Here is a 56,044-nt window from a genome sequence, read left to right on the forward strand (position 1 = left end):
GCCGATCAGGCGGACGGAGGGCTGCCCGGTGAGGTTCTCGATGCCGCTGGTGTCCGTCGCGTGGCGGGGGTCGGCCAGGTAGAGGCGGACGGTGTTGCCGACGCCGGAGGTGAAGCCGCGTTCCAGGACGAGGAGGCGGCCGTCGGGCGTGGCCTGGACCTCGGGGACCCCGAGCCCGGCGTCGGTGCGGTAGGCGTACTGGGCGGCGAGCCGGAAGTGGCCGCCCGTGGTGCGCCGCCAGGTCTGGAAACGGACGATCCCCGTCGAGTCGCCCGCGATCGCGTCCTCCATGGACGCCAGCAGGGTGCGGCCGCCGGGCAGCAGGGTCAGGCCCTCGAAGGTCTGGTTGGCGGTGGCGCGGCCGGCCGGGGCGACGAGGAGGGAGGAGGGGACGGGGAGCCGGTCGAGGATCCTGCCGTCGGCGGAGTAGCGGCGGACCGAGGGCTCGGTCTCGGAGGTGATGAGCCGGGTGCCGATGGGGGTCCCCCCGCTCGAGCGAAGCCGAGAGTGGGGGAGGTCGACGACCAGTCCCTCGGAGTCGAGGTCCGCGCCCTTTTCGTCGGCGAGGTGGACCGCGGACCTCGGCCGGAGGGTCGCCGGATCCAGGTCGAAGAGGGAGGAGCGGTCCGCCAGGGCCGCGATCGACCCGTCCCGGTCGACGGCGAGCGCGGAGAAGTTGCCGACGAACGTGCCGTCGTACGTCGTCTTGTCCAGCGCGTCGGAGAAGCGGTCGATGGTGACGGACGGCGAACAGGCGTGGCCCGCCGGGGAGTCGGCGGCGCCGGCGGGCCCGGCGGCGGTCAGCGTGGTGGCCGCCGCCAGGCCGGCGGTCAGGGTGGCGAGTACGGTTCTCAGGCGCATGCCGGTCACCGTAGGGCGGGCGGGTGTCCGGCGGGAGACCGCGTCGTGAACCCGCCCGGCGTCAGCCCTGCGGCGGCACCGCGACGAAGGCCTCGCTGGGCTTGCTGGTCGGGGTGTAGACCGCGGTCGCGGAGGTGGTCGGCACCAGGTCCCTGTGTATGGCCTTGGCGACGTTCTGGATGGTGGTGACGCCGTAGTCCATGGTGCTGTTGTCCTGCGTGAGCACCGAGATCATGTAGTCGTGGCCGGCGCCGTTGAAGGTGCCGAGGCTGTGCACCCGCCAGCCGTGCGTCGAGCGCTGCAGCCAGCCGTTCTTGACGTGCACGGACACCGTGGACGGCGCGCCGGCCGGGGTGCCCCAGCGCTGCGAGGAGATGACCTGGCCCATCAGCTTCAGGATGTAGGCGCGGGAGTTGTCGCTCAGCACGCTGTTCTTGGCGGTGACGAGCTTGAGCAGCTTCTGCTCGTCGGTGACGTTCTCCTGGGTCAGCCCCCAGTAGCCGTTCGCGCCCGGCACGGTCTTCGTCATCCCGGCGGCGGCGAGGAAGCCCTTGATCTTCGTCATGCCGAGCTGCTTCCACAGCGTGGTCGTGGCGTTGTTGTCGGACTTCGTGATCATGGCCTTGGTGAGGGAGACCTCACGGTCGGTCAGATAGCGGTTGTGCTTCTTGGCGTCCCACAGCAGGGTCGCCAGCACGGTGACCTTGACGGTGCTGGCCGAGTCGTAGGAACTGGTGGCGCGCAGGGTGCAGGTGGTGGCGGTGCTGCGGTCGTACAGGCCGAGGGCGACGGTGCTCTTTCTGTTCGCGAGGGCGGCCGTGATGTCCTTCTGCAGCTTGGCGGCCAGGCCCGCCTTGGCGGACGTACAGCTGACGGCGGGCGTGGCCGCGGCGGCGGGGGCGGCCGCGGCCACGGTCACGGCGGGTATGAGCAGCGCGGCGCCGAGGGCGGCGGCGAGCGCGCCGGTACGGCGTGAGGTCCGGGGATTCATACCCCGTTGACGCACGGAACCGGCCGGATGGTTGTACGCCCGATCCGACGCCGGTGCGCCGGCAGGTCCCGTGCGGGATGTCCGGCGGGTTCGTGCGGGATGTCCGGCGGGTTCCGTGCGCAATGTTCGGCGGGTCCGGTGGAGGGCAATCATTCGCTCATGCCGGAGGACGAGGAGAGCGCGCACAGCCGTTCCGGACGGCTGTTCGCCGCACTGGCCGCCCTGCACTTCCTCGCCGCACCGGGCCGCACGCTGCCCGGCCCCGACGCGTTCAAACCGAAGGACGAACTGCCCAGACGCCTGCAGCGCCTCAAACAGGGCCTGTACGACGACCTCGCCCTGGCACGCGCCCGAGGAGGCGTCCACTGGAAGGCGGCAGCGGAGATGTTCCGGTCCATACCGTCCTTCCTGGAGCCGGGACCGCTGTCACCCCACACCATCAGCCTCAAGGAGTCGGCGGAGCACCGGGCCGGATACGACGCCCAACTGGCCGAGCTGAGAAAGGAATTCCCCGGCCTGCTGCCCTGAGCCGCACCGTCCTGTCACCGCCCCACAGCTTCCTCCCAGGCGCACCACAGCCCGTACCCATCGCCGCTCTGCAGGGTGCACTGGTGACATCTGCCACCGATCCCCTCCCCGACACGACGACCGCGCCCCCCGGCAGCCGCCGCCCGGCCGGCCCGCCGGACCGGGCGCCCCGCTGGTCGCCGCCCGTGCTGCTCGCCATCCTGCTGCTGGCCGCCGTGCTCTACACCTGGAACCTCTCCGGGTCGAGCCTCAACACCTTCTACAGCGGAGCCGTCTGGGCCGGCACGAAGAGCTGGAAGGCCTGGTTCTTCGGTTCGCTGGACCCGGGCAACTTCCTCACCGTCGACAAACCGCCGCTCGCCCTCATGGTCATGGGCCTGTCGTGCCGCCTCCTCGGCTTCGGCACCTGGCAGATGATGGCGCCGATGACCCTGCTGGCGCTGGCCACGATCTGGATCCTGCACTCCAGTGTGAAGCGGGTGTGGGGCCACGGCGCGGCAGCCGTCGCCGCCCTGGTCCTGGCCCTCACCCCGATCACGGTCGCCATCGACCGCGACAACAACCCCGACACCCTGCTGGTGTTCCTCATGGTGTCGGGCGCGGCGCTCGCGCTGCGCGCCACGCGTGACGGCCGGCTGCTGCCCCTGCTCGGCTCGGCGGCCTGCTTCGGCCTCGCCTTCAACACCAAGCTGCTCGCGGGCTGCATCGCGCTGCCCGCCGTCTTCGCGCTCCACCTCTACGCGTCCCGCGCCGCGTGGCCGAAGCGGGTCGCCCACCTGCTGCTCGCCGCGGTCGTGCTGGCCGTCTCCAGCTTCTGGTGGGCGCTGGCCGTCTCCCTGGTCCCGGCCGCCGACCGCCCGTACATCGGCGGTTCCACGGACGGCACCGCCTGGGACCTGATCATGGGCTACGACGGTCTCGGCCGTGTCTTCGGCGGCGAGGGCAACGGCGGGGGCGGCGGAGGCGGGGGCGGCTTCTCCGGCTCCGCGGGCCTCGGCCGGCTGTTCAACGACATCCTGGGCGGCCAGATCTCGTGGCTGCTGCCCTTCTCGGCGATCGCGCTGATCGGCGGCCTGGTGCTGTGCGGGCGGGCCCCGCGCACGGACCCGAGGCGGATGGCGCTGGTGCTGTGGGGCGGCTGGACCGTGCTCCACTACGTCATCTTCGCCACAGCCCAGGGCACCATGCACCCGTACTACACGACCGCGCTCGCCCCGGGCATCGCGGCGCTGTGCGGCGGCGGTGGCGCGATGCTGCTGCGGGCCTTCCGCACCGACCGGCGGTGGGCCTGGGTGCTGCCGCTCGCCCTCGCCGTCACCGGCGTCTGGGCGGTCGTGCTGCTGCGCCGGGCCGCCGGCTGGCACACCTGGCTGTGGCCGGCGATCGGTCTGCTCACGGCGGCCGGGATCACCGGCATGCTGCTCACCCGCACCGGCGGCAGGACCCGGCTGCTCGCGGCGTCCGTCACCGCCGCGGTGGTGGCCGCACTGGCCGGCCCGGCGGCGTACGCCTGGTCGGTGCCGTCGGGTTCCGGCGGAGGCATGGGCGGCACGAACCCCACGGCGGGCCCGTCGACCGGCGGCGGCTTCGGCGGCGGGCCGGGCGGTGGCCGGGGCGGCTTCCCCGGCGACGGCCGGCAGGGCACGGGGAGCGCGGAGAGCGCGGAGGCCGGCGGGATGCCGGGCGACGGCGAACTGCCGGGCGGCGGGCAGGGAGCGCCGGGGAGCGGGAGCGGCGGCGGGCTGCCGAGCGGCGGCCCGGACGGCTCCGGCGGCGCCGGCGGTGGGTTCCCCGGAGGCGGGCAGGCGGCGCCCGGTGGTGCGGGTGAGGCCGGCGGCAGCGGCCGTACCGGGGAGGCGGGCGGCGCGCCCACGGGCCAGCGCGGCGGCTTCGGCGGCGGCCCCATGGGAGGCGGGGCGAGCACCGAGCTGATCGCCTACCTGAAGAAGCACCGGGACGGCGCGACATGGCTGCTGGCCGTGTCCGACTCCCAGTCCGCCGCGCAGCTGGAGCTGACCGCCGAGGAGCCCGTCATCTCCATGTGGGGCTTCACCGGCAGCGACAACGCCATGACCGTCGCCAAGCTGAAGGAACTGGTGAAGAAGGGCGAGTTGCACTACATCCAGGTCGGCGGGGGCATGAGGGGCGGCGGCCCCGGTGGCGGCGGCAACACCGTCAGCTCGGCGGTCACGTCCTGGGTGCAGAAGCACGGGACGAAGGTGAAGGAGAGCGCCTACAGCAAGAGTTCGGCGGCTTCGTCGTCCACATCGTCCTCGTCGTCTTCGGCACAGACCAACCAGTCGACCCTGTACCGGCTGGACCCGTCCGACGTGAGCTGAGCGGACGGTTCCCCTGTTCGGCGCCGGCACGGATGCCGGCGCCGAACGGGTGCGCCGAACGGGTGCATAGGATCGCCGGCATGCCCCTGCGACCCGTGATGGTGAACATCAAGGCCCTCGACGCCCCGGCGGTCGGCCGGTTCTGGGCGGAGGCGCTCGGCTGGAGCGCCTATCACCCCGGCGTGAGCACCTACGTCGGGCCCGGCGGCGGCCTCGCCTGGCCGGACCCGGTCTTCGTCTGCGTCGACGTCGTCCCCGTACCGGAGCCCAAGGCGGCGGCCAAGAACCGCGTGCACCTCGACCTCGCCACCACCTCCGCGTCCCACCAGGCGGAGCTGGTCGCACGCCTGAGGTCCCTCGGCGCGACGCCCGCCGACGTGGGGCAGGGCGCGGTGCCCTGGACTGTCCTCACCGACCCCGAGGGCAACGAGTTCTGCGTGCTGGAGCCCCGGGAGGTCTACCGGGACACCGGGCCGGTCGCCGCCGTGGTGGTCGACTGCGCGGATCCGCGGGCCATGGCCCGGTTCTGGGGCGAGGCGATCGACTGGACGCTGCACGAGGTGACCGACGACCGTGCGGTACTGCGCGACGCCAGGGGCGTGGGCCCGTACCTGGAGTTCCTCCGCACGCCCGGCACGAAGACCGCCCCGGACCGCGTCCACCTCGACCTGCTGCCGTACCCCGGTGACGACAAGGAGGCGGAGGTGGCCCGGCTACGCGCCCTCGGCGCCGCCGACCTCGACCTCGGCCAGGGCGACGTCCCCTGGACCTGCCTGACCGACCCGGAGGGCCACGAGTTCTGCGTCCTGGCCCCGTCCTGACCCAGCTCGCCCGCTCGTTCCGTCCGGAACGACTCCGCCGCTTCCGCGGCATGCACGGCGCGCTGGGCCCGCACTTCGAGTTGGTCGAGGTCGGTGCAGGCCATGACACGCTCGCGGACGGAGTCGGGCACGGGGATACCGCGCCATTCCAGGATGCGCAGGATCATCTCCTGACGGTCCTGGATCCGCCCCTGCTCCAGACCCTGTTCGAGGCCTTGTTCCCGGCCTTCCTCGCGCACCTGTTCGGCCAGCGGGTGTCGCCAGAAGTACTGGATCGCCGTCATCAGATCCCTCCACATCTGCCTGGGCATCAACCAGGCAGGAGTCGACGAACTGCACGAACACTGCGGCACTATCGGGGGCGATGGTCCGCAGGGCGGCGGCCAGGGATTCCAGTACGGTCGCAGCCTGCGGCCCACGCCCGTGCGTCATCGCCGACAGCACCGCAAGGGGGACGTCCTTCTCCGCCTGCCGCTCGTCTACATGAATCCCGAGTTCCCGGACAGCGAAGTCGACCTCCGCGCGGAGCACCGGATGAAGCGCCAGGCCGTCATCGACGGCCCCTCGCCCATCCCGTACGAGACCGTGATCCACGAGGCGGCACTCCGCATCCAGGTGGCCGGACGATGTGAGGACCAGCATGATCACCCCCACCTCGTGGAAGAAGTCGTCCTTCTCCGGCGGAGGGGAGGGCAACGACTGCGTCGAAGTCGCCGACCTCGGCACCCACATAGCCGTGCGCGACTCCAAGGTGGCCGGGGCCGCCGTCACCTTTCCGGCCGACGTCTTCGCCCGGTTCGTCGTGACGCTGAAGAGGGCCACGTCGCTGTAGACCGTCGCTTTCCCTCGCGAGGGACTGCACAATGAGTTCTTGTGCAGAGTGACGAGCGTCCGCGACGCGCCCCGATACTGCTGGCCGCCATCGCGGTTCCGGTCGTCGGAGCGGTGGGCGCGCACCCGGGGTCGCTGCTCCGGGCGGCGCAGCGGGCCGAGGGTGTCGTCCTCATCGCCCTGATGCTCGCGGTGGTGGTCCTGGCCCTCACCGTTCTGTCGCTGGGGGGCATCTGGGCCGTCAACACGGTCGCCTCCCTGATCCACAGCGTCCACGGCGGGCGCAGGATGCGCCACGGCGATCGCTAGGCCAGGTGCGTCGGCGCGAACATGCGCAGGACCGCCGGGAGCACCACCACCGACGGGCCCGGCGTCGCCAGCGCCTTCGCCAGGTCGGACTCCAGCGCCTGAGGGGTCGTACGGACCCCGGGGACGCCGAACGATTCGGCGAGGGCCACGTAGTCCGGGCGGGTCAGCTCGGTCGCCGTGGCCTGGCCGAAGGCGTCCGTCATGTATTCGCGGAGGATGCCGTAGCCGCCGTCGTCGACGATCAGCCAGGTGACGGGCAGGTCGTACTGGCGGGCGGTGGCCAGCTCGGCGATCGAGTACAGCGCGCCGCCGTCGCCCGACACCGCCAGCACCGGGCGGGTCGGCTCGGCTGCCGCCGCGCCCAGCGCCGCCGGGAAGCCGTAGCCGAGGCCGCCGGCGCCCTGTGCCGAGTGCATGGTGTTGGCGCCGCGGGGGTCGAAGGCCGACCACGCCCAGTACGCCAGGATCGTCATGTCCCAGAAGGAGGGGGCGCCGTCGGGCAGCGCGCGGCGCACGGAGGCCAGCACCTGCTGTTCCAGGTCGAGTTCCTGGCCGGCGATGCGGGCGGCCACCTTGTCCAGCAGCTCCCGCACCCGCCGCGGCGCCGACGCGTCCGTCCGCTCCTGGACCGTCTCCAGCAGGGCCTGGAGCGCCAGGCGGGCGTCCGCGTGGATGCCCAGCGCCGGGTGGTTGGACTCCAGCTTGCCGAGGTCGGCCTCGATCTGGATCACCCGGCCGCGCGGCCGGAACGTGTGGTAGTTCGAGGAGAGTTCGCCGAGGCCCGAGCCCACGACCAGCAGGACGTCCGCGTCCTCCAGGAAGTCCGTGGTGTGCCGGTCCTCCAGCCAGGACTGCAGCGACAGCGGGTGCTCCCAGGGGAACGCGCCCTTGCCGCCGAAGGTCGTCACGACCGGCGCCTGGAGCCGCTCCGCCAGTGCCCTCAGCTTCCCCGGCGCGTCGGAGCGTACGACCCCGCCGCCCGCGATGATCGCCGGGCGGGCGGCGCCCGACAGCAGGTGCGCGGCCAGCGCCGTCAGTTCGGGGCGCGGGACCAGCTCGTCGGGGGTGGCGTCCGGCGCCGTCACCACGGGCAGCGCGGTCGGGGCCAGCAGCACGTCCTGCGGGATCTCCACCCACACCGGGCCGTGCGGAGCCGTCAGCGCCGACTTCCAGGCCGCCGCGATCGCGGACGGGATCTGCGACTGGGTGCGGACGGTGTGCACCGACTTCACCACGCCCCGGAACGAGGCGGCCTGGTCGGGGAGTTCGTGGAGGTAGCCGTGGCGGCCGCCGCCCAGCCCCGCCGTCGGGATCTGGCTGCTGATCGCCAGCACGGGGGCCGACGCGGCCGCCGCCTCCTGCAAGGCGGCGAGCGACGTCAGCGCGCCGGGCCCCGTGGAGAGCAGCAGCGGGGCCGCCTCGCCGGTGATCCGGCCGTACGCGTCCGCCGCGAAGCCCGCGTTGTTCTCCACCCGCAGGCCCACGTACCGCAGGGAGGACCTGCGCAGGGCGTCGAACATGCCCAGCGCGTGCTGGCCGGGGAGGCCGAAGACGGTCGTCGCGCCCAGCCCGGCCAGCGTCTCCACGACCAGGTCTCCGCCGTTCCGGCCGACGGGAGGGTTCAGCGCGGCCTCCGTTTGGGCGGCGGTCGGACGGAGCTCCAGGTCGTGGTCGTGGGTCACTTGCCCTCGTTCTCCTCGCGGGCCGCGGCGATCTGGCGGCTCATGATGGTGGTCAGTTCGTACGCCGTGTGGGAGGCGGCCACGGACGTGATCTCGGCGTGGTCGTAGGCCGGCGCGACCTCGACGACGTCGGCCGAGACCAGGTGGCAGGAGGCCAGGCCGCGCAGGATCTCCAGCAGCTCGCGGGAGGTCATGCCGCCCGCCTCCGGCGTGCCCGTGCCGGGCGCGTGGGCCGGGTCGAGGCAGTCGATGTCGATGGAGATGTACAGCGGGCGGTCGCCGATGCGCTGGCGCAGCTGGTCGGCGATCTCGTCGGCGCCCCGGCGGTAGACGTCGGCGGAGGTGACGATGCCGAAGCCCATCTTCTCGTCGTCGGTGAGGTCCTGCTTGCCGTACAGCGGGCCGCGGGTGCCGACGTGGGAGAGGGCCGAGGTGTCGAGGATGCCCTCCTCCACCGCGCGGCGGAACGGCGTGCCGTGGGTGTACTCGGCGCCGAAGTAGGTGTCCCAGGTGTCCAGGTGGGCGTCGAAGTGGAGCAGGGCGACCGGGCCGTGCTTCTTCGCGACGCTCCGGAGCAGCGGCAGCGCGATCGTGTGGTCGCCGCCCAGCGTCATCAGGCGGGCGCCGGTGCCGAGCAGTTCGTCCGCCGCGGCCTCGATCGTCTCCACGGCCTCGTTGATGTTGAACGGGTTCACCGCGATGTCGCCGCCGTCGGCCACCTGCGCCAGGGCGAACGGGGAGGCGTCCTGCGCCGGGTTGTAGGGGCGCAGCAGCCGGGACGCCTCGCGGATGGCGTTGCCGCCGAAGCGGGCGCCCGGCCGGTACGAGACGCCGGAGTCGAACGGCACGCCCACGACGGCGACGTCGGCGGCGCCGACCTCGTCCAGGCGGGGCAGCCGGGCGAAGGTCGCGGGGCCGGCGTACCGCGGGATGCGGGAGGAGTCGACGGGGCCGCGGGGCGTCTCGTTGCTGCTCATGGTCAATTGCCTTCTTTCTTGCGCTTCGTCGCGCTTGTACTGCTTTCCTTATGACTCTACTGGTGAGCCGGGACCGGTTCGGACGCGAGTTCGGGGTTCCTGCCGGCGAGCCGTTCGCGCCAGGCGGCGAGGACCGTCTCGTCGGTGGGCCTGGTCGCCAGGGAGACGGCGACGTAGGCGACGAGGGAGGCGAGCAGGCCGTAGTAGACGGGCTCGTTGGCGAGGATGCCGTACCCCGCCATCAGGCCGATCACGGCCAGGCCGCCGACGATCACGGCGGCCAGCGCGCCCTGGACGGTGCCGCGCTTCCACAGCAGGCCGCCGAGGATGGGCACGAGCAGGCCGCCGACGAGGAGGTTGTACGCCACGGTCAGCGCCTCGACCACGTTGTTCAGGGCGATCGCCGTGCCGATCACCGCCACACCCATGATCAGGATGAAGGACCGGTTGCCGCCGACCTCGTCGTGGTCCTCGCCGGACCGCCTGGTGAGGCCCCGCAGCCGCGACCAGATGTCGTTGTTCGCGACGGTGGCGCAGGCGATCAGCGCGCCGGAGGAGGTGGACATCACGGCGGCGAGGGCGGCGGCCAGCACCAGGCCGCGCACGCCGACGGGCAGTTCGTCCTTGACGATGGTGGCGAAGGCGTCGTCGGGGCTGCCGAGCTTGGGGTACATGACCTTGGCGGCGGTGCCGATGACCGCGCCTGCGAGGGCGTAGGCCAGGCAGTAGGTGCCGGCGACGGTGCCGCCGTAGCGGGCGGTCCTGTCGCTGCGGGCGGTGAACACGCGCTGCCAGATGTCCTGGCCGATCAGCATGCCGAACGTGTAGATCAGGACGTAGGTGAAGATCGTCTCGCCGCCGATGCCCAGCGGGTCGAAGTACGAGGTCGGCAGCTTGGCCTTCATCCCGGAGAAGCCGCCCGCCTTGACGACCGCGATCGGCAGGAGCAGCAGCAGGACGCCGATGGTCTTCACCACGAACTGGACCATGTCGGTCAGGGTGATGGACCACATGCCGCCGAGGGTGGAGTAGGCGACGACGATCGAGCCGCCGAGGACGATCGCGAGGGTCCGGTTCATGTCGAACAGGACGTCGAAGATCGTGGCGTAGGCGATGGTCGAGGTCACGGCCAGCATGAGGGTGTACGCCCACATGACCACGCCGGAGATGACGCCGGCCCGGCCGCCGTAGCGCAGGTCCAGCATCTCGGAGACGGTGTAGACCTTCAGGCGGGCGATGCGGGCGGAGAAGAACACCGACAGGGCCAGCAGGCCGAGGCCGATGGTGACGACCATCCAGGCGCCGGACAGGCCGTACTGGTAGCCGAGGCCCACGCCGCCGATGGTGGACGCGCCGCCGAGGACGATCGCCGCCATGGTGCCGGAGTACATGGCCGGGCCCAGGCGGCGGCCCGCCACCAGGAAGTCGCTCTTGGACCGGGCGCGGCGCATGCCCCACCAGCCCATGGCCAGCATGCCGGCGAGATAGACGACGATCACTGTGTAGTCGACGGCCATGGGGCGGCCCTCCTTCGCGCACATTCGGTGGCGTGTCGTGCAGTTGCGTGGGGATGGTCCGGCAGCAGATCGCGGGGACATCCGCCCGTACCCGCGGCCGCCGGTCTGACTTGACACTAGGTGGCCGGAAAGCGACTGCGAAGTGTACGTTTCATCCATACGAACGGGGGCTGGATGGAGGGTCCGCACACCATGCCGGAAACAACCGCCCCGCCCACCCCGGCGGTCCCGCCGACCCCACCGGTCCCGCTGTCGGCGCTGCTGGCCCGGGAGGACCTGGCCCTGCGCCAGATCGCGGGCCCGCAGGACCAGGGGACCGTGATCCACTGGGCGCACACCTCGGAGATGGCCGACCCGTACCCGTATCTGCTGGGCGGCGAGCTGCTGCTCACGGCCGGGGTGCACATCCCTGAGGCGGCGGGTTCGGGGACGTATTTCGACGACTACGTCTCCCGGATCGTCGAGGCGGGCGGCGCGGCCCTCGGCTTCGGCGTGGCGCCGGTCCACGACACGGTCCCGCGGGCACTGGTCGCCGCGTGCGAGCGCCACGGGCTGCCGCTGCTGGAGGTCCCGCCCCGGACCACCTTCTCGGGCGTGGCCCGCGCGGTGTGGCAGCTGATGGCCCAGGCCCGCCTGGCCGAACTCCGCCGGGTGACCCAGGCCCAGCAGAGCCTCGCCGCGGCCGCCGCCCGCCCCGACCCGGTGCCCTCGGTGCTGCGCCGCCTCGCCCGGCACCTCTCCGGGCACGCGGTGCTCTACGGCCCCGACGGCACCCCGCTCGCCACGGCCGGCCGTACCCCGGCCGGGCAGACCGGCTGGGCCCTGGCCACCCTGGCGACGGTGGTACGCCCGACGGACCCCCCTGCGGCGCCGGCACGCCCCACCAGCGATCCGGCGACGGCAGCAGGCCCCACCGACGGCCCGGCTCCCAGCAGCCCGGCGTCCGCCGTGGACCGGGTGTCGCGGGACGGCACGGGGACCGGGGCCGGCGGGGGTGCCCATGCCGGGGTCGCGCGTCCCGCTCCCACCTCCGCCACCGACACGCTCGGCGACACCCATCTCTCCGTGTACGCGCTCGGCCCCGGTGAGGGATTCGTCCTCGGGGTGGCCACCGCGCGCCGTGAACCCGGCGACCACACCATCGCCTCCGTCGCCGCCGTCCTGCTGTCGCTGCTGACCGGCGAGCACCACAGCGGCGCGGGCGCCGCCCGCTCCTCCGCCCTGGTACGGCTGCTGCTGGGATCCCCGCCCGAGGAGGTCGCCCCGCTGCTCGGCGCCGGGCAGTGGCTCGTCGTGCACGCCCGGCCGGAGGTCCAGCGGCCCGACGCGGTCGCCGCCTCCGCGCTCGGGGCCGCGCTGGGGTCGCCGCTGGTCGACCTCGGCCGGGACGTCGTACGGGTGCTGGTTCCGGGCGGGCGGCAGCCGGAGCCGCAGGCCGGGTGGACGCTCGGGGTCAGCGCGGCCGTGGAGCCGCGGGAGTGGCCGGCCGCGGACGCGCAGGCGGCCCGCGCCCTGGCCCGGGCCCGCGCCACCCGCGCCCCGCTGGTCCGGCACGGGACCCGGCCGGGCCTGGCGGAGCTGGTGCCGAGGGCGGACGCCGAGGCGCACGCCCGCGCGCTGCTCGCCCCGCTCGCCGGCCGCCCCGAACTCGCCGAGACCCTGCGCAACTGGCTGGCACTGCACGGGAGTTGGGACCGTACGGCGGTGGCGCTGGAGGTGCACCGCAACACCGTGCGGCAGCGCATCGCCCGCTGCGCGGCCCTGCTGGACGCCGACCTGGACGACCCGGACGTGCGGATGGAGCTGTGGTTCGCGCTGCGGCAGGGCCGACCAGGGGCGTGAGTCACGTCCCAGCGGGCAGTGTGCCGAGGACGGCCGTGCCGCGCTGCCTCACAATGGAGGCATGCCGATATCCGGGACACCCAGCCGCGCCCAGCTCGTCGACCACCTGGTGAGGACCCGTATCGCGGGGGACGTCGCCACGCCCCGCGAGAACAACCTCTCCCACTACCGTCAGCTCGCCAACGGTGTCCGGAACTTCTGGCTCGGCCTGGAGCTGGGCGACCGCTGGACGGACGAGCAGGACGTGCTCGCGGTGATGGCCGAGCGGGTCGGCGTCAACGACGACCCCGAGTACCGGTACGGGCAGGACACCATCGACCCGGAACTGACCGTGGACGCGCTGGAGCGGATGGCGGCGCGGCTGCGCAAGGCGGCCGAGGACCGGCAGCGGGTGCTGTTCGCGACCGGTCACCCGGGCGGGCTGCTGGACGTGCACCGGGCCACGGCCGCCGCGCTGCGCGCCGCCGGCTGCGAGATCGTGGTCGTCCCGGACGGGCTGCGGACGGACGAGGGGTACGTCATGCAGTTCGCGGACGTGGCGGTGCTGGAGCACGGGGCGACGCTGTGGCACACCCACTCCGGGGAGCCGATGCGGGCCGTGCTGGAGGGACTTGAGCGCGAGGGGCGCCCGTTGCCGGATCTGGTCGTCGCGGACCACGGCTGGGCCGGGTACGCGGGGCAGCACGGCCTGGACGCGGTCGGCTACGCCGACTGCAACGACCCGGCGCTGTTCCTCGCCGAGTCCGAGGGCACCCTCCAGGTCGTGGTCCCGCTGGACGACCATGTGGTCAGCCCCCGGTACTACGACCCGATGACGGCGTACCTGCTGGCGGAGGCGGGCCTTTCCTGACCCGCCTCCGCCATCGTTCAGCTGCTGCTACTGCTCCTGCTGGAGTTGCTCGAGCTGCTGCTCTGGCTGTTGCCGGAACTGCTGCTCTTGTTGTTGCCGGAGCTGCTGCTCTTGTTGCCGCTGCTGGAGTTGTTGTTGTTGTTGGAACTGCCGTTGTACCAGCGGCCGTTGCTCCAGTAGCCGTTGTTCCAGTTGCCGTTGCGGCCGTGATGGCGCCCGTGGTGGCGGTGGTGGTGGCCACCACCACCGCAGCCGCAGCCCCAGCCCCAGCCACCCCAGCCGCCACCGTGCCGGCCGTGGTAGCTGACGCTGTGCGCGGGGGCCGCCGAGGCGGTGCCCGCCGTACCGATCGCGGTTCCGCCGGCCAGCACCAGGCTCGCGGCGGACATCACGACATAACGCTTCACGCGCTGTGCTCGCATGGGAAAGTACCCTTCTGTCTCCATCATCTCCCGCTGCTCCACGAGGAGTTCGCGGGCGGATGGCCGGCGCCGTGCGCAAACGGAAGGGACAGGCACGGCGCGCTCTTGAGGTGTGACCGCAGAAGACGCACTGGACGGATGCCGCCGCCGACGTCTGCCGTTCCCGCAAGTGCGGGAACCGTCGGACGGTCACACCGTGTGCTGCGGCCGTCACTCATAGAGATTAGTTCGGTACTCCGCATTCGGCATCTCGACGGCGGCGTCAGCCGCGCGGCACGCGGACGACGCCCTCCTGGATGACGGTGATGGCGAGCCGCCCGTCCTGTGTGTAGATGCGGGCCTGCCCCAGACCGCGGCCACCGTGCGCGGACGGCGACTCCTGGTCGTACAGCAGCCATTCGTCGGCGCGGAAAGGCCGGTGGAACCACATCGCGTGGTCCAGCGAGGCGCCCACGACGTCGCCGACCGCCCAGCCGCCGCGCCCGTGCGCGAGCAGCACGGAGTCGAGCAGGGTCATGTCGGAGACGTAGGTGGCGAGGACGACGTGCAGCTGGGGGTCCCCCCAGACGGAGTCTGGGGGAGGGTCGTCGTCCAGCTTGCCCGCGGTGCGGAACCACACCTGCGAGTGCGGTTCGCGCGGGGCGCCGAACCGCCCGTACGGCGGCTCGTCCACGTACCTGAGGTCGATCGCCTCGCGCGCCTCGAGGAACCGCTCGACGACCTCGGGGGCGAGGTGGTCGTACCCGCGCAGGCGCTCCTGCGAGGTGGGCAGCGTCGCCGGGTCGGGGGACGGCGGCATGGGCGCCTGGTGGTCGAGGCCTTCCTCGTACCGCTGGAAGGACGCCGAGAGATGGAAGATCGGCTTTCCGTGCTGCACGGCGACCACGCGGCGGGTGGTGAAGGACCGGCCGTCGCGGATGCGGTCGACGGAGTAGACGATCGGCGCGCCGGGGTCGCCGGGGCGCAGGAAGTAGGCGTGCAGCGAGTGCGCGGGCCGGTCGGCGGGGACCGTGCGCCCGGCGGCGACCAGCGCCTGCGCCGCGACCTGTCCGCCGAAGACGCGGGGTACGACGGCGGAGCGGGACCGGCCGCGGAAGATGTTCTCCTCGATCTGCTCGATGTCGAGCAGATCGAGGAGATCCTGGAGTGCCTGGCTCATGGCATCTAGTTGTACAGGCCAGCGATGACGGCGATGACAGCGCCGTCTTACAGGCCCATGTCCTTGGCGATGATCGTCTTCATGATCTCGCTGGTGCCGCCGTAGATGCGGTTGACGCGGTTGTCCGCGTACAGGCGGGCGATCGGGTACTCGTTCATGTAGCCGTAGCCGCCGTGCAGCTGGAGGCAGCGGTCGATCACGCGGTGGGCGACCTCGGTGCAGAACAGCTTGGCGGAGGCGGCCTCGGCGGGGGTGAGCTCCCCGGCGTCCAGAGCCTCGGTCGCGCGGTCGGCGACGGCCTCGGCGGCGTCCACCTCGGCCTGGCAGGCGGCCAGCTCGAACTTGGTGTTCTGGAAGTGCGCGACCGGCTTGCCGAAGACGGTGCGCTCCTGGACGTACTGCTTGGCGAACCGGACGGCGGCCTTGGCCTGCGCGTAGGCGCCGAAGGCGATGCCCCAGCGCTCGGAGGCGAGGTTGTGGCCGAGGTAGTAGAAGCCCTTGTTCTCCTCGCCGAGCAGGTCCTCGGCCGGCACCTTGACGTCGACGAACGCCAGCTCGGCGGTGTCGGAGGTGCGCAGGCCCAGCTTGTCCAGCTTGCGGCCGACGGAGTAGCCCTCGGACTTGGTGTCCACGGCGAACAGGGAGATGCCGTGGCGGCGGTCCTCGGCGGTCGGCGCGGAGGTGCGGGCGCACACGATCACACGGTCGGCGTGCACGCCGCCGGTGATGAAGGTCTTGGCGCCGTTGAGGACGTAGTGCGTGCCGTCCTCGCTGAGCTTGGCGGTGGTCTTCATGCCCGCGAGGTCGGAACCGGTGCCCGGCTCCGTCATCGCGATGGCCCACATCTCCTCGCCGGTGACGAACTTCGGCAGGTAGCGCTTCTTCTGCTCGTCGGTGGCGAGCATCTTGATGTACGGCAGGGCGAGCAGGACGTGCACGCCGGAGCCGCCGAAGCTGACGCCCGCGCGGGCGGTCTCCTCGTAGATGACGGCCTCGAACTTGTGGGTCTCCAGGCCCGCGCCGCCGAACTCCTCCGGCACGCTGATGCCGAAGACGCCCAGCTCACCGAGCTTGTAGTAGAAGTCCCGCGGCGCCTGGCCGGCGGCGAACCACTCGTCGTACACGGGTACGACCTCGGCCTCGATGAAGGCGCGAAGGGTCTCCCGGAACGCCTCGTGATCCTCGTTGAACACCGTACGGCGCACGCCGCCCACCTCCAGCTACCTGTCTAAGCGCTTGCTCAGACTCGAAGATACCGGCGAGTACGCAGCTGCGTCCAGAGACGAAGGTCACTCCGACGGAGGCGCGACGGGAGTCACAGCGAAGGGCCGCGGTCACCGGCCCCCCGTCGCCGCGCTCAGCGCTCCCCCGCCGCCGCGAACGCCCCCCGCGCCATCCGGTGCAGCAGCGCCGCCGTGGCGCCGCGGCCCGGGAGGGTGCCCGCGCGGCCCAGGTGGGGCGTGGAGTTCAGCAGGCCGAAGACCGAGTGGACGGCCGAGCGGGCCGACTGCTCGGTGAGCGCCGGGTAGACCTCGCGGACCACCTCCACCCACAGCTCGACGTACTGCCGCTGCAGCTGGCGGACCAGCTTGCGGTCGCTGTCGCGCAGGCGGTCCAGCTCGCGGTCGTGCAGGGTGATGAGGGGACGGTCGTCCAGGGCGAAGTCGATGTGGCCCTCGATCAGGGAGTCCAGGACCGCGGAGGCGCCGGCCTGGCCGTCCGCCTCCGCCAGACGGCGCTTGGCGCCCGTCAGCAGCTGACCGCTGATGCCCACCAGCAGCTCGGCGAGCATCGCGTCCTTGCCCGGGAAGTGCCGGTACAGACCGGGGCCGCTGATGCCCACCGCCGCGCCTATCTCGTCCACGCCGACCCCGTGGAAGCCGCGCTCGGCGAAGAGCCGGGCGGCCTCCTTGAGGATCTGCTGGCGACGGGTGGGGGCGTCGGTTCTGGTGACCATGCGGCCAATTCTAGACAGCGAGGTTAGCGGTCGTTAACCTGAAGGAGGTGGTTAACGCTCATTAACAGCGGACCACGGGTTCGATCACCAGGTGAGGGGACCGCAGGATGCACGAGGCACCGGAGCTTCACAGCGCGGCAGATCCCGCGTCGGAGGCCTGGCGGGCCAATGAACAGGCGCATCTCGCGCTCGTGGAGGAGCTGCGCGGCAAGCTGGCCGCGGCGGCCCTCGGCGGCGGCGAGAAGGCGCGCGCCCGGCACACCGCGCGGGGCAAGCTGCTGCCGCGGGACAGGGTGGACACACTGCTCGACCCGGGCTCGCCGTTCCTGGAGCTGGCCCCGCTGGCGGCCGACGGGATGTACGACGGGCAGGCCCCGGCCGCCGGCGTGATCGCCGGGATCGGCCGGGTGGCCGGGCGCGAGTGCGTGATCGTGGCGAACGACGCGACCGTCAAGGGCGGCACGTACTACCCGATGACGGTGAAGAAGCACCTGCGCGCGCAGGAGGTCGCCCTCGACAACCGCCTGCCCTGCGTCTATCTCGTGGACTCCGGCGGCGCCTTCCTGCCGATGCAGGACGAGGTCTTCCCGGACCGGGACCACTTCGGGCGGATCTTCTACAACCAGGCCCGGATGTCCGGCGCCGGCATCCCCCAGGTCGCCGCCGTCCTCGGGTCGTGCACGGCGGGCGGCGCGTATGTGCCCGCGATGAGCGACGAAGCCGTGATCGTGCGCAACCAGGGCACGATCTTCCTCGGCGGCCCGCCGCTGGTGAAGGCCGCCACCGGCGAGGTCGTGACGGCGGAGGAGCTGGGCGGCGGCGAGGTCCACTCGCGCGTGTCCGGCGTCACCGACCACCTCGCCGAGGACGACGCGCACGCCCTCAGGATCGTCCGGAACATCGTCGCCACCCTCCCGGCCCGGCAGTCCCCGCCCTGGGAGGTCCAGCCGTCGGTCGAGCCCAAGGTCGACCCCTACGGGCTGTACGGCGCGGTCCCCGTGGACTCCCGCACCCCCTACGACGTCCGCGAGATCATCGCCCGCGTCACCGACGGCTCCCGCTTCGCCGAGTTCAAGAGCGAGTTCGGGCAGACCCTGGTCACCGGCTTCGCGCGCATCCACGGCCACCCGGTGGGGATCGTCGCCAACAACGGCATCCTCTTCTCCGAGTCCGCCCAGAAGGGCGCCCACTTCATCGAGCTGTGCGACCAGCGCGGCATCCCGCTGGTGTTCCTGCAGAACATCTCCGGGTTCATGGTCGGCAGGGACTACGAGGCCGGCGGCATCGCCAAGCACGGCGCCAAGATGGTGACGGCCGTGGCGTGCACGCGCGTGCCCAAGCTGACGGTGGTGGTCGGCGGTTCGTACGGCGCGGGCAACTACTCGATGTGCGGCCGGGCCTACTCCCCCCGCTTTCTGTGGATGTGGCCCAACGCCAAGATCTCGGTCATGGGCGGCGAGCAGGCCGCGTCCGTGCTGGCGACCGTCAAGCGGGACCAGATGGAGGCGCGCGGCGAGCAGTGGCCCGCCGAGGACGAGGAGGCCTTCAAGGCGCCCGTCCGCGCGCAGTACGAGCGCCAGGGCAACGCCTACTACGCCACCGCCCGGCTCTGGGACGACGGCGTGATCGACCCGCTCGAGACCCGTCGGGTGCTGGGCCTCGCCCTGACGGCCTGCGCCAACGCGCCTCTGGGAGACCCCCAGTTCGGCGTCTTCCGGATGTGAGGAGGGGAACCGTGTTCGACACAGTGCTGGTCGCCAACCGGGGCGAGATCGCCGTACGCGTCATCCGTACGCTCCGCTCGCTGGGCGTACGCTCGGTGGCGGTCTTCTCCGACGCCGACGCCGACGCGCGCCACGTCCGGGAGGCCGACACGGCGGTGCGCATCGGCCCGGCGCCGGCCGCCGAGAGCTATCTGTCGGTGGAGCGGCTGCTGGACGCCGCCGCCCGCACCGGCGCGCAGGCCGTCCACCCCGGCTACGGCTTCCTCGCCGAGAACGCCGCCTTCGCGCGGGCCTGCGAGGACGCGGGGCTGGTGTTCATCGGCCCGCCGGCGGACGCCATCGCGCTCATGGGCGACAAGATCCGCGCCAAGGAGACCGTGAAGGCGGCCGGGGTGCCGGTCGTGCCCGGCGGAAAGGATCCCGAACTGGCCGAGGCCGCCCGCGAGCTGGGCGCGCCCGTGCTGCTGAAGCCGTCCGCCGGCGGTGGCGGCAAGGGCATGCGGCTGGTGCGGGACATGAGCGTGCTGGAGGAGGAGATCGCCGCCGCCCGCCGCGAGGCCCGCGCCTCCTTCGGCGACGACACGCTGCTGGTGGAGCGGTGGGTCGACCGCCCCCGGCACATCGAGATCCAGGTGCTGGCCGACGGCCACGGCACGGTGGTCCACCTCGGCGAGCGCGAGTGCTCCCTGCAGCGGCGGCACCAGAAGATCATCGAGGAGGCGCCCAGCGTCCTGCTGGACGAGGCCACGCGCGCGGCGATGGGCGAGGCGGCGGTGCAGGCGGCCCGCTCGTGCGGGTACCGGGGCGCGGGCACGGTGGAGTTCATCGTGCCGGGCGGCGACCCCTCGCAGTACTACTTCATGGAGATGAACACCCGACTCCAGGTGGAGCACCCGGTGACCGAACTCGTCACCGGACTCGACCTGGTGGAGTGGCAGCTCAGGGTGGCGGCCGGGGAGAAGCTGGCCTTCACGCAGGACGACGTGACGCTGACCGGGCACGCGGTGGAGGCGCGGATCTGCGCCGAGGACCCCACCCGCGGCTTCCTCCCCACGGGCGGCACGGTCCTCGGGCTGCGGGAGCCGCAGGGCGACGGCGTGCGCACCGACTCGGGGCTCAGCGAGGGCACCGAGGTGGGCAGCCTGTACGACCCGATGCTGTCCAAGGTGATCGCCTACGGCCCCGACCGGGCGACGGCGCTCAGGAAGCTCCGGGCGGCGCTCGCGGAGACGGTCACGCTGGGCGTGCAGACCAACGCGGGCTTCCTGCGCCGGCTGCTGGCGCATCCGGCGGTGGTCGAGGGGGACTTGGACACCGGGCTGGTGGAGCGCGAGGTCGACCGGCTCGTGCCCGACGGGGTGCCGGCGGAGGTCTACGCGGCGGCGGCACTGCTGCGGCAGGCCCGGCTCACGCCCGCCGGCGGCGCCGGCTGGACGAACCCGTTCGCCGCCGCCGACGGCTGGCGGCTGGGCGGGACGCGTGCCTGGACCCCGCACCCGCTGCAGGTGCCGGGGCACGAACCGGTGACCGTGCGCGTGCGCAGCACGCCGGACGGCGGCACCGAGCTGCTGCTGCCCGGCGCGGACACACCGCTGCGCGGATCCGCGGCCGTGCTCCCCGGCGCCGGGCACCGGTTCACCGTCCTGCTGGACGGCGTCACCCACACCTTCGCGGCCACCCCGGACGGCGCATGGCTCGGCCGCGACGGCGACAGCTGGCAGGTGCGGGACCACGACCCGGTGGCCGCGTCCCTGAGCCGGTCCGCGCACGCGGGCGCCGACTCCCTCACCGCGCCCATGCCCGGCACGGTGACCGTGGTGAAGGTGGCCGTCGGCGACGAGGTGACGGCCGGGCAGAGCCTGCTGGTGGTGGAGGCGATGAAGATGGAGCACGTCATCTCCGCCCCGCACGCCGGCACGGTCGCCGAGCTGGACGTCGCCCCGGGCACGACGGTCGCCATGGACCAGGTGCTGGCCGTGATCACACCGCACGAGGAGGTGGCCCGGTGACCGCCGAGGCACTGCCCATGACCGTACCGGCCGCCGGTCTGCCCGCACGGGTGCGGATCCACGAGGTCGGCGCGCGCGACGGCCTGCAGAACGAGCAGCGGACCGTGCCGACCGAGATCAAGGCGGAGTTCATCCGCCGGCTCGCCGACGCGGGCCTGACCACCATCGAGGCGACGAGCTTCGTGCACCCCAAGTGGGTGCCCCAACTCGCCGACGCCGAGCAGCTGCTGCCCCGGGTCAGCGACCTCGAAGGGGTGGCGCTGCCGGTGCTGGTGCCCAACCAGCGCGGCCTGGAGCGGGCGCTGGCGCTCGGCGCCGACCGGATCGCCGTGTTCGCCAGCGCCACCGAGTCCTTCGCCAAGGCCAACCTCAACCGCACGCTGGACGAGTCGCTGGCCGTGTTCGAGCCGGTGGTGCGGCAGGCGAAGGACCGGGGCGTGCATGTGCGCGGCTATGTGTCGATGTGCTTCGGCGACCCCTGGGAGGGCCCGGTCCCGCTGCACCAGGTGGCCCGGGTCTGCACGGCGCTGCGCGACATGGGCTGCGACGAGCTGAGCCTCGGCGACACCATCGGCGTGGCCACCCCCGGCCACGTCCTCGCACTGCTGAACCTGCTGAACGAGAAGGGCGTGCCGACCAACGTGATCGGCGTGCACTTCCACGACACCTACGGCCAGGCGCTCGCCAACACCCTGGCCGCCCTCCAGCACGGCGTCACCACCGTGGACGCCTCCGCCGGAGGCCTCGGCGGCTGCCCGTACGCGAAGTCCGCCACCGGCAACCTCGCCACCGAGGACCTCGTCTGGATGCTGCACGGCCTGGGCATCGAGACCGGGGTCGACCTCGGCCGTCTCATCGCCACCAGCGTGTGGATGGCCGCCCATCTGGACCGGCCCAGCCCGTCCCCTACCGTCCGCGCACTCGGTAAAACGACACAGCCCCACGAGGACCAGTGATCAGCATGGACCACCGTCTCAGCCCCGAGCTGGAGGAACTCCGCCGTACGGTCGCGGAGTTCGCGCACGATGTCGTGGCACCGAAGATCGGCGACTTCTACGAGCGGCACGAGTTCCCGTACGAGATCGTCCGCGAGATGGGCCGCATGGGCCTGTTCGGGCTGCCGTTCCCGGAGGAGTACGGCGGCATGGGCGGCGACTATCTGGCGCTCGGCATCGCCCTGGAGGAACTGGCGCGGGTCGACTCGTCGGTGGCGATCACCCTGGAGGCGGGCGTCTCGCTCGGCGCCATGCCGATCCATCTGTTCGGCACCGAGGAGCAGAAGCGCCGGTGGTTGCCCAGGCTGTGCGCGGGCGAGGTCCTCGGCGCGTTCGGCCTGACGGAGCCGGACGGCGGCAGCGACGCGGGCGCCACGCGGACGACGGCCCGGCTGGACCCGGACACGGACGAGTGGGTGATCAACGGCACGAAGTGCTTCATCACCAACTCCGGCACGGACATCACCGGCCTGGTGACGGTCACGGCGGTCACCGGTCGCAAGCCGGACGGCAAGCCGCTGATCTCGGCGATCATCGTCCCGTCCGGCACCCCGGGCTTCACGGTCGCCGCGCCGTACTCGAAGGTCGGCTGGAACGCGTCCGACACCCGGGAGCTGTCCTTCCAGGACGTCCGGGTCCCGGCGGCCAACCTGCTCGGCGAGGAGGGCCGCGGCTACGCCCAGTTCCTGCGCATCCTCGACGAGGGCCGGATCGCCATCGCGGCCCTCGCCACGGGTCTCGCGCAGGGCTGTGTGGACGAGTCGGTGAAGTACGCCAAGGAGCGGCACGCCTTCGGCCGCCCCATCGGCGCCAACCAGGCCATCCAGTTCAAGATCGCCGACATGGAGATGAAGGCCCACACCGCCCGCCTGGCCTGGCGGGACGCGGCCAGCCGGCTGGTCGCGGGCGAGCCGTTCAAGAAGGAGGCGGCGCTCGCCAAGCTGTACTCCTCCACGGTCGCCGTGGACAACGCCCGCGACGCCACCCAGATCCACGGCGGCTACGGCTTCATGAACGAGTACCCGGTGGCCCGCATGTGGCGCGACTCCAAGATCCTGGAGATCGGCGAGGGCACCAGCGAGGTCCAGCGGATGCTCATCGCACGGGAACTGGGCCTGGTGAGCTAGCCGGTCCGGCCGCGGTCAGCCCGGCCGACAGCGACTCGGTGATGCGGGCCGTGTGGTGGTAGGCCCGCAGAGCCGCGGCCAGGGCGCGGCCCTGGGCGTCCGGGGCGGCCAGCGCCTCGTCCAGCCGGGCGGTGAACCGGGCCCAGCGGGCCCGGTCGCCGCTGGTGTAGTACGCGATGCCGTCGGCGCCCCGGAGGCCGTAGGCGCGGCTGAGGTGCGGGTGCAGGTGGAGCGCGCCGAGGGTGGAGCCCTCCAGGACGTACAGGTGCCCGAGGAGCGAGGCGGGGTCCTCGGCCGCCGTCGTACGGATGTCCGCGGCGAAGGCCGCGGCGCGCCCGGCCGGCCACCGCCCGGGGGCGGCGCCGCGGAGCGCGAGATGGCGCAGGTCCCGCTCGATCAGCGGGGTCTTGCGCAGATCCTCCGCCGCCCACAGGGCGGCGACGGCTGGGGCGCCGGCACGCGCGAGTTCCGTCTCCAGGGCGCTCAGCACCATGCGCAGGGCGGCGAGCTGGGCCGCGTAGCGGGTCATCGGCAGGGTGCCGGCGAACAGCGCGGCGGCGAAGCCCGTGCGCTCCAGGGCGGCGTGCCGGTCGCGGGTGCCGGCGCGCAGCCGGGCCGAGGCGGTGACCGGCGCCGTCATGCCGCGCTCCGCTGCCGGAGGGTGTCGTGGAGGCGGTCGATGAGGTGGCCCTTGCGGTCGATGGTGAGGTCGAAGTAGGCGGCGGCGTCCGTCGAGCGGCACACGCGGCGCACGGCCTGCTTCGCGGCCCGTTTGCGTTCGGCCGCCTCGGCGGACAGGGCGAGCAGCGTCCGGTCGAGGTCCGGATGGCCGAGAGCGTACGACCGCAGCCGTTCGCCGGTCAGCTCCTCGGGGTCCGGCGGGGGCGCGCCCTGGGGGGAGTCGAGGAGTTCCAGGACGACGCGGTTGCTCAGTCCGTCGCAGTCCTCGTGGGTGCGCGCGCCGGCGAACTCCGGCACGAAGTCGGTGACGTCGTTGAACAGCTGGCTGGCGAGGCCGAGTTGGCGCATGGCCTCGTTCAGGGTGTCGCGCTCGTCGGCGACCACCCGCAGGGCCGCGAGGGCCGCGTCGAGCGGCATCCGGAACAGGGTGCCGGTCTTCAGCGCGGCCATCGACTCCCAGAAGGTGACCCGTTCCGGGTGCGGCGCCCCGGCCAGTTCGGCGCGGGTGCCGGGCGCACGGGTGGCGATGTCGACGGCCTGCCCCTTGAAGCCGTCGGCCACCGAGGCGAGCAGGCTGTCGACGACGGCGGGGTCGGCCGCGTGCGCCAGGGCGGCGGCGACCAGCCAGGACCCGGTGTTGACGGCGAGCGGCAGGCCGTGGGTGACGTGCAGCGCGGGTTCGCCGTAGCGGACGGCGCTGCCGTCCTGCACGTCGTCGAGCGCGACGGCGGCCTTGAGCAGGACGCGGACGGCGACGGCGGCCCGGCGCACGGCGGCGAGAGCGTCGTCCTGGGCGTCCTCCGCCGCCGGGCCGTCGAAGCCCCGGTAGTTGCGGTAGGCCCAGTAGACCATCGAGGGCCGCAGCGGGCGGCCGCCGCCGGGGGCTCCGGGAGCGGGGCGCAGCGCCTCCTGGCCCGCCTTGGAGCCGACGGCGTCGGCGACCGGTGCGTGCAGGGCCCGCCGGAGCGCGGCGCCGTACACGGACCCCTCGGCGTCCGCCGGCTCCCGCGCCGGCGTCGCGAGGAACCGGTCGAGGTCCGCTTCCAGGAGCGCGGCGTCCGCGCGGACCACCGCCTCCACGTCCCGGCCGACCGTCGTGGTCGTCATGCCCGTCCCGCCCCTCTCCGTGCGCAGCCCACAGCAGCCAAGTCGCGACACAAAGTAGTGACGGATGATCGGAACGGCCATGCGCTGGAAGGAAGTTGAGGGCCGGGCGACAGAAGATGACCGAAATCATCCGCCTGGAGGAATCGGGCGAATCACACGGCCCGCACCCACCCCCCTGGACACCGACTGAGGTTAGGCTAACCTACCTTCGAACTTGTCCGGCGGGCGCTCCGCCCCGTTCGAAAGCAGTCGTATCCATGCCCCATGCCCGTGCCACCCACCCCACTCGCCGCGGCCTCCTCGCCGCCGGCGGCGCCCTCGGACTCGGCGCCGCGCTCGCCGCATGCGGAGACGACAAGGGCAAAGGCAGTGGCTCCGCAGGCGCGGCGAAGGGCTCCGCGTCCGGCCCCTGGTCCTTCAAGGACGACCGCGGTACGACGGTGAAGCTCGACAGGGTCCCGGCGGACATCGTCGCCTTCACCGGCGTCGGCGCCGCCCTCTACGACTACGGCATCCAGGTCAAGGGCGTCTTCGGGCCGACGCGGACGAAGGACGGAAAGCCCGACGTCCAGGCCGGCGACATGGACGTCAGCAAGGTGACGGTCCTCGGCAACGCCTGGGGCCAGTTCAACATCGAGAAGTACGCCTCGCTCGCGCCCGACGTGCTCATCACGACGATGTTCGACGACGCCGGCACCCTCTGGTACGTCCCCGAGGAGTCCAAGAAGAAGATCGCCCAACTGGCCCCCAGCATCGGCATCTCCGTCTACGACCGGCAGCTCACCGAGCCGCTGCAGCGCATGTGGGACCTGGCCGCGTCGCTCGGCGCCGACATGAAGGCCACGAAGGTCACCGACGCGAAGAAGCGGTTCGAGGCCGCCGCCGCCCGGCTGCGGGCCGCCGCCAAGGCGAAGCCCGGCATCAAGGTGATGGCCGGATCCGCCAGCGACCAGCTCTTCTACGTCTCCGGCACGAACCTCTCCATCGACCTGGAGTACTTCAAGGCCCTCGGCGTGCACTTCGTCGAGCCGCCGGAGAGCGCCAAGAAGCAGGGCGGTGGCTGGTACGAGTCACTGAGCTGGGAGAACGTCGACAAGTACCAGGCCGACATCATCATGATGGACGACCGGTCGTCGGCCATCCAGCCGGCCGACATCACCAAGCCGACGTGGAAGAAGCTGCCTGCCGTGAAGGCGGGGCAGGTCATCGCGCGGTCCCCGGAGCCGATCCTGTCGTACGACAAGTGCGTGCCGCTGCTGACGAGTCTGGCCGAGGCCCTGGAGAAGGCGAAGAAGGTCAGCTAGGCGCCGCACCCCCAGCCCCCCACCGCATCAGGAGCCCCCATGACGACGGCCGTAGCCGCTCCGTTCCGTTTCTTCTCCCTGCGCGTTGCACGGACCCGGCGGCTGGGGCCGTCGCTGGTCCGGGTCACCTTCTGCGGAGACGACCTGCACGCCTTCGACTCGCTCGGGCGCGACCAGTCCCTCTCGCTGTTCCTGCCGCATCCGGGCCGGCCTGAGCCCGTCGTGCCCCTGGACCTCGGGGACGGCTGGTGGCAGGCGTGGCGTGAACTGCCCGACGGCGTACGGGCGGTGATGCGGTCGTACACGCTCCGGTCCTTCCGGCGCGAGCCCGGCGAACTCGACATCGACTTCGTCCTGCACACTCCGGCAGGCCCCGCCTCCCGCTGGGCCTCCCGCGCCACCGCCGGCGACCGGGTGCTGCTGCTCGGGCCGGTGATCGCCGACAACCGCGCCGTCCGGTTCCGTCCGCCCGAGGACGCGGACCTCGTCGTGCTGTGGGGCGACGAGAGCGCCGTACCGGCCGCGACCGCGAGCCTGGAGTCCCTTCCGGCCGGTGTCCGGGTCCGGGCCTTCCTTGAGGTGCCGCACGCCGGTGACATCCAGGACGTGCGCACGGAGGCGGACGCGGAGATCACCTGGCTCGTACGGCACGACGGCGCCCCCATGGCCGTCGACGCCGTACGGGCCGCGCGGCTCCCCTCCGCGCAGCGGCCGTACGTGTGGATCGCCGGGGAGTCGGGGCAAGTGAAGGCACTGCGGCGGTACTTCGTCCAGGAGCGCGGGGTGGACCGGCGGCGCATCACCTTCGTCGGGTACTGGCGCCGGGGAATGACCGAGGAGCAGTTGCGCGGGGCGGAGTGACTCCGCCCGCCGGGCCACCCCCCTGTGCGTGACACCGGCCACGGCAGAGGCATGCCTTGATCCAAAAAAGTTAGGTTAGGCTAACCTAAGTCAGAAGCGGTTCACTCCCCCGCACGAACCGTCCCCCGGAGGACCCCCACATGCGCTCGCACCTGCTCAATGGCCTGACCACGGAGCACTACCGCAGCTCCGTGATCGAAGGAGTAGAGCGGGTGGCGGCCCAACTCGCCGCCGCCGACCGTCCGTTCACCGGCGTCACCGCCGACGCCCTCGGCCCCCGGATCGACGCCGTCGACCTCGACCGCCCGCTCGGCGACACCACCGCCGCCCTGGACGAACTGCAGGACGTCTACCTCCGCGACGCCGTCTACTTCCACCACCCCCGCTACCTCGCCCACCTCAACTGCCCCGTCGTCATCCCGGCGGTGCTCGGCGAGGCCGTGCTCTCCGCCGTCAACTCTTCCCTCGACACCTGGGACCAGTCGGCCGGCGGCACCCTGATCGAGCGCAAGCTCATCGACTGGACGGCCGCCCGGATCGGCCTCGGGCCCGCCGCCGACGGCGTGTTCACCTCCGGCGGCAGCCAGTCCAACCTCCAGGCGCTGCTGCTGGCGCGCGAGGAGGCCAAGACCGACTCCCTGGCGAAACTGCGCGTCTTCGCCTCCGAGGCCGCCCACTTCAGCGTCAGGAAGTCCGCGAAACTGCTCGGCCTGAGCGCCGAGTCCGTGGTCTGCGTCCCCGTCGACCACGACAGGCGCATGCACACCGTCGCCCTCGCCCGCGAGCTGGAACGCTGCCGGCGCGACGGGCTGGTCCCCATGGCGGTCGTCGCCACCGCCGGCACCACCGACTTCGGCTCCATCGACCCGCTCCCGGAGATCGCCGGAGTGTGCGCCGAGTACGGCGTGTGGCTGCACGTCGACGCCGCCTACGGCTGCGGGCTGCTCGCCTCCCCCACCCGCCGGCACCTGCTGGCCGGCATCGAGCGCGCCGACTCGGTCACCGTCGACTACCACAAGTCCTTCTTCCAGCCGGTGAGTTCGTCGGCCGTGCTGGTGCGCGACGCGGCCACCCTGCGGCACGCCACCTACCACGCGGAGTACCTCAACCCACGCCGCATGGTGCGCGAACGCATCCCCAACCAGGTCGACAAGTCCCTGCAGACCACCCGCCGCTTCGACGCCCTCAAACTGTGGCTCACCCTGCGGGTCATGGGCGCCGACGGCGTCGGACGGCTCTTCGACGAGGTCTGCGACCTGGCGCAGCAGGGCTGGCGGATGCTCGCCGCCGACCCCCGGTACGACGTCGTCGTCGCGCCCGCCCTGTCCACCCTGGTCTTCCGCTACATCCCGGCCGCCGTCACCGACCCGGCCGAGATCGACCGCGCCAACCTCCACGCCCGCAAGGCCCTGTTCGCCTCCGGCGCCGCCGTGGTCGCGGGCACCGAGGTCGGCGGCCGCCAGTACCTGAAGTTCACCCTGCTCAACCCCGAGACGGCACCGGCCGACATCGCCGCCGTCCTCGATCTGATCGCCGGCCACGCCGAGCAGTACCTGGGAGACTCCCTTGACCGCGCGTCCTGAAGCCCCCGACCGCCCTTACGACTTCGTGGGGATCGGGCTCGGCCCCTTCAACCTCGGCCTCGCCTGCCTCACCGAACCGATCGCCGGTCTGCGCGGCGTCTTCCTGGAGTCCAAGCCGGACTTCGAGTGGCACGCCGGGATGTTCCTCGACGGCGCCCACCTGCAGACGCCGTTCATGTCGGACCTGGTCACCCTCGCCGACCCGACCTCGCCGTACTCCTTCCTCAACTACCTGAAGGAGAAGGGCCGGCTGTACTCGTTCTACATCCGCGAGAACTTCTATCCGCTGCGGGTCGAGTACGACGACTACTGCCGCTGGGCCGCGAACAGGCTCGGCAGCGTCCGCTTCGGCACGACGGTCACAGAGGTGACGTACGAGGCCGGGCTGTACGCGGTGCGCACCCGGGGCGGTGAGACGTTCCGCGCGCGCCACCTGGTCCTGGGCACGGGCACGACCCCGCACGTCCCCGAGGCCTGCCGGGGCCTGGCCGGCGACTTCCTCCACACCTCGCAGTACATGCACCGCAAGGCGGAGCTGCAGGCGAAGAAGTCCATCACGATCGTCGGCAGCGGGCAGAGCGCGGCCGAGATCTACTACGAGCTGCTGTCCGAGATCGACGTCCACGGCTACCGGCTCGACTGGGTCACCCGCTCCCCGCGCTTCTTCCCCCTCGAATACACCAAGCTCACCCTGGAGATGACCTCCCCGGACTACATCGACTACTTCCACGCCCTGCCCGAGGAGACCCGCTACCGGCTGGAGAAGGAACAGAAGGGCCTGTTCAAGGGCATCAACTCGGAGCTGATCGACGCGATCTTCGACCTGCTCTACCAGAAGAACCTCACCGGCCCCCTGCGCACCCGCCTGCTGACCAACTCCACCCTGCGCAGCGCCGCCCACACGGACGGCGGCTACACCCTCGGCTTCCACCAGGACGAGCAGGACAAGGACTTCGAGATCCGGACCGAGGGCCTGCTGCTGGCCACCGGCTACCGCTACGAGCCCCCGGCCTTCCTCGCCCCGGTCCGCGACCGCCTGCGCTTCGACGGCCACGGCCGCTTCGACGTCGCCCGCAACTACGCGATCGACGTCACCGGCCGCGGCGTCTTCCTCCAGAACGCCGGCGTCCACACCCACAGCATCACCAGCCCCGACCTGGGCATGGGTGCCTACCGCAACGCGTACATCATCCGCGAGCTGCTCGGCGCCGAGTACTACCCGGTCGAGAAGACGATCGCCTTCCAGGACTTCGCCGTATGACCAGCACACACCTGCCCTTCACCTTCCGCCCCGTCGACCCGGCCGGGGACGCCCGGCTCCTGCACTCCTGGGTCACCCACCCCAAGGCCGTCTTCTGGATGATGCAGGACGCCACGCCTGAGGACGTCGAGCGGGCCTACCGGGAGATCGCGGCGGACGAGCACCATCACGCGCTGCTGGGGCTGCGCGACGGGGAACCGGTGTTCCTGACGGAGACGTACGACCCGGCCCACCGCGAGCTGGCCGGGCTGTACGAGCCGCGGCCGGGCGACGTCGGCATGCACTTCCTCACCCCGGCGACCGCCACCCCCGTCCACGGCTTCACCAGGTCCGTGATCACCGCGGTGCTGGCCCACCTCTTCCAGGACCCGGCGACCCGGCGGGTCGTGGTGGAGCCGGATGTGCGCAACACCGCCGTGCACGCGCTGAACGAGGCCGTCGGGTTCGTGCCCGAGCGGGAGATCGTGAAGCCGGAGAAGCGGGCACTGCTGAGCTTCTGCACACGGGAGCGGTTCCTCGCCGCGACGGGGGTGGCGGTATGAGCCTCGCCGACGCCGTGGCCCATCTGTCCCCCGAGCGCTGGGCGACCGCCAACCGGCTGCTGATACGCAAGGCGCTCGCGGAGTTCGCGCACGAGCGCCTGATCACCCCCGAGAGGACCGGTGCGGGATACGTCGTCCGCAGCGACGACGGGCTCACGTCCTACCGCTTCCGCGCCGTCCGCCGCGCCCTCGACCACTGGCAGGTCGACGCCGGCTCGATCACCCGGCACCGCGACGGCGCCGGCCTGCCCCTGTCCGCCCTGGAGTTCTTCATCGAACTGAAGGAGTCGCTGGGCCTGAGCGACGAGATCCTGCCGGTCTACCTGGAGGAGATCTCCTCCACCCTCTCCGGCACCTGCTACAAGCTCGCCAAGCCCCGCGTCACCTCCGCGGAGCTGGCGGGCAGCGGCTTCCAGGACGTCGAGGCGGCGATGACCGAAGGCCACCCCTGCTTCGTCGCGAACAACGGCCGGCTCGGGTTCGGCGTCCACGAGTACCTGTCGTACGCCCCGGAGACCGCGAGCCCCGTCCGGCTGGTGTGGCTCGCCGCACACCGCTCGCGAGCCGTCTTCACGGCGGGCGAAGGGATCGAGTACGCGTCCTTCCTGCGGGCGGAGCTGGGCGAGGAGACGCTGGCCCGCTTCCGGGCCGCCCTCACCGGCCAGGACCTGGACCCCGCCGACTACCTCCTCATCCCCGTCCACCCCTGGCAGTGGTGGAACAAGCTCTCCGTCACCTTCGCCGCCGAGGTGGCCCGGCGGAACCTGGTCTGCCTCGGCGAGAGCGAGGACGCGTATCTGGCCCAGCAGTCCATCCGGACCTTCTTCAACGCCTCCCACCCCGGGAAGCACTATGTGAAGACGGCCCTGTCCGTGCTCAACATGGGGTTCATGCGGGGCCTGTCCGCCGCGTACATGGAGGCCACCCCGGCCATCAACGACTGGCTGGCCCGGCTGATCGAGAACGACCCGGTGCTGAAGGCCACGGGCCTGACGATCATCCGGGAACGGGCGGCCGTCGGCTACCGGCATCTGGAGTACGAGCGGGCCACCGACCGGTACTCGCCGTACCGCAAGATGCTGGCCGCGCTGTGGCGGGAGAGCCCGGCGCCGGGCCTCCAGGACGGCGAGTCCCTCGCCACCATGGCCTCGCTGCTGCACGTGGACCACACCGGCGCCTCCTTCGCGGGCGCCCTGATCGAGCGGTCGGGGCTGACCCCGGCGGCCTGGCTGCGGCAGTACCTGCGGGCCTACTACACCCCCCTGCTGCACAGCTTCTACGCCTACGACCTGGTCTTCATGCCGCACGGCGAGAACGTGATCCTGGTGCTGAAGGACGGCGCCGTGCAGCGCGCGATCTACAAGGACATCGCCGAGGAGATCGCGGTGATGGACCCGGACGCGGCCCTGCCGCCCGAGGTGCGGCGGATCCGGGTCGACGTCCCGGAGGACAAGAAGCTCCTGTCGGTCTTCACGGACGTCTTCGACTGCTTCTTCCGCTTCCTGTCCGCGCATCTCGCCGCCGAGGGGATCATGGAAGAGGAGGCCTTCTGGCGCACGGTCGCGCAGGTCACCCGCGAGTACCAGGACGCGAACCCCGCACTGGCCGACCGGTTCCGCCAGTACGACGTCTTCGCCCCGGAGTTCGCCCTGTCCTGCCTGAACCGCCTCCAGCTGCGCGACAACCGGCAGATGGTGGACCTCGCCGATCCCTCGGGCGCGCTCCAGCTCGCCGGCACCCTGAAGAACCCGATCGCCGGTCTCTGACGGGCTCGGAAACGGCCGGGCACCCCGGAAACGACCGGGATGCCCGGCCTATAAATCCCCATTGTCCGGTTTGACATAGTGTGCCGCAAAGTCGCGCTATTTCCGAATTAAAGGCATTGAGCGGTTTAACCTGCGACACGTGACTCAATTCACTTACGAGGCTTCCTAGGATCGCGAACGCTCCGCGAATTTCCAGGTCTGCGCCGGGATCTTTCACTCCTGCACCGGGCGGCAACTAGCCCGGTTAGTAAAAGAGACAATTGCCGAAACTTATTCCCGGCGGTTAAGAATGTTTCCGCCGCAGCGCACCGCTAAACCAAATGCAGTGTGGTTTGCCGAAGGGAACCGGCAACTGCGGGTGATCCAATTCTCGGAAAAGGACCGCTCCATGCCTCGTCACGCCCGCAAGCGCTCATTCCGGACGCGTCGGCTCCTCGCCGGTGGCGCCACCACCGTCGGCACGTTCGTCCTCGGCTTCACGGCCACCGTGGGCAGCGCCCACGCCGCCACGGCTCCCGCCTCCGCGACGAGCTACACCGTCCGGGCCGGCGACCACCTCGCGTCCATCGCCCGCACCCTGCACGTGCCGGGCGGCTGGCCGGCCATCGCGTCGGCCAACCACCTCGCCAGCCCCTACACCCTGCAGCCGGGCCAGGTCCTCACCCTGCCCGCCGGGTCGGCCGCCCCCGCGACGCCCGCGGCCCCGGCCAAGCCCGCGCCGGCCACCACGCCGTCCACCACCGGCAAGACCTACGCCAACAACCTGGACGGCTGGATCAAGCAGTCCCTGGCGGTCATGGCGCAGCACAACATCCCGGGGACCTACAACGGCATCTACCGCAACATCATGCGCGAGTCCTCCGGCAACCCGAAGGCCATCAACCTCTGGGACTCCAACGCCGTGAAGGGCACCCCGTCCAAGGGCCTGCTCCAGGTGATCCAGCCGACGTTCGACGCCTACCACGTGCCGGGCACGTCGACGGACATCTACGACCCGGTCGCCAACATCACGGCCGCGTGCAACTACGCGTACCACCGCTACGGTTCGATCGACAACGTCTACAGCGCCTACTGATCGACGTAATTCGATCGGCAGCACATCCGCCCTCGAATTGCATGGGCAAAAATGATCTGGGTCCCTAACCCGGCTGTGCACACACCGGCGCCCGAGCCGCTCCGTCGAGCGGCCCGGGCGCCGGTGTTCCGTCGCTCAGCTCTTCGGCCAGGGGACCTGGGGCGAGCGGTAGTAGCCGATACCGAGGGCGTCCCAGCGCGGGGCCTGGGCGGCCAGCCGGACCTTGTAGGCGTTCCAGTCGTGGGTGGACGCCGGGGACCAGGCCAGTTCGGCCGCGCCCGGGAGCCGGGGGAACGCCATGTACTCGATGTCCGCCGAGGTCTTCAGGGTCTCCGACCACAGGGGGGCCTCCACGCCCCGGACGGACGACGCCGGGGCGCCCGGCAGATAGGCGCCGGGGTTCCAGTCGTAGGAGCGCTGGACCTCGACGTAACCGGCCCATTTCGTGCCGAGTCTGGTACCGCTGGTGTACTTCATGTCGAGGTAGAGGCGGTCGGCCGGGGACAGGATCAGCCCGGTGCCGTTCTGGGCCGCCTGGGCGACCTGGGCCTTCTCGGCGGCGCTGGTGCCGTCCACGCCCCAGTACTGGGCGAGCGCCCCCTTGGCCGGGTGGGCGCCGGTGATCTGGTGCCAGCCGATGACCGTCTTGCCGTACCCGGCGACGATCGGCTGCACCCGGTCCATGAACTTCACGTAGTCGGTGTGGCTGGTGGAGTGCGCCTCGTCGCCCCCGATGTGCAGATAGCGGCCCGGGGTGATCGCGGCCAGCTCCCGGATCACGTCGTCCACGAAGTCGTACGTGACCTGCTTCGGCACGCACAGCGAACTGAAGCCGACCTGGGTGCCGGTGTACAGCGGGGGCGCCACGCCGTCGCAGTTGAGTTCGGCGTAGGAGGCGAGGGCGGCGTTGGTGTGGCCGGGCATGTCGATCTCGGGGACGACCTCCAGGTAGCGGGAGGCGGCGTAGTCGACGATCTCCCGGTACTGGTCCTTGGTGTAGTAGCCGCCCTTGCCGCCGCCGACCTCGGTGGAGCCGCCGTAGGTGGTCAGGCGCGGCCAGGAGTCGACGGCGATGCGCCAGCCCTGGTCGTCGCTGAGGTGCAGGTGCAGCTCGTTGAGCTTGTACAGGGCCAGCTGGTCGATGTAGCGCTTGACCTGGGCGACGGTGAAGAAGTGCCGGGAGACGTCCAGCATGGCGCCCCGGTAGGAGTAGCGGGGGCGGTCCTCGATGGTGCCGCCGGCGACCAGCCAGGGTCCGGGCTGCACGCTCTTCTTCTCGACGGCGGCCGGGAGCAGCTGACGGAGGGTCTGCACCCCGTGGAAGAGGCCGGCCGGGGCGGACGCGGTGATGGTGACGCCGGCCGGGCCGCTCTGCAGCCGGTAGCCCTCGGCGCCGAAGTCGCCCTGTGCGAGGTGGAGCTGGATGCCCCGGGCGCCGCCGCCGGTGGCGACCGGCAGCCGGTAGCCGGTGGAGGGCCGCAGGATGCCGGCGAGATAGGTGCCGATCCGGCGGACCTCGGCGGAGTCGTCGACGCGGACGCCGGTCGCCCAGGTGATGCGGTACGGCGCACCGCCGGACCGGACCGAGGCGGGCGCCGGGATCACCCGGCCCAGCGGGGTGGGGGCCGCGGCCTCGGCGGCGGGCGCGGAGCCGAGGGTGAAGACCCCGGCAGCCGCCATGAGCAGCAGTGCACCGAGGATACGGGGGGTTCGGGGAGTCGTGCTGTGGTCGCGTCTCACCTGCGCTCCCTTCGGGATGTGGTCGAGACCACTCTCCCGCAGATCCGGTGAAACAATCACCCCATGGCGGAAATCATCCAGAAGGACGGCACCTGGGCCTTCGACGGCGATGCCCTGCGGCTCACCCCCGGCCGGGACAAGAGCGTCAGCCTTCTCCGCCGTGAGCTGGGTGAACTCGTCGTCCCGCTGGGCGCGTTGGCCGGTGTCTCCGTCGAGCAGGGGCGCAGGTCCGGGCGGCTGAGGCTGCGGCTGCGCGACGGCGCCGACCCCCTGACGCAGGCCACCGGCGGCCGGCTCGCCGAGCCGGACGACCCGTACGGGCTGACGGTGGAGTCCGACCGGTACGGCGTCGCCGAGTACTTCGCGGACGAGGTGCGCAACGCGCTGCTGCTGGACGGGGTTTCCCCGGACCCGGTCGCGGAGTACCTGCTGCCGTCCCCGCCGGTGCCGGTGTCCGCCTCCGCCGGGGACGGCACGGCGAGCTTCGACGGGGAGCGGGTACGGCTGGAGTGGAACTGGAAGACGGAGGACGCCAAGGCCGCCACCGGTCCCCGGACCATCCCGCTCGCGGACGTCACCGGCGTGCGGTGGCAGCCTGCGGCCGGGCTGGAGAACGGCCATCTGCGCTTCCTGGTGCGCGGCGCGCCGGCGTCGGCGCCGGCCAAGTACGACCCGAACGCGGTCGAGCTGTGGGGCTTCAAGAAGGATCCGCTGATGGCGCTGGTGGCCGCCGCCGTCCAGGCGCGGCTGCCGCATCCGGCGGCGCGGGCGGCCGTACGGGAGGAGCCGCCGCGGCCGGCCGCGGTGCCGGGGCCCGCCGGGGACGACCACGACGTCCTGCTGCGCCGGCTGCGCGAGCTGGGCGGGCTGCACCGCGACGGGGTGCTGACGGACGAGGAGTTCGCGCTGGCCAAGCAGGCGGTCCTCAAACGCCTGTGACAGCGCGGGTGAGGACCGCCCGGGGCCGGCTCGGGGGCTACTTCGCGGTGCGGGACACCGTGAAGTGGTCGATGCGGTCGCCGGTCTCGGCGATGCCCGACACGGTCAGCGTGGTCTGGCGGCCCTTCGGCGCGGGGGTGACGTCCACGCGCAGGAAGGAGTAGTTGAGGTAGCGGACCCGGGACCAGGTGACGGTCTCGTTCACCTTGCCGTCCTTGGTGTTGATGAAGGACGCGACGGAGTCGACCTCGTGCTCGTGGCCCTCGTAGGAGTCCGGGGCGCTGAACGCGTACAGGCTGCGGCCCGCCGCGCCCGCGGTGACGTAGACCACGCCCTCGGTCTCGGGGTACGCCGTGCCGCCGATCGGGAGCTTCTTGGTGACCTGGCCGCCCTTGATGACGTCGGTGCGCTCGTACTGGTGGTTGTGGCCGTTGATGACCAGGTCCACCTGGTACTTCTCGAACAGCGGCACCCACTCCTGGCGCACGCCCCCCTCCGAGGCGTGCGCGGTGGAGGTGCAGTACGCGCAGTGGTGGAAGAAGACGACGACGAAGTCGATGTCGTCGCGGGCGCGGAACCGCTTCAGCTGGCTCTCGAACCACTTGGTCTGGGTTCCTCCGGAGATGCCCAGGTTCGCGGGGATCTCGAAGGACACGTCGTTCGGGTCCAGCGAGATGATCGCCGTGTTGCCGTGGACGAAGGAGTAGACGCCGGGCAGGTTCTTCGCGTCCGGGCCGTTGTCGGGGAGGGTCCAGCGGGCCTCCTCGCCGCCGTAGCCGTTGGGCGAGTACCAGGCCTCCATGTCGTGGTTGCCGTAACTGACCATCCAAGGGATCTGCTTGGCGACCGACTCGGTCTGGGCGAGGAACTGGTCCCAGGTGCGCGAGTCGAAGCCGGTGTCGGTGGCCTTGCCCTGGCCGGCCGGGTCGCCGTAGGCGATGTCGCCGGCGTGCAGGTGGAAGGCCGGGTTCTGGCCGAGGATCAGGGAGTCGTTGGCCAGCGCGTGGTAGCTGACGCCCTGGTCGCCGAAGGCGGTGAAGGTGAAGGGCGCCTTGTGGGCGGGGGCGGTGGTGAAGGTGCCCAGGGTGCCGGCGAGGTGCGGCTGGGCCGGGTCGAAGCCGTCGTGGCCGACGCCGTAGTAGTAGGTGCGGCCGGGGCGCAGGTGGGTGAGCTTGGCGTGCAGGTAGTACTGCGTGTGGTCGCCGCTCGCGCCGACGCCGGCCGGGGTGTAGAGGGTGCGGACCTCGGCCTCGATCTTGCGGGAGAGGTCCCAGGGGTGGGCGCCGATGCGGATGAACGGCTTCTTCACGGCGACCGGGACCTGCCAGGAGACGGTCATCTCCGTGCGCGGGTCGCTGCCGTAGGCGAGGTGGCGGCCGAAGGGGGCGACGAAGGCGCCGTCCACGGTCTCGGCGGCGGGCGCGGTCCGCTGGGTGGGCACGGCCGCCTGCGCGGTGGCGCCCGGCACGAACGCGCCACCCGCGACGGCGCCCAGCGTGACGGCGCCGCCTCTGATCAGGTTGCGCCGTGAGAACCTGGCGCGCAGGTACTCGTGCTGCTCGGCCATGCTCATGCGCGCGGCCAGCTTGTCGGGTACTCCCATTCGAGGAATGTCCATGGCGTCTGAAAATGGTCCATGTCTTCAACGAGACGCAGGCCACAAGATGGACGCCCGGAGAACAAACGATCCCCACGGCCGTTCCTCAGAGCTGCCCGAAATCGGGCAGGATTCTTGCGAAACCGCCGCTCGTACCTCAGGATCTACCGGGTGCACGACGAACTTGTTGATCATCTGATGCGGTCCACGCCCCTCGGCCGGGGCGAGGCGCTGCGGGTGATCCAGGACGTGCTCGCCTACTTCGACGAGTCGACGGAGGACTACGTCCGTCGCCGCCACCGCGAACTCCAGGCCCAGGGCCTGGTCAACGCGGAGATCTTCGAACGGATCGCGGCGGACCTCAAGTACCGAGCGGTGGCGCCGCCCGAGCTGACCCTCAGGCAGCTGCGCCGCATCGTCTACGGCTGAGATGCCAGGCTGAGAGATACCTGTATATGTGCGGAATTGTCGGATACATCGGGAAGCGTGACGTGGCCCCCCTGCTGCTGGAGGGCCTCCAGCGGCTGGAGTACCGCGGCTACGACTCCGCGGGGCTGGTCGTCACCTCCCCGAAGGCGCCCGGCCTGAAGATGGTCAAGGCCAAGGGCCGGGTGCGCGACCTGGAGGCCAAGGTCCCGGCGCGCTTCAAGGGCACCACCGGCATCGCCCACACCCGCTGGGCCACCCACGGCGCCCCCTCCGACGTCAACGCCCACCCGCACATGTCGGCCGACAACAAGGTCGCCGTCGTCCACAACGGCATCATCGACAACGCCGCCGACCTGCGCCGCAAGCTGGAGGCGGACGGGGTCGAGTTCCTCTCCGAGACCGACACCGAGGTCCTCACCCACCTCATCGCCCGCTCGCAGGCGGAGAAGCTGGAGGACAAGGTCCGCCAGGCGGTCCGGCTGATCGAGGGCACCTACGGCATCGCCGTGCTCCACGCCGACTTCCCGGACCGGATCGTGGTGGCCCGCAACGGCTCCCCGGTCGTCCTCGGCATCGGCGAGAAGGAGATGTTCGTCGCCTCCGACATCGCCGCCCTGGTCACCCACACCCGCCAGATAGTCACCCTCGACGACGGCGAGATGGCCACCCTCAAGGCCGACGACTTCCGCACCTACACCACCGAGGGCACGCGCACCACCGCCGAGCCCACCACGGTGGAGTGGGAGGCCGAGTCGTACGACATGGGCGGCCACGACACCTACATGCACAAGGAGATCTTCGAGCAGGCGGAGGCCGTGGACCGCGTGCTGCGCGGCCGCATCGACGACCGCTTCTCCACCGTGCACCTCGGCGGCCTCAACCTGGACGCCCGCGAGGCCCGGCAGATCCGCCGCGTGAAGATCCTCGGCTGCGGCACCTCGTACCACGCGGGGCTCATCGGCGCCCAGATGATCGAGGAGCTGGCCCGCATCCCCGCCGACGCGGAGCCGGCCTCCGAGTTCCGCTACCGCAACGCGGTGGTGGACCCCGACACCCTGTACGTGGCCGTCTCCCAGTCCGGTGAGACGTACGACGTGCTCGCCGCCGTCCAGGAACTCAAGCGCAAGGGCGCGCGGGTCTTCGGCGTCGTCAACGTGGTCGGCTCGGCGATCGCCCGTGAGGCGGACGCCGGGATCTACGTCCACGCCGGCCCCGAGGTCTGCGTGGTGTCCACCAAGTGCTTCACGAACACCACGGTCGCCTTCGCGCTGCTCGCCCTGCATCTCGGCCGCACCCGTGACCTCTCGGTCCGCGACGGCAAGCGGATCATCGAGGGCCTGCGCAGGCTGCCCGAGCAGATCACCGAGATCCTCAAGCAGGAGGAGCAGATCAAGGAGCTGGCCGAGCTGTACGCCGAGGCCCGCTCGATGCTCTTCATCGGCCGCGTCCGGGGCTACCCGGTGGCCCGCGAGGCCTCCCTGAAGCTCAAGGAGGTCTCCTACATCCACGCCGAGGCCTACCCCGCCTCCGAGCTGAAGCACGGCCCGCTGGCCCTGATCGAGCCGGCCCTGCCGACGGTCGCGATCGTCCCCGACGACGACCTGCTGGAGAAGAACCGCGCGGCCCTGGAGGAGATCAAGGCCCGCAGCGGCAAGATCCTCGCCGTGGCCCACCAGCCCCAGGAGAAGGCCGACCAGACGATCGTCGTCCCGAAGAACGAGGACGAACTCGACCCCATCCTCATGGGCATCCCGCTCCAGCTCCTCGCCTACCACACGGCGAAGGCCCTGGGCAGGGACATCGACAAGCCGAGGAACCTGGCGAAGTCGGTGACGGTGGAGTAGGAATCCAGACGCGAAAAAGAGACCCCCACGTGGCCACCAATCACGTGGGGGTCCTTTCCGTGCCGCATGTGTCAGCCGGTGGCCGTCACCCCCCGGCGGGCGGCACGCCCGGGAAGCGCCGTCGGCCAGTGCGCCAGCGCCGCGGTGGCCGCGTACCAGGCCACAGCACCGGACACAGCAGCCACCCAGCCCCCGACCTTGGTCAGCGAGGAGCTGTCGGCGAACGCCGCGACGCCCAGCACCAGCATCGCCAGGAACAGCAGCCCGTACATGAGCTGGCCGAGGCTGTCGCCGCCCGCGAGGGTCAGGGTGAGCGCCACGAGGGCGAACAGCAGCAGGAAGAGCCCGGCCGCGTTGGCGGAGGAGTGGCCCGCGACGGCCCAGGTGAACCACAGCGCGCCGAGGGCCACGAAGCCCGTGCCGGAGACGCTGTCGCCGCCCCGGAAGGCGAGCAGACCGATGAGGAACAGGGCAACTCCGCCCACGTAGTGGGCCAGTGACACGGCGTCGGACGCCGCCACCGAGTGGATCACTCCGGTCGTGCCGAGTCCGAACGCCAACAGGGTGATTCCCAGGGCGAGTCGGCCGGCCACGACGGTGCTTCCGATTCCCGCAGAGACTCCGTTGTCCACGGCGGGCTCCCTTCATGCTGTGCAGTTGTGCGGTGACCGGTATATGCCCTTCACAAGGGCACAAACCACCTCTACGCGCGAGTAGTTTCGCGTTGCACAAAGGGAGTTGGGCAGCGGAGGGCGACCGTCAGGGGATGACGATCACGGGCCGCTGCGCCCGCTTGGCGAGCCGCCCCGCGACGGAGCCGAAGATCCGGCCGACGATGCCGTGCGTGGAGCCGACGACGATCGCGTCCGCCTCGTACTCCCGCCCGACCTCTTCCAGTTCGTGGCAGATGTCCCCGCCGCGCTCGACCAGGATCCACGGCACCTCGGCCAGATAGTCGGCGCACGCCAGCTCCAGACCGAGCACCTCGGTGCGATGGTCCGGCACGTCGACGAAGACCGGCGGCTCGCAGCCGGCCCACACGGTGGTGGGCAGCCGGTTGGCGACATGGACGATGATCAGGCCCGAGTGCGAGCGGTGGGCCATGCCGATGGCGTAGGCGAGAGCACGCTCACTGGAGGTGGAGCCGTCGAAGCCGACGACGACTCCGTGCCGGAAGGCGGGGTCGCAGGAGGGGCGTGACTCTTCCGCCGCCAGGGGATCGGCCGCCGTGGGATCGGCGACCGGCCGCTTGCGGTCCGCGGGTTCGAAGAATTCGTGACCGGCCATGGCTGTCTCGGCGTTGTCATCCTTTATGGGTGGGGGACGAAGTGTGCGGCGGAATCCGTACCCGGGAAGTCCGGGAAAGGTCTTCCCAACCCCATACCCCCAAGGGTACGGCGGCACGCCTCCCGAGCCCAGATGCCGCGCACGCTCCGTAAGCGGTCCCCCGGTGTCCGCAGGGGTTCACCGGAGCATGCACGAGCGACGCCCGTAACGCAATGGTTGCTGCCCCGTACAGGCGGTTTGCACAGCATCACCGGGTGTACGGCCGGTGACCGACCGGCCGCACGGACGTTGAGCATCGGTGAGCCACCGCCACAGGGAGTACGAGTGATGTCCGGTCCCCGCCCCGACCCCGAGCCGCGCCACGCGCCGGACACCGTGCGCGACGTGATCCGCTGGGCCGCCTTCAGCTGCGCGCTCGTCCCCGTGGTCCTGCTCTGGTACGGCACCTCGCCGGCCGGCGCGGCGGGGGCCGCGCTGGGCCTGGCCGCCGTCACCGCCGCGTGCCGGCTCCTGCTGCGCCGGTCGGAGCGCTGCGCCCGGCGCGGATGGGACGGCGAGGGCTCCGCAGAGGGTTCCGGTGCGCAAAGAGGCGGGCGTCACACCCGTCGGTCGACACCGGTCGACTGACCTGTTTCCGCACCCCGGAACGCTTCTTTTCAGCCAACTTCCGAATGTCGCCCCATGGGGGTCCCGGGCACCCTCCAACCCCCGTTCGACCTGCACGGAAAGGGTCTGCGGGCGCCCGCGCACCCTACGCGCTTTGGCCACCGTCACAAGGCGCACTTCCCTGCGCGCCCCACGAGTGCAACGCTTCGTGATCGAATGCTTCACGCCAAGTTGTCATGTCGACAATCTGGGGCGTGTGGAACTGGTCACCGCCCGACCGCGGGAACCAGTAGATTCGATCTTGACTGTCTTACGGCGGGGGACTCGTGCAGGACCGAGGGGAAACGTGCAGGAGCGACACAACCGAGGAGCCGCGACCACCGAGGGGGGCTTAGCAGTATGAGCCACGACTCCACTGCCGCGCCGGAAGCCGCGGCCCGGAAACTGTCCGGGCGACGCCGCAAGGAGATCGTCGCGGTGCTGCTGTTCAGCGGCGGCCCCATCTTCGAGAGTTCCATTCCGTTGTCGGTGTTCGGGATCGACCGCCAGGACGCCGGCGTGCCGCGCTACCGCCTGTTGGTGTGCGCCGGCGAGGAGGGCCCGCTGCGGACCACAGGGGGCCTGGAACTCACCGCACCGCATGGACTGGAGGCGATCTCCCGCGCCGGGACGGTCGTCGTACCGGCCTGGCGGTCGATCACCGCGCCACCGCCGGAGGAGGCGCTCGACGCGCTGCGCCGGGCGCACGAGGAGGGCGCCCGCATAGTGGGCCTGTGCACCGGCGCCTTCGTGCTGGCCGCGGCGGGCCTGCTGGACGGCCGCCCGGCGACCACCCACTGGATGTACGCGCCGACGCTGGCCAAGCGCTATCCGTCGGTGCACGTCGATCCGCGCGAGCTGTTCGTGGACGACGGCGACGTCCTGACCAGCGCGGGCACGGCGGCCGGCATCGATCTCTGCCTCCACATCGTGCGCACGGACCACGGCAACGAGGCGGCCGGCGCGCTCGCCCGGCGCCTGGTGGTCCCGCCGCGCCGGTCGGGAGGGCAGGAACGCTACCTCGACAGGTCTTTACCGGAGGAGATCGGCGCCGACCCGCTCGCCGAGGTCGTCGCCTGGGCGCTGGAACACCTCCACGAGCAGTTCGACGTGGAGACGCTGGCGGCACGCGCCTACATGAGCCGCCGTACGTTCGACCGCCGGTTCCGCTCGCTGACCGGCAGCGCTCCGCTGCAGTGGCTGATCACCCAGCGGGTGCTCCAGGCCCAGCGGCTGCTGGAGACGTCGGACTACTCCGTGGACGAGGTGGCGGGCCGGTGCGGCTTCCGCTCCCCCGTCGCGCTGCGCGGCCACTTCCGCCGCCAGCTCGGCTCGTCCCCGGCCGCCTACCGGGCCGCCTACCGCGCCCGCAGGCCGCAGGGCGAGAAGCCGGCGGACACGGAGCCGGCGGCGCAGGCCTCCGGCCAGCCGGGCCCGCCATCGGGCCTGTCCGGCCCCGGGCCGATGGGCCACGCGCCCTCCGTGCTGCACTCGGACCGCGACAGCGGCGTCCCGATGCAGAGCCGCCGCCAGGCGGCCGGCGCGGTGGGGCTGCTGCCGGGGCCGCGCAGCGGTAACTGAGCGTGGGGGCGGGACCACCCGCCCCCACCCGCTCACCGGCTCCCGCCGAGCGCAGGCCGAGCGCAGGGGGGCACCCAAAAGCTCAGGTCCGCTTTAGGGTGGACGCATGAACGATCGCATGGTGTGGATCGACTGCGAGATGACCGGCCTCTCGCTGTCCGACGACGCGCTCATCGAGGTTGCCGCCCTCGTCACCGACTCCGAGCTGAACGTACTCGGCGAGGGGGTGGACATCGTCATCCGCCCGCCGGAGCAGGCGCTGGAGACGATGCCGGAGGTCGTGCGTCAGATGCACACCACGTCCGGACTGCTCGCGGAGCTGCCGAACGGCACGACGCTGAAGGACGCCGAGGAGCAGGTGCTGGCGTATGTGAAGGAGTACGTGAAGGAGCCCGGCAAGGCCCCGCTGTGCGGCAACTCCGTCGGCACCGACCGCGGCTTCCTGCTGCGGGACATGCCGACCCTGGAGGACTACCTGCACTACCGGATCGTCGACGTGTCCTCCATCAAGGAGCTGGCCCGCCGCTGGTATCCGCGGGCGTACTTCAACAGCCCGGAGAAGAACGGCAACCACCGGGCCCTCGCCGACATCCGCGAGTCGATCGCCGAGCTGCGCTACTACCGCGAGGCCATCTTCGTCCCGCAGCCCGGCCCGGACTCCGACACCGCGAAGTCGATCGCGGCCAAGCACGTCCTGCCCGCGCGCTAGCCGCCCGGAAGGGCTCGGCCCGCCCGGCGGACGGCACGCGGAGCGGCGCGCGAAAACGTGTGCGCGAGCACCCCTTCCGACCCTGTAGACTTCTTCTCGGCCGGTCGGGGAAACGACACGTTCCACCGCCGGTCGTGGTGGGTGTAGCTCAGCTGGTAGAGCACCTGGTTGTGGTCCAGGATGTCGCGGGTTCGAGTCCCGTCACTCACCCTCACCGATCAGCCGGTGACGCCCTGGGCGTCACCGGCTGAGTCGTTTCCACGGCGCCTCCGTGAGGTCGCCGCGGCCCCCTACGACGACGCGCGCTGCATCAGTTCCGTGGGGAGCACCGCGTGCCGTCGCTCCAGATCCCGGGAGGCGGCCGGGCGGCGGTCGGCGATCTCCGTGAGCAGCAGGTCGATCATGGCGCGGCCCATCTCCTGGATGGGCTGGCGGACGCTGGTCAGCGGCGGGTCCATGTGGCGGGCTATGGCCGAGTCGTCGTAGCCCACGAGGGCCACGTCGTCGGGGATGCGGCGGCCCGCCTCGCGCAGCACCTGCCGGGCGCCGGCCGCCATCACGTCCGAGCCGGCGAAGACGGCGTCCAGGTCGGGGCGGCGCTCCAGCAGCACGGACATGGCGCGGCGGCCGCCCTCCTCGGTGAAGTCCCCCGGCTCGACGAGGAGTTCGTCCGCCTCCCGGCCCGCGTCGCGCAGGGCGTCGCGGTAGCCGTCGACGCGGCGCTGGGCACCGTAGACGTCGAGGCGGCCGGTGATGTGGGCGATGCGGGTGCGGCCCCGGGACAGCAGGTGCTCCACGGCCGAGCGGGCCCCGCCGTAGTTGTCGGAGTCCACGGAGGTGAGCGTCTCGCCGGCCGAGCGGGGACCGCTGATCACGGCCGGGATCTCCAGCTGGGACAGCATGTCGGGCAGCGGGTCGTCGGCGTGGACGGAGACCAGCAGGACGCCGTCCACCCGGTGGGCCGCCAGGTACTGGGCGAGGCGGCGGCGCTCGCGGTCGCTGCCCGCGAAGATCAGCAGCAACTGCATCTCGGTGTCGGAGAGTTCCGAGCCCACACCGCGCAGCATGTCCGAGAAGTACGGTTCTGCGAAGAATCGGGTCTCCGGCTCGGGGACCACGAGGGCTATGGCGTCGGTACGGTTGGCGGCCAGGGCGCGGGCGGCCGTGTTGGGGACGTAACCCAGCTCGGCGACCGCGGCCTCGACGGCGGCGCGGGTGGCGTCGCTCACCCGGGGCGAACCGTTGATCACCCGCGAGACCGTGCCCCGGCCGACTCCGGCCCGGGCGGCGACCTCCTCGAGCGTGGGCCGGCCACCGCTCCGGCCCCGCGCTCCGTGGCTTACCATGGGCTCCGCCCCTCTCGACCGACTCGTGGTGCTGGCCTGGAATGTAACAGGACCGTCCGCCGCGGTGACCGTCCCGGGGGTGCCGCCCCCCACCTCCCGCGCGACCGGTCGCCGGTCCCCCTCCGCCCTCTGCGCCCTCCGTGTCTTCGCCGGTCGGCCGGATATCGACGGTCGCCGCCGCCGAGCGTCCTCAGTTAACGCATCGATAACTGAACACGGTTGTCCGTGTCCGCTCCCTTGACACCCCGGCGTCGACCCGCGACTCTTCAACACATCACTGGTGGGAGCGCTCCCACAGTACCTGACACCTACATAACCCGCACGTTCCCCGCCCGAGCCGCAGCGCGCAAGAACGGGCCCAAACCATGCAGTTGGCCGGGGGGTCGGCACGTCAGGCAACAGGAGGACGCAATGCGCACGAGCATCCGCCGGTCACAGCGGCTGATGGCCCTCGCGGCCGTGGCCGCACTGACCACCGGGCTGCTGGCCGGCTGCGCCAAGGACTCGAACGACGGCTCGTCGAACGACTCCGGCGGCGGAAACGGCAGTGGCAAGGGCAAGATCACGCTGACCGTCGGCACCTTCGGCGTCTTCGGCTACAAGCAGGCCGGCCTCTACGACGAGTACATGAAGCTCCACCCGGACATCAACATCAAGGAGAACGTCACCACCCGTACCGACGTGTACTGGCCGAAGGTGCTCACCCGCCTCCAGGCCGGCTCCGGCACGGACGACATCCAGGCCATCGAGGTGGGCAACATCACCGAGGCCGTGCAGACCCAGGCGAGCAAGTTCGTCGACCTCGGCAAGCAGGTCGACAAGTCGCAGTGGCTGGACTGGAAGAACGCCCAGGCCACCACGAAGGACGGCAAGCTCATAGGCCTCGGCACGGACATCGGCCCGATGGCCATCTGTTACCGCAAGGACCTGCTCCAGAAGGCCGGGCTGCCGACCGACCGGACCAAGCTCGCCGAGATGTGGAAGGGAGACTGGGCCAAGTACGTCGACGTCGGCAAGCAGTACATGAAGAAGGCGCCCAAGGGCACCAAGTTCGTGGACTCCGCGGCCTCCGTCTACAACGCGGCCCTCGGCGGCGGCGACGAGCGCTACTACGACAAGGACGGCAACGTCGTCTGGGACAAGTCGGACGGCGTGAAGAAGGCCTGGAACGCCGCCATGGAGGTCGCCACCAGCGACATGTCGGCGAAGCTGAAGCAGTTCGACCCCACCTGGGACCAGGGCTACGCCAACGGCACCTTCGCCACCGTCGCCTGCCCGGCCTGGATGCTCGGCTACATCGAGCAGAAGTCCGGTGACTCCGGCAAGGGCAAGTGGGACGTGGCGGCGGCGCCCACCGCGGCCAACTGGGGCGGCTCCTTCCTCGGTGTGCCGCTCGCCAGCAAGCACCAGAAGGAGGCCATCGCGCTGGCCAAGTGGCTGACCGCGCCCGAGCAGCAGGCCAAGGTCTTCGCCAAGCAGGCCAGCTTCCCGTCGACCCCGTCGGCGTACGCGAGCCTGAAGCCGGCCGCGGACACCACGACGTACTTCTCGAACGCGCCGATCACCGAGATCTTCGCCGACTCGGCCAAGACCATCCCGGTGCAGTACTTCGGCATCAAGGACCAGCCGATCAACTCCGCGATCACCGACATCGGCATCCTCCAGGTCGAGCAGAAGGGCAAGTCGCCGTCCCAGGGCTGGGACGCGGCGTCCAAGGAGATCAAGGACGTGCTCGGCCAGTGACCAGCTCCAAGCAGGCTCTCGCGCACCCCGCGGCGAGCGCCGACGCCGCGCCCGGCACCCCGCCGGGCGCGGCCCGGGGCGCTCACGGTCGCGGTACCCCGGCGGGCCCCGACTCCTGGCGCAGCCGGCTGTACCGCTGGGACATGAAGGCGTCGCCGTACGCGTTCGTGTCCCCGTTCTTCATCCTGTTCGGCGCCTTCACCCTGGTCCCGCTGCTGTACACGGCCTGGTACTCGCTGCACAACGTGCAGCTGTCGGCCCTGGACCACCAGACCTGGGCGGGCCTGGACAACTACAAGAACCTGTGGTCCTCGGACTTCTTCTGGAACGCGCTGAAGAACACCCTGACCATCGGTGTCATCTCGACCGTGCCGCAGCTGCTGGCCGCGATCGGGCTGGCGCACCTGCTGAACTACAAGCTGCGCGGCTCCACCGCCTGGCGTGTGGTGATGCTCACCCCGTACGCCACCTCGGTGGCCGCCGCGACCCTGGTGTTCACGCTGCTGTACTCGTGGGACGGCGGCATGGTCAACTGGATCCTGCACTTCTTCGGGGTGGATCCGATCAACTGGCGTGAGTCCGACTGGGGTTCGCAGTTCGCGGTGTCCTCGATCGTGATCTGGCGCTGGCCGGGGTACAACGCGCTGATCTATCTCGCCGCGATGCAGGCGATCCCGGCCGATCTGTACGAGTCGGCGGCGATCGACGGCGCCAACCGCTGGCAGCAGTTCCGGCACGTGACCATCCCGCAGCTGCGCCCGACGATCCTGTTCACGGTCGTGGTCTCCACGATCGGCGCGACCCAGCTCTTCGGCGAGCCGCTGCTGTTCGGCGGGGTCAGCGGGTCCAAGGGCGGCTCCGAGCACCAGTACCAGACGCTCGGCCTGTACATGTACGACCAGGGCTGGATCATCGGCAACCTCGGCAAGGCGTCCGCGATCGCCTGGTCGATGTTCCTCATCCTGCTGATCATCGCCGCGGTCAATCTGCTGCTCACCCGACGGCTGAGGAAGTCCCAATGACGACCACTGAACTCACCCTGCCCCGGAAGGGCGGCCGTCGCCGGGTGATGGGCGCCGGCAAGCAGATGCACGCGGGTCCGGTGGCCTACGTCGTGCTCACCGTCTTCGCACTGGTCTCGCTCGCCCCGCTGGTGTGGACGGCGATCGCCGCGTCCCGCACCGACCGGCGGCTCGCCGAGACCCCGCCGCCGCTGTGGTTCGGCGGCAACCTGTTCTCGAACCTGCAGGCGGCCTGGGATCAGGCGGGGCTCGGGACCGCGATGTTCAACTCGGTCATCGTGGCGGGCACGATCACGGTGAGCACCGTGCTGTTCTCCACGCTGGCCGGGTTCGCCTTCGCCAAGCTGCGGTTCCGCTTCTCCAGCCTGCTGTTGCTGCTGACCATCGGCACGATGATGATCCCGCCGCAGCTGGCCGTCGTACCGCTGTACCTGTGGATGTCCGACCTCGGCTGGTCCAACCAGCTGCAGACGGTGATCCTGCCGAGTCTCGTCACCGCCTTCGGCACCTTCTTCATGCGCCAGTACCTGCTGCAGGCGCTGCCGACGGAGCTGATCGAGGCGGCCCGGGTGGACGGGGCGAGCAGCATCCGGATCGTCTGGCACGTGGTCTTCCCCGCGGCGCGCCCGGCCATGGCCGTCCTCGGCCTGCTGACGTTCGTGTTCGCCTGGAACGACTTCCTCTGGCCGATCATCGCCCTGACCCAGCAGAACCCGACGGTGCAGGTGGCCCTGAACTCGCTCGGCACCGGGTACGTCCCGGACCAGGCGGTGATCATGGCCGGCGCCCTGCTGGGCACCCTGCCGCTGCTGATCGCCTTCATTCTGTTCGGCAAGCAGATCGTGGGCGGGATCATGCAGGGCGCGATCAAGGGCTGACGGCACCCCCGACGGCTTCGCCGGCGGTCCCTCGCCCGGGGGCCGGGTCACCGCCGCCCCGGCCCCTTCCCCCTTCCTCTTCCGCACCTGCCGTGCCAGGTCTCCTACGACCCCAATGGGAGCGCTTCCATGCCTGAACCCGCCACCTCCGTGACCTTTCCTCCCGCCTTCCTCTGGGGCGCCGCGACCTCGGCCTACCAGATCGAGGGGGCGGTGCGGGAGGACGGCCGCACCCCCTCGATCTGGGACACCTTCAGCCATACCCCGGGCAAGACGGCCGGCGGCGACACCGGTGACATCGCTGTCGACCACTACCACCGCTACCGCGACGACGTGGCGCTGATGGCCGAGCTGGGCCTGACCGCGTACCGCTTCTCGGTCTCCTGGTCCCGGGTGCAGCCCACCGGCCGGGGACCCGCGGTCCAGCGCGGCCTGGACTTCTACCGCCGTCTGGTGGACGAGCTCCTCGCCCACGGCATCAAGCCCGCGCTCACCCTCTACCACTGGGACCTGCCCCAGGAGCTGGAGGACGCGGGCGGCTGGCCGCAGCGGGACACCGCCTACCGGTTCGCCGAGTACGCCGAGCTGGTCGGCGCGGCCCTCGGCGACCGGGTGGAGCAGTGGATCACCCTCAACGAGCCCTGGTGCAGCGCCTTCCTGGGCTACGGCTCCGGTGTGCACGCCCCGGGCCGCACCGACCCGGCGGCCTCCCTGCGCGCCGCCCACCACCTCAACCTCGCGCACGGCCTCGCGGCGACCGCCCTGCGCTCGGTGATGCCGGCCCGCAACGAGATCGCGATCAGCCTCAACTCCTCGGTGGTGCGGCCGTTTTCGCAGGACCCGGCCGACCTGGCGGCGGCCCGCCGGATCGACGACCTGGCCAACGGCGTCTTCCACGGCCCGCTGCTGCACGGCGCGTACCCCGCGTCGCTGCTCGAGGCCACGTCCTCGATCACCGACTGGTCGTACGTCCTCGACGGCGACCTGCGCACGGCCAACGTCCCGCTGGACGCCCTCGGCCTGAACTACTACACCCCGGCGCTGGTGTCGGCCGCCGCCGGTGCGGTCAAGGGCCCGCGGGCGGACGGCCACGGCGCCAGCGAGCACTCCCCCTGGCCGGGCGCCGACGACGTGGTCTTCCACCAGACGCCCGGCGAGCGCACGGAGATGGGCTGGACGATCGATCCGACGGGCCTGTACGACCTGATCCAGCGCTACACCCGCGAGGCTCCCGGACTGCCCCTCTACATCACGGAGAACGGCGCGGCCTACGACGACAAGCCCGATCCCGACGGCCGGGTGCACGACCCGGAGCGCATCGCCTATCTGCACGGCCACCTCGCGGAGGTCCGCCGGGCCATCGCCGACGGCGCCGACGTCCGCGGCTACTACCTGTGGTCCCTGATGGACAACTTCGAGTGGGCGTACGGCTACGGCAAGCGGTTCGGCGCGGTGTACGTGGACTACGCGACGCTGGAGCGGACGCCGAAGTCCAGCGCGCGGTGGTACGCCGAGGTGGCGCGGACGGGGACGCTGCCTCCGGTCGAGGCCGCGGTCTGAGACACCGGGAAGGGGCGCGGCAATCCCCCCGGAATGCCGCGCCCCTTCGGCGTGGGTGCGTCAGTTGAAGGCGCCGAACGCCTTCGAGAAGGCGAACTTGTCCTGGAGGATCGAGCTGCAGGTGGCGTCGGCGGAGTTCTTCGCGCCGCCGTCGCACTGCTTGTCACGGGCGGCGGACCACATCGACAGCCCGCCGAGGCCCTTGGACCTGGCGAAGTTCACCAGCTGGGTGGCGTCGTCCACCTTGAAGACCTCGGCGGAGACGTCGTTGACGCCGATCATCGGGGTGACGGCGACGGTCTTCCAGGCGGCGGCGTCGGACAGCCCGAGCACGCTCTTGACCTGGGCCTGGGTGGCGGTCGCGGCCTGCTGGGCGTAGTCGCCCATGTCGCCGTTGTACGAGGCGCCGTAGTCCATCGCCATGATGTTGACGGTGGAGATCTTCACGCCGTTGGACTTGGCGTCGGACAGCAGGTTCACCCCGTCCTGGGTGAGGCCCTCGGGCATCACGGGCAGGGTGAAGGAGACGTCGAGGTCCGGGTGCTGCTGCTGGAGCTTGGCGATGGCCTGGGCGCGGCGGGTGTTGGCGGCGGTGTTGGGCAGCGCGCCGCCCTCGACGTCGAAGTCCACCTTGGTCAGCTTGAACGCGTCGATCGCCTTGCCGTAGGCCGCGGCCAGCGCGTCCGCGGAGGAGCAGGTGGTGGCCAGTTCGGAGCCGGAGGCGCCGCCGAAGGAGACCCTCACGTCACCGCCCTTGGCGCGCAGCGAGCCGATCTGCGCGGCCACCGCGTCGCCGGTCAGGTCGGTCACGCCGCCCCACTTGGGGGTGCAGCCGCCGCCGTCGGTGACGAAGGCGAGGTTGTAGTTCTTCACGCCGGTCGCGTCGGCCGTGCCGAGCAGGTCGAAGGCCGGGTAGAGCGAGGTGTCGACGTAAGGGGCGAAGCCTGCGGAGGCGGTGGTGCCGCTGCCTGTGGTCTGGAAGGCGGTCGGGGTGGGGGTGCTGCTCTTGGTCGGCGTGGGGGTGGCGGTGGGGGTGGCGGTGGGCGACGGGGACTGGGTGGGCCGGCCGCTGGGCTCCGGGGTGGCGCCGCCGTCCGCGGAACACTGGGCGTCGTCGATACGACAGCCGGTCGGGTCTCCCTTGCCCTCGACCACGAAGCCGACCGTCACCGACTTGCCCGGGGCGAGGCCGTCGGTGTCCCACTTCGCGGGCTTCACGGTGACGTGCGAACCGCTGACGCTCGACTCGCCGTTCCACAGCGAGCTGAGCCTGGCGCCCGCCGGGAGGTCGAACTCCAGGGTCCAGGTCTTCTCCGCCTGGCCGCTGTTGTTGGTCACGACGTACTGCGCGGTGTAGCCGGTCGACCAGTCGCTGGTCTTGGTGTACGCGGCGTTCACTCCGGCCGCGTTGGCGGTGCCGGTGAGCACCAGGGCGCCGCCGCCGACCACGGCCGCGGCCACGAGGCCGCCTATCGCCTTGTTCCTGCCACTGATCCTGCGCCGGTGCGTGGTCATGCGCGTGCCTGCCTTCGCTGGTTCGGGGGGTGGGGTGCGGCAGCACGCTAGCGATGCGGAATCGGGCAAACGGCCTGATCGGGACGGGGGTTGCAGACCTTAGGGTTCGCTTAAGGAAGGGATCGGGGACGATTAATGGTCGAGACCAGTCGCGACCGGTTTGCGCAGTCGGCGGCGGCGCATCCGGTGTCCCCGCCCGGCCGGTCTGCGGCCGTCCAGCTGGAACCAGATCCGCACCTCGGTGCCGCCCAGCACCGAGGAGCCGATGCGGACGTCGCCGCCGGTGGACTCGGCGAGGCGGCGCACGATGTCGAGTCCGAGGCCGGTGGAGCCCGAGCCTCCGGAGCCGCGGCCGCGGGCCATCGCCGACTCCGGGTCGGGTATGCCGGGGCCCGCGTCGGAGACCAGCACGATCACCGCGTCCTCGGCGTTGTGCACGTCCACCGCGAAGGCGGTGCCCTCGGCGGTGTGCCGGAACACGTTGCCGAGCAGGGCGTCGAGCGCGGCGGCCAGATCGGCGCGGGCCACGGGTATCCGCACCGGCCGCTCCACGCCGGCCACCCGCCACTTGCGTCCCTCGTCCTCGGCGAGCGCGGACCAGAACTCCATGCGCTCACGCACCACTTCGGCCGCGTCGCAGCCGGCGCCGGGCCCGGGCGCGGCCGTCTGCGGCTTGGCCTCGCGGGCGGTGCGGATGATGGTGTCGACCTCCCGCTCCAGCTGGGCGACGGCGGCCCGGGTCTGCTCGGCGGCCGGTCCGCCGCCCAGCGAGGCCGCGTTGAGCCGCAGCACGGTGAGCGGGGTGCGCAGCCGGTGCGAGAGGTCGGCGGCGAGTTCCCTCTCGTTGGCGAGGAGCTGGACGACCTGGTCGGCCATGGAGTTGAACGCGATCGCGGCGAGCCGGAGTTCGGTGGGCCCGTCCTCCGGCACCCGGGCGCCCAGCTTGCCCTCGCCCAGTTCGTGCGCGCCTTCGACCAGCCGCCGGGCGGGCCGCACCATGCGGACCCCGAGCCGGTCGGCGACCGCGACCGAGCCGACGATCAGGGCGAGGCCGACGGCCGCGAGGACCGCCCAGGCCGTGCCGACGCCGTTGGTCACCTCGGCCTCGGGGACGTAGACCTCGACGACCGCGATGTCACCGGAGCCGAGCGCGACCGGCTGGAGCAGGGCGGAGCCGCCTGCCACCGTGGTCGTGGAGGCCCGGCCCATTCTCCGGACGGCCTGGATGTCGCGGTCGGCGGCGCGCTGCCGGCCGATGTCGAGCGCGGACCGGCCGCCGCCGGCGGGCAGATGCACGGCCATCCCGGAGTCGGCGCCGGCGGAGGCCACGACCCGCTCCAGTTCGTCGCGGTCGGTGGTGATGGACAGCGCGGGCGCGACCGCGGCGGCCTCCCGCTCGGCGTTGGAGAACGCCCGGTCGCGGGCCATCTCCTTGACGACCAGGCCGAGCGGGACCGCGAAGGCGACGACGACCATCGTGGTGACCGCCAGGCAGACCTTGACCAGGGCCCATCTCATCGCGCCGGCTCCCCGTCCGCCGTGGGTTCCACGGGCGGTTCGAGCTTCACGCCGACGCCCCGGAGCGTGTGCAGATAGCGGGGCCGGGCGGCCGTCTCCCCCAATTTACGGCGCAGCCAGGACAGATGGACGTCGATGGTCTGGTCGTCGCCGTAAGACTGCTGCCAGACCTCGGCGAGCAGCTCCCGGCGCGGGACGACGACCCCGGGCCGGCCGGCGAGGAAGGCGAGCAGGTCGAACTCGCGGCGGGTGAGGTCGAGGCGGGCCCCGTCCAGCTCGGCCTGGCGGCGCAGCGGGTCGACGGTCAGGCCGCCGACCCGGAGCACGGAGGAGGGCGGGGCCTCCGCGCCGGCGGAGCGGGCCCGGCGCAGCACGGCCGCGATCCGCGCCGAGAGGTGCTCCACGGAGAACGGCTTGGTCAGGTAGTCGTCCGCACCGGCGTTCAGCAGCCGGACGATCTCCGACTCGTCGTCCCGGGCGGTGGCGATGATGACGGGCACGTCTGTGATGCCGCGGAGCATCTTCAGCGCCTCGGAGCCGTCCAGGTCCGGCAGTCCGAGGTCCAGGATGACCACGTCGAACCGGAAATGGGCGACCTCGCGCAGCGCCTCCAGTGCCGTACCGACGCTGCGCACGGTGTGCGCGGCGTCGGTCAGGTGCCGGATGAGCGCCGAGCGTACGAACTGGTCGTCCTCGACCACGAGCACACTTGCCATGCGCCGCACCGTACGCCATACGGCCCACACCCGGCTGGCGCCTGTGGACAACTCCGGGCATGTGCGCACGGCGGTGCCCCTGAGGCAGTATGGCCCGCGATGCGCAGAGGACTCGTACACGTACTGGCGTGGCTGCTCGCGACGGGAGCGGCGGTCACGCTGTCGTGGTGGGGCGTGCACACGGTGATGGCCGGGACGGCGTACGACCCGCCCCGCGCCCTGCCGGTCACGGCCGCCGGCGCCACGGCCCAGGGCTCGAAACCGCTGCCCTCGCCCACGCCCGACCCGTCCCCGTCGCGGCGGCCGTCGAGCACCGCGACGGCGCCGGCCGCCACCCCCGCACGGCCCCCGAGTCCCACGCCCACCCGCACTGCCTCTCCCTCCGCGTCCGCGTCCGGCCAGGTCAAGTCGTACGACACGGCCGGCGGCCGGGCGGTGTTCGATCTGGGCACGGCCGACGCCACGCTCGTCTCGGCGACTCCGGGGACCGGCTGGTCGATGCAGGTGTGGAAGACCGAGACCTGGATCCGGGTGGAGTTCACCCGGGGCACGGACCGGGTGTCGGTGTTCTGCACCTGGCACGACGGGCCGCCGCACGTGGAGATCGGGAACTACTGAGCCCCGCGGGCGACGGCGGCCGGATCAGCGGAACACCGACGGCGGCGGGGCCGGGGACGCCACCGCCGCCTCGTCCGTCACGGGGACCGCGCCGCCCGTGAAGTCCCTGAGCTGCCTGCCGTGTTCGACTCGCGCCGGGTGCGGATCACAGGCGGCGCGGCGGGTGAGTTCGGGCAGCGGGAGCGGGGCGTCGGAGGCGACCAGGACGGCGTTGCCGAAGCGCTTGCCGCGCAGCACGGCGGAGTCGGCGATCAGGGCGAGTTCGGCGAACCGGGCGGCGGCGGTGGCGATCTGGCCGCGAAGATGGGCCAGCGGCGGGCCGTCGGCGAGGTTGGCAGCGTAGGCCCCGGACGGCTTCAGGGCGCGGCGGACCTCGTCCAGGAACTCGGTGGAGGTCAGGTGGGCCGGGGTGCGGGCGCCGCTGAACACGTCGGCTATGACCAGGTCCGCCCAGCGGTCCGGCACCTTGGCCAGGCCCGCGCGGGCGTCCGCCGACCGCACCCGGATCCGGGCGCCGGGGTCCAACGGCAGCTCCCGGCGGACCAGTTCCACCAGGCTCGCGTCCCGCTCGACGACCTGCTGGGTGGACCGGGGCCGGGTGGCGGCGGTGTACCGGGCGAGGGTGAGGGCGCCGCCGCCGAGGTGCACGGCGTGCACGGGCCGGCCGGGCGGGGCGGCGAGGTCGATGACGTGGCCGAGGCGGCGCTGGTACTCGAAGGACAGGTACTCCGGGTCGTCCAGGTCGACGTGCGACTGGGGCGCGCCGTCGATCAGCAGGGTCCAGGCCCGGCTGCGGTCGGGGTCGGGGACGAGCTGTGCGAGCCCGCCGTCGACCGCCTCCACGACGGCCTCGGCGGCGGACGGCCCGCGGCGCGTGCGCCGCGCGTCCCCTGTGTTCCTGGACCTGCCCATCCGACCATTCTCGCAGGCCGGCCACTCCGTCGCCCGGCCGGGCGACGGACGGACCCACCGCGGCTTTCCGCAGGCCGGGCCACTCCGGCGGCCGACTGCTCGGCCACCAGGCCTGCCACGGCTTTCACAGGCCCGCCACCCCCGCGCCCGGCCGACTGGTCCCCGGGCTCGCTGCGGTTTTCGCGGGCCGGCCGGTCCGCGGGCCAGCTGGTAGGCCGACAGGCTTGCTGCGGCTTCCGCAAGCCCGCCACCCCCGCGCCCGGCCGACTGGTCCCCAGGCTCGCTGCGGTTTTCGCCGGCCGCCCCGCCGTTCCGGCACCGGAG

At 71.7% G+C, this 56,044-nt stretch carries 49 protein-coding genes, 1 tRNA gene and 2 pseudogenes (1 of these 52 only partly in view); 31 read left to right on the forward strand and 21 right to left on the reverse strand.

All coding sequences use genetic code 11. From position 1 onward, the window contains the following. Together ACGFZN_RS25965 and ACGFZN_RS25970 are read right to left on the reverse strand one after the other, a co-directional pair. Positions 1 to 861, reverse strand: partial view of an esterase-like activity of phytase family protein gene (locus ACGFZN_RS25965; protein WP_393860881.1) — the 5' portion only. The gene continues 207 nt to the left of window position 1, outside the view; only the first 861 of its 1,068 coding nucleotides appear in the window; its start codon is at positions 859 to 861; its stop codon lies off the left edge, out of view. A 61-nt stretch (positions 862 to 922) separates the two neighbouring features. Next, positions 923 to 1,852, reverse strand: a complete 930-nt coding sequence (locus ACGFZN_RS25970) for a serine hydrolase (RefSeq protein ID WP_393860882.1) — start codon at positions 1,850 to 1,852, stop codon at positions 923 to 925. A 159-nt stretch (positions 1,853 to 2,011) separates the two neighbouring features. Between ACGFZN_RS25970 and ACGFZN_RS25975 the strand changes: the two genes are divergently transcribed. The 3 genes from ACGFZN_RS25975 to ACGFZN_RS25985 all read left to right on the forward strand — a co-directional run bounded on the left by ACGFZN_RS25975 (position 2,012) and on the right by ACGFZN_RS25985 (position 5,540). Continuing rightward, entirely contained in the window at positions 2,012 to 2,380 is a 369-nt protein-coding gene (locus ACGFZN_RS25975) for a hypothetical protein (protein WP_393860883.1), read from the forward strand. An 83-nt stretch (positions 2,381 to 2,463) separates the two neighbouring features. Next, positions 2,464 to 4,719, forward strand: coding sequence for an ArnT family glycosyltransferase (locus ACGFZN_RS25980; protein WP_393860884.1), 2,256 nt, complete (start codon positions 2,464 to 2,466; stop codon positions 4,717 to 4,719). Positions 4,720 to 4,799: 80 nt separating this feature from the next. Beyond that, entirely contained in the window at positions 4,800 to 5,540 is a 741-nt protein-coding gene (locus ACGFZN_RS25985; protein WP_393860885.1) for a VOC family protein, read from the forward strand. 17 nt (positions 5,541 to 5,557) lie between these two features. On the opposite strand, the pseudogene ACGFZN_RS25990 reads toward ACGFZN_RS25985, so the two are convergent. Continuing rightward, a pseudogene (locus tag ACGFZN_RS25990) lies at positions 5,558 to 6,020 on the reverse strand (hypothetical protein); the annotation flags it as partial. A gap of 3 nt (positions 6,021 to 6,023) precedes the next feature. Here ACGFZN_RS25990 and ACGFZN_RS25995 point away from each other — a divergent pair. The 3 genes and pseudogenes from ACGFZN_RS25995 to ACGFZN_RS26005 all read left to right on the forward strand — a co-directional run. After that, positions 6,024 to 6,155 (forward strand): annotated as a pseudogene (locus ACGFZN_RS25995) (Scr1 family TA system antitoxin-like transcriptional regulator); the annotation flags it as partial. A gap of 25 nt (positions 6,156 to 6,180) precedes the next feature. Beyond that, a complete protein-coding gene (locus tag ACGFZN_RS26000; RefSeq protein ID WP_393860886.1) occupies positions 6,181 to 6,372 on the forward strand; it encodes a DUF397 domain-containing protein in 192 nt (63 codons plus the stop codon). A gap of 41 nt (positions 6,373 to 6,413) precedes the next feature. Further along, positions 6,414 to 6,680, forward strand: a complete 267-nt coding sequence (locus ACGFZN_RS26005; RefSeq protein ID WP_393860887.1) for a hypothetical protein — start codon at positions 6,414 to 6,416, stop codon at positions 6,678 to 6,680. Here the strand turns inward: ACGFZN_RS26005 and ACGFZN_RS26010 are convergent. Genes ACGFZN_RS26010 through ACGFZN_RS26020 form a run of 3 tightly spaced genes read right to left on the reverse strand, consistent with a single transcriptional unit; the run spans position 6,677 to position 10,856 of the window. Beyond that, on the reverse strand, positions 6,677 to 8,362 hold the full coding sequence (locus tag ACGFZN_RS26010) for a thiamine pyrophosphate-binding protein (protein WP_393860888.1): 1,686 nt from the start codon (positions 8,360 to 8,362) through the stop codon (positions 6,677 to 6,679). The genes ACGFZN_RS26005 and ACGFZN_RS26010 overlap by 4 nt on opposite strands. Further along, on the reverse strand, positions 8,359 to 9,339 hold the full coding sequence (gene speB / locus ACGFZN_RS26015) for an agmatinase (RefSeq protein ID WP_393860889.1): 981 nt from the start codon (positions 9,337 to 9,339) through the stop codon (positions 8,359 to 8,361). The genes ACGFZN_RS26010 and speB overlap by 4 nt, the downstream gene beginning before the upstream one ends. Positions 9,340 to 9,395: 56 nt before the next feature. After that, positions 9,396 to 10,856: a sodium:solute symporter gene (locus ACGFZN_RS26020; RefSeq protein WP_393860890.1), complete on the reverse strand. Its 1,461-nt coding sequence runs from the start codon at positions 10,854 to 10,856 to the stop codon at positions 9,396 to 9,398. Positions 10,857 to 11,030: 174 nt separating this feature from the next. Between ACGFZN_RS26020 and ACGFZN_RS26025 the strand changes: the two genes are divergently transcribed. Together ACGFZN_RS26025 and ACGFZN_RS26030 are read left to right on the forward strand one after the other, a co-directional pair. After that, complete coding sequence (locus ACGFZN_RS26025; RefSeq protein ID WP_393860891.1) at positions 11,031 to 12,698, forward strand: PucR family transcriptional regulator ligand-binding domain-containing protein; 1,668 nt, start codon at positions 11,031 to 11,033, stop codon at positions 12,696 to 12,698. Positions 12,699 to 12,759: 61 nt separating this feature from the next. After that, on the forward strand, positions 12,760 to 13,548 hold the full coding sequence (locus tag ACGFZN_RS26030; RefSeq protein WP_393860892.1) for a phosphatase: 789 nt from the start codon (positions 12,760 to 12,762) through the stop codon (positions 13,546 to 13,548). 17 nt (positions 13,549 to 13,565) lie between these two features. On the opposite strand, the gene ACGFZN_RS26035 is transcribed toward ACGFZN_RS26030, so the two are convergent. The 4 genes from ACGFZN_RS26035 to ACGFZN_RS26050 all read right to left on the reverse strand — a co-directional run bounded on the left by ACGFZN_RS26035 (position 13,566) and on the right by ACGFZN_RS26050 (position 17,086). After that, positions 13,566 to 13,970, reverse strand: coding sequence for a hypothetical protein (locus tag ACGFZN_RS26035; protein ID WP_393860893.1), 405 nt, complete (start codon positions 13,968 to 13,970; stop codon positions 13,566 to 13,568). Between the two features lie 262 nt (positions 13,971 to 14,232). Further along, positions 14,233 to 15,129: an acyl-CoA thioesterase gene (locus ACGFZN_RS26040; RefSeq protein ID WP_393860894.1), complete on the reverse strand. Its 897-nt coding sequence runs from the start codon at positions 15,127 to 15,129 to the stop codon at positions 14,233 to 14,235. 47 nt (positions 15,130 to 15,176) lie between these two features. Beyond that, a complete protein-coding gene (locus ACGFZN_RS26045) occupies positions 15,177 to 16,334 on the reverse strand; it encodes an acyl-CoA dehydrogenase family protein (RefSeq protein WP_393860895.1) in 1,158 nt (385 codons plus the stop codon). Between the two features lie 152 nt (positions 16,335 to 16,486). Next, entirely contained in the window at positions 16,487 to 17,086 is a 600-nt protein-coding gene (locus ACGFZN_RS26050) for a TetR/AcrR family transcriptional regulator (protein ID WP_393860896.1), read from the reverse strand. Between the two features lie 107 nt (positions 17,087 to 17,193). Here ACGFZN_RS26050 and ACGFZN_RS26055 point away from each other — a divergent pair, with 107 nt between their 5' ends. Genes ACGFZN_RS26055 through ACGFZN_RS26070 form a run of 4 tightly spaced genes read left to right on the forward strand, consistent with a single transcriptional unit; the run spans position 17,194 to position 22,941 of the window. Further along, on the forward strand, positions 17,194 to 18,810 hold the full coding sequence (locus ACGFZN_RS26055; protein WP_393860897.1) for a carboxyl transferase domain-containing protein: 1,617 nt from the start codon (positions 17,194 to 17,196) through the stop codon (positions 18,808 to 18,810). An 11-nt stretch (positions 18,811 to 18,821) separates the two neighbouring features. Further along, on the forward strand, positions 18,822 to 20,819 hold the full coding sequence (locus tag ACGFZN_RS26060; protein ID WP_393860898.1) for an acetyl/propionyl/methylcrotonyl-CoA carboxylase subunit alpha: 1,998 nt from the start codon (positions 18,822 to 18,824) through the stop codon (positions 20,817 to 20,819). 17 nt (positions 20,820 to 20,836) lie between these two features. Next, on the forward strand, positions 20,837 to 21,775 hold the full coding sequence (locus ACGFZN_RS26065; protein WP_393861028.1) for a hydroxymethylglutaryl-CoA lyase: 939 nt from the start codon (positions 20,837 to 20,839) through the stop codon (positions 21,773 to 21,775). A 5-nt stretch (positions 21,776 to 21,780) separates the two neighbouring features. Next, positions 21,781 to 22,941: an acyl-CoA dehydrogenase family protein gene (locus ACGFZN_RS26070; RefSeq protein WP_393860899.1), complete on the forward strand. Its 1,161-nt coding sequence runs from the start codon at positions 21,781 to 21,783 to the stop codon at positions 22,939 to 22,941. Here ACGFZN_RS26070 and ACGFZN_RS26075 read toward each other — a convergent pair. Both ACGFZN_RS26075 and ACGFZN_RS26080 read right to left on the reverse strand, forming a co-directional pair. Continuing rightward, a complete protein-coding gene (locus ACGFZN_RS26075; RefSeq protein WP_393860900.1) occupies positions 22,910 to 23,581 on the reverse strand; it encodes a biliverdin-producing heme oxygenase in 672 nt (223 codons plus the stop codon). The two genes, ACGFZN_RS26070 and ACGFZN_RS26075, sit on opposite strands and share 32 nt — an antisense overlap. Further along, positions 23,578 to 24,729: a polyprenyl synthetase family protein gene (locus ACGFZN_RS26080; protein ID WP_393860901.1), complete on the reverse strand. Its 1,152-nt coding sequence runs from the start codon at positions 24,727 to 24,729 to the stop codon at positions 23,578 to 23,580. Before ACGFZN_RS26080 ends, ACGFZN_RS26075 begins: the two co-directional genes overlap by 4 nt. A gap of 257 nt (positions 24,730 to 24,986) precedes the next feature. Here ACGFZN_RS26080 and ACGFZN_RS26085 point away from each other — a divergent pair, with 257 nt between their 5' ends. From ACGFZN_RS26085 to ACGFZN_RS26115, 7 genes are all read left to right on the forward strand, one after another. After that, positions 24,987 to 26,033: an ABC transporter substrate-binding protein gene (locus tag ACGFZN_RS26085; RefSeq protein WP_393860902.1), complete on the forward strand. Its 1,047-nt coding sequence runs from the start codon at positions 24,987 to 24,989 to the stop codon at positions 26,031 to 26,033. A 39-nt stretch (positions 26,034 to 26,072) separates the two neighbouring features. Beyond that, a complete protein-coding gene (locus ACGFZN_RS26090; RefSeq protein WP_393860903.1) occupies positions 26,073 to 26,894 on the forward strand; it encodes a siderophore-interacting protein in 822 nt (273 codons plus the stop codon). A 140-nt stretch (positions 26,895 to 27,034) separates the two neighbouring features. After that, positions 27,035 to 28,477 (forward strand): lysine decarboxylase DesA, encoded by a 1,443-nt coding sequence (gene desA, locus ACGFZN_RS26095; protein ID WP_393860904.1) that lies wholly within the window; start codon positions 27,035 to 27,037, stop codon positions 28,475 to 28,477. Next, positions 28,461 to 29,738 (forward strand): lysine N(6)-hydroxylase/L-ornithine N(5)-oxygenase family protein, encoded by a 1,278-nt coding sequence (locus ACGFZN_RS26100; RefSeq protein ID WP_393860905.1) that lies wholly within the window; start codon positions 28,461 to 28,463, stop codon positions 29,736 to 29,738. The genes desA and ACGFZN_RS26100 overlap by 17 nt, the downstream gene beginning before the upstream one ends. After that, complete coding sequence (locus ACGFZN_RS26105) at positions 29,735 to 30,280, forward strand: GNAT family N-acetyltransferase (RefSeq protein ID WP_393860906.1); 546 nt, start codon at positions 29,735 to 29,737, stop codon at positions 30,278 to 30,280. The genes ACGFZN_RS26100 and ACGFZN_RS26105 overlap by 4 nt, the downstream gene beginning before the upstream one ends. Continuing rightward, the gene (locus tag ACGFZN_RS26110; RefSeq protein WP_393860907.1) at positions 30,277 to 32,046 is read left to right on the forward strand and encodes an IucA/IucC family protein; all 1,770 of its coding nucleotides are present in this window, start codon (positions 30,277 to 30,279) and stop codon (positions 32,044 to 32,046) included. Before ACGFZN_RS26105 ends, ACGFZN_RS26110 begins: the two co-directional genes overlap by 4 nt. Positions 32,047 to 32,434: 388 nt before the next feature. Next, a complete protein-coding gene (locus tag ACGFZN_RS26115) occupies positions 32,435 to 33,121 on the forward strand; it encodes a LysM peptidoglycan-binding domain-containing protein (RefSeq protein ID WP_393860908.1) in 687 nt (228 codons plus the stop codon). Positions 33,122 to 33,256: 135 nt separating this feature from the next. Here the strand turns inward: ACGFZN_RS26115 and ACGFZN_RS26120 are convergent, their stop codons facing one another. Continuing rightward, positions 33,257 to 34,801, reverse strand: coding sequence for a beta-N-acetylhexosaminidase (locus ACGFZN_RS26120; RefSeq protein WP_393860909.1), 1,545 nt, complete (start codon positions 34,799 to 34,801; stop codon positions 33,257 to 33,259). 123 nt (positions 34,802 to 34,924) lie between these two features. Here ACGFZN_RS26120 and ACGFZN_RS26125 point away from each other — a divergent pair, with 123 nt between their 5' ends. Next, positions 34,925 to 35,800, forward strand: coding sequence for a DUF4429 domain-containing protein (locus tag ACGFZN_RS26125; protein WP_393860910.1), 876 nt, complete (start codon positions 34,925 to 34,927; stop codon positions 35,798 to 35,800). Between the two features lie 37 nt (positions 35,801 to 35,837). Here ACGFZN_RS26125 and ACGFZN_RS26130 read toward each other — a convergent pair whose 3' ends face one another. After that, entirely contained in the window at positions 35,838 to 37,403 is a 1,566-nt protein-coding gene (locus tag ACGFZN_RS26130; protein ID WP_393860911.1) for a fibronectin type III domain-containing protein, read from the reverse strand. Positions 37,404 to 37,568: 165 nt separating this feature from the next. On the opposite strand from ACGFZN_RS26130, the gene ACGFZN_RS26135 reads away from it, so the two are divergent. Continuing rightward, positions 37,569 to 37,826 carry a hypothetical protein gene (locus ACGFZN_RS26135; RefSeq protein WP_393861029.1) on the forward strand — a complete coding sequence of 86 codons (258 nt, stop codon included), beginning with the start codon at positions 37,569 to 37,571 and terminating at the stop codon, positions 37,824 to 37,826. 26 nt (positions 37,827 to 37,852) lie between these two features. Continuing rightward, the gene (gene glmS, locus ACGFZN_RS26140) at positions 37,853 to 39,670 is read left to right on the forward strand and encodes a glutamine--fructose-6-phosphate transaminase (isomerizing) (protein ID WP_393860912.1); all 1,818 of its coding nucleotides are present in this window, start codon (positions 37,853 to 37,855) and stop codon (positions 39,668 to 39,670) included. 71 nt (positions 39,671 to 39,741) lie between these two features. Here the strand turns inward: glmS and ACGFZN_RS26145 are convergent, their stop codons facing one another. Next, a complete protein-coding gene (locus ACGFZN_RS26145) occupies positions 39,742 to 40,302 on the reverse strand; it encodes a GPR1/FUN34/YaaH family transporter (RefSeq protein WP_393860913.1) in 561 nt (186 codons plus the stop codon). Between the two features lie 127 nt (positions 40,303 to 40,429). Then, positions 40,430 to 40,957, reverse strand: coding sequence for a universal stress protein (locus tag ACGFZN_RS26150; RefSeq protein ID WP_053710488.1), 528 nt, complete (start codon positions 40,955 to 40,957; stop codon positions 40,430 to 40,432). Positions 40,958 to 41,284: 327 nt separating this feature from the next. Here ACGFZN_RS26150 and ACGFZN_RS26155 point away from each other — a divergent pair, with 327 nt between their 5' ends. From ACGFZN_RS26155 to ACGFZN_RS26170, 4 genes are all read left to right on the forward strand, one after another. Next, a complete protein-coding gene (locus ACGFZN_RS26155; RefSeq protein ID WP_393860914.1) occupies positions 41,285 to 41,584 on the forward strand; it encodes a hypothetical protein in 300 nt (99 codons plus the stop codon). Between the two features lie 378 nt (positions 41,585 to 41,962). Next, positions 41,963 to 43,183, forward strand: a complete 1,221-nt coding sequence (locus ACGFZN_RS26160) for a helix-turn-helix domain-containing protein (RefSeq protein WP_393860915.1) — start codon at positions 41,963 to 41,965, stop codon at positions 43,181 to 43,183. Positions 43,184 to 43,289: 106 nt separating this feature from the next. Further along, entirely contained in the window at positions 43,290 to 43,892 is a 603-nt protein-coding gene (orn, locus tag ACGFZN_RS26165) for an oligoribonuclease (RefSeq protein WP_330339798.1), read from the forward strand. Between the two features lie 137 nt (positions 43,893 to 44,029). Further along, a tRNA-His gene (locus ACGFZN_RS26170) sits at positions 44,030 to 44,102 on the forward strand. Positions 44,103 to 44,182: 80 nt separating this feature from the next. Here ACGFZN_RS26170 and ACGFZN_RS26175 read toward each other — a convergent pair. Continuing rightward, a complete protein-coding gene (locus tag ACGFZN_RS26175; RefSeq protein WP_393860916.1) occupies positions 44,183 to 45,238 on the reverse strand; it encodes a LacI family DNA-binding transcriptional regulator in 1,056 nt (351 codons plus the stop codon). Positions 45,239 to 45,649: 411 nt separating this feature from the next. On the opposite strand from ACGFZN_RS26175, the gene ACGFZN_RS26180 reads away from it, so the two are divergent. From ACGFZN_RS26180 to ACGFZN_RS26195, 4 genes are all read left to right on the forward strand, one after another. Next, complete coding sequence (locus ACGFZN_RS26180) at positions 45,650 to 46,981, forward strand: ABC transporter substrate-binding protein (RefSeq protein ID WP_393860917.1); 1,332 nt, start codon at positions 45,650 to 45,652, stop codon at positions 46,979 to 46,981. Next, positions 46,978 to 48,003, forward strand: a complete 1,026-nt coding sequence (locus ACGFZN_RS26185; protein ID WP_393860918.1) for a carbohydrate ABC transporter permease — start codon at positions 46,978 to 46,980, stop codon at positions 48,001 to 48,003. Before ACGFZN_RS26180 ends, ACGFZN_RS26185 begins: the two co-directional genes overlap by 4 nt. Then, the gene (locus ACGFZN_RS26190; protein ID WP_393860919.1) at positions 48,000 to 48,881 is read left to right on the forward strand and encodes a carbohydrate ABC transporter permease; all 882 of its coding nucleotides are present in this window, start codon (positions 48,000 to 48,002) and stop codon (positions 48,879 to 48,881) included. Before ACGFZN_RS26185 ends, ACGFZN_RS26190 begins: the two co-directional genes overlap by 4 nt. 129 nt (positions 48,882 to 49,010) lie before the next feature. Then, positions 49,011 to 50,441: a GH1 family beta-glucosidase gene (locus ACGFZN_RS26195; protein ID WP_393860920.1), complete on the forward strand. Its 1,431-nt coding sequence runs from the start codon at positions 49,011 to 49,013 to the stop codon at positions 50,439 to 50,441. A gap of 60 nt (positions 50,442 to 50,501) precedes the next feature. Here the strand turns inward: ACGFZN_RS26195 and ACGFZN_RS26200 are convergent, their stop codons facing one another. The 3 genes from ACGFZN_RS26200 to ACGFZN_RS26210 form a co-directional block, all read right to left on the reverse strand. Further along, a complete protein-coding gene (locus ACGFZN_RS26200; protein ID WP_393860921.1) occupies positions 50,502 to 51,956 on the reverse strand; it encodes a cellulose binding domain-containing protein in 1,455 nt (484 codons plus the stop codon). Between the two features lie 132 nt (positions 51,957 to 52,088). Next, positions 52,089 to 53,474, reverse strand: coding sequence for a sensor histidine kinase (locus ACGFZN_RS26205; protein WP_393860922.1), 1,386 nt, complete (start codon positions 53,472 to 53,474; stop codon positions 52,089 to 52,091). Beyond that, positions 53,471 to 54,190 carry a response regulator transcription factor gene (locus ACGFZN_RS26210; RefSeq protein ID WP_393860923.1) on the reverse strand — a complete coding sequence of 240 codons (720 nt, stop codon included), beginning with the start codon at positions 54,188 to 54,190 and terminating at the stop codon, positions 53,471 to 53,473. Before ACGFZN_RS26210 ends, ACGFZN_RS26205 begins: the two co-directional genes overlap by 4 nt. Before the next feature lie 99 nt (positions 54,191 to 54,289). Here ACGFZN_RS26210 and ACGFZN_RS26215 point away from each other — a divergent pair, with 99 nt between their 5' ends. Further along, entirely contained in the window at positions 54,290 to 54,808 is a 519-nt protein-coding gene (locus tag ACGFZN_RS26215; protein ID WP_393860924.1) for a hypothetical protein, read from the forward strand. Between the two features lie 24 nt (positions 54,809 to 54,832). Here ACGFZN_RS26215 and ACGFZN_RS26220 read toward each other — a convergent pair whose 3' ends face one another. Further along, the gene (locus ACGFZN_RS26220; protein ID WP_393860925.1) at positions 54,833 to 55,720 is read right to left on the reverse strand and encodes a spermidine synthase; all 888 of its coding nucleotides are present in this window, start codon (positions 55,718 to 55,720) and stop codon (positions 54,833 to 54,835) included. Between the last annotated feature and the right edge of the window lie 324 nt (positions 55,721 to 56,044).

Source organism: Streptomyces sp. NPDC048192 (assembly GCF_043202415.1).
GTDB lineage: Bacteria > Actinomycetota > Actinomycetes > Streptomycetales > Streptomycetaceae > Streptomyces.

Coding starts and splice junctions, on each gene's coding strand:
- ACGFZN_RS25970 (WP_393860882.1), bottom strand. CDS start 1,852: ATGAATCCCCGGACCTCACGCCGTACCGGCGCGCTCGCCGCCGCCCTC.
- ACGFZN_RS25975 (WP_393860883.1), top strand. CDS start 2,012: ATGCCGGAGGACGAGGAGAGCGCGCACAGCCGTTCCGGACGGCTGTTC.
- ACGFZN_RS25985 (WP_393860885.1), top strand. CDS start 4,800: ATGCCCCTGCGACCCGTGATGGTGAACATCAAGGCCCTCGACGCCCCG.
- ACGFZN_RS26000 (WP_393860886.1), top strand. CDS start 6,181: ATGATCACCCCCACCTCGTGGAAGAAGTCGTCCTTCTCCGGCGGAGGG.
- speB (WP_393860889.1), bottom strand. CDS start 9,339: ATGAGCAGCAACGAGACGCCCCGCGGCCCCGTCGACTCCTCCCGCATC.
- ACGFZN_RS26020 (WP_393860890.1), bottom strand. CDS start 10,856: ATGGCCGTCGACTACACAGTGATCGTCGTCTATCTCGCCGGCATGCTG.
- ACGFZN_RS26025 (WP_393860891.1), top strand. CDS start 11,031: ATGGAGGGTCCGCACACCATGCCGGAAACAACCGCCCCGCCCACCCCG.
- ACGFZN_RS26030 (WP_393860892.1), top strand. CDS start 12,760: ATGCCGATATCCGGGACACCCAGCCGCGCCCAGCTCGTCGACCACCTG.
- ACGFZN_RS26035 (WP_393860893.1), bottom strand. CDS start 13,970: ATGCGAGCACAGCGCGTGAAGCGTTATGTCGTGATGTCCGCCGCGAGC.
- ACGFZN_RS26040 (WP_393860894.1), bottom strand. CDS start 15,129: ATGAGCCAGGCACTCCAGGATCTCCTCGATCTGCTCGACATCGAGCAG.
- ACGFZN_RS26050 (WP_393860896.1), bottom strand. CDS start 17,086: ATGGTCACCAGAACCGACGCCCCCACCCGTCGCCAGCAGATCCTCAAG.
- ACGFZN_RS26055 (WP_393860897.1), top strand. CDS start 17,194: ATGCACGAGGCACCGGAGCTTCACAGCGCGGCAGATCCCGCGTCGGAG.
- ACGFZN_RS26065 (WP_393861028.1), top strand. CDS start 20,837: ATGACCGTACCGGCCGCCGGTCTGCCCGCACGGGTGCGGATCCACGAG.
- ACGFZN_RS26070 (WP_393860899.1), top strand. CDS start 21,781: ATGGACCACCGTCTCAGCCCCGAGCTGGAGGAACTCCGCCGTACGGTC.
- ACGFZN_RS26075 (WP_393860900.1), bottom strand. CDS start 23,581: ATGACGGCGCCGGTCACCGCCTCGGCCCGGCTGCGCGCCGGCACCCGC.
- ACGFZN_RS26080 (WP_393860901.1), bottom strand. CDS start 24,729: ATGACGACCACGACGGTCGGCCGGGACGTGGAGGCGGTGGTCCGCGCG.
- ACGFZN_RS26085 (WP_393860902.1), top strand. CDS start 24,987: ATGCCCCATGCCCGTGCCACCCACCCCACTCGCCGCGGCCTCCTCGCC.
- ACGFZN_RS26090 (WP_393860903.1), top strand. CDS start 26,073: ATGACGACGGCCGTAGCCGCTCCGTTCCGTTTCTTCTCCCTGCGCGTT.
- desA (WP_393860904.1), top strand. CDS start 27,035: ATGCGCTCGCACCTGCTCAATGGCCTGACCACGGAGCACTACCGCAGC.
- ACGFZN_RS26105 (WP_393860906.1), top strand. CDS start 29,735: ATGACCAGCACACACCTGCCCTTCACCTTCCGCCCCGTCGACCCGGCC.
- ACGFZN_RS26110 (WP_393860907.1), top strand. CDS start 30,277: ATGAGCCTCGCCGACGCCGTGGCCCATCTGTCCCCCGAGCGCTGGGCG.
- ACGFZN_RS26115 (WP_393860908.1), top strand. CDS start 32,435: ATGCCTCGTCACGCCCGCAAGCGCTCATTCCGGACGCGTCGGCTCCTC.
- ACGFZN_RS26120 (WP_393860909.1), bottom strand. CDS start 34,801: ATGGCGGCTGCCGGGGTCTTCACCCTCGGCTCCGCGCCCGCCGCCGAG.
- ACGFZN_RS26125 (WP_393860910.1), top strand. CDS start 34,925: ATGGCGGAAATCATCCAGAAGGACGGCACCTGGGCCTTCGACGGCGAT.
- ACGFZN_RS26130 (WP_393860911.1), bottom strand. CDS start 37,403: ATGGGAGTACCCGACAAGCTGGCCGCGCGCATGAGCATGGCCGAGCAG.
- glmS (WP_393860912.1), top strand. CDS start 37,853: ATGTGCGGAATTGTCGGATACATCGGGAAGCGTGACGTGGCCCCCCTG.
- ACGFZN_RS26150 (WP_053710488.1), bottom strand. CDS start 40,957: ATGGCCGGTCACGAATTCTTCGAACCCGCGGACCGCAAGCGGCCGGTC.
- ACGFZN_RS26155 (WP_393860914.1), top strand. CDS start 41,285: ATGTCCGGTCCCCGCCCCGACCCCGAGCCGCGCCACGCGCCGGACACC.
- ACGFZN_RS26160 (WP_393860915.1), top strand. CDS start 41,963: ATGAGCCACGACTCCACTGCCGCGCCGGAAGCCGCGGCCCGGAAACTG.
- orn (WP_330339798.1), top strand. CDS start 43,290: ATGAACGATCGCATGGTGTGGATCGACTGCGAGATGACCGGCCTCTCG.
- ACGFZN_RS26175 (WP_393860916.1), bottom strand. CDS start 45,238: ATGGTAAGCCACGGAGCGCGGGGCCGGAGCGGTGGCCGGCCCACGCTC.
- ACGFZN_RS26180 (WP_393860917.1), top strand. CDS start 45,650: ATGCGCACGAGCATCCGCCGGTCACAGCGGCTGATGGCCCTCGCGGCC.
- ACGFZN_RS26190 (WP_393860919.1), top strand. CDS start 48,000: ATGACGACCACTGAACTCACCCTGCCCCGGAAGGGCGGCCGTCGCCGG.
- ACGFZN_RS26195 (WP_393860920.1), top strand. CDS start 49,011: ATGCCTGAACCCGCCACCTCCGTGACCTTTCCTCCCGCCTTCCTCTGG.
- ACGFZN_RS26200 (WP_393860921.1), bottom strand. CDS start 51,956: ATGACCACGCACCGGCGCAGGATCAGTGGCAGGAACAAGGCGATAGGC.
- ACGFZN_RS26205 (WP_393860922.1), bottom strand. CDS start 53,474: ATGAGATGGGCCCTGGTCAAGGTCTGCCTGGCGGTCACCACGATGGTC.
- ACGFZN_RS26210 (WP_393860923.1), bottom strand. CDS start 54,190: ATGGCAAGTGTGCTCGTGGTCGAGGACGACCAGTTCGTACGCTCGGCG.
- ACGFZN_RS26215 (WP_393860924.1), top strand. CDS start 54,290: ATGCGCAGAGGACTCGTACACGTACTGGCGTGGCTGCTCGCGACGGGA.
- ACGFZN_RS26220 (WP_393860925.1), bottom strand. CDS start 55,720: ATGGGCAGGTCCAGGAACACAGGGGACGCGCGGCGCACGCGCCGCGGG.